Origin of the sequence: Bradyrhizobium barranii subsp. apii (genome assembly GCF_011516635.5) — a bacterium.
In the GTDB taxonomy this organism is placed as follows: domain Bacteria; phylum Pseudomonadota; class Alphaproteobacteria; order Rhizobiales; family Xanthobacteraceae; genus Bradyrhizobium; species Bradyrhizobium barranii.
In genome coordinates, this window is the sequence record NZ_CP096255.1 from 7,126,038 (window position 1) to 7,183,708 (window position 57,671).

46 protein-coding genes and 3 pseudogenes (2 of these 49 cut by a window edge) are annotated in these 57,671 nt (G+C 64.5%); 22 read left to right on the forward strand and 27 right to left on the reverse strand.

The window, feature by feature from the left end:
• Positions 1 to 249, reverse strand: partial view of an amylo-alpha-1,6-glucosidase gene (locus tag HAP41_RS34240; protein ID WP_166089376.1) — the 5' portion only. It extends 1,956 nt beyond the left edge of the window; 249 of the gene's 2,205 nt are visible here — the first part of the coding sequence; its start codon is at positions 247 to 249; the stop codon falls past the left edge of the window.
• Between the two features lie 59 nt (positions 250 to 308).
• Complete coding sequence (locus tag HAP41_RS34245) at positions 309 to 2,072, reverse strand: ABC transporter ATP-binding protein (RefSeq protein ID WP_028150105.1); 1,764 nt, start codon at positions 2,070 to 2,072, stop codon at positions 309 to 311.
• 272 nt (positions 2,073 to 2,344) lie between these two features.
• Here HAP41_RS34245 and HAP41_RS34250 point away from each other — a divergent pair, with 272 nt between their 5' ends.
• Positions 2,345 to 3,415, forward strand: a complete 1,071-nt coding sequence (locus tag HAP41_RS34250; protein WP_166089367.1) for a glycosyltransferase family 4 protein — start codon at positions 2,345 to 2,347, stop codon at positions 3,413 to 3,415.
• 226 nt (positions 3,416 to 3,641) lie between these two features.
• Here HAP41_RS34250 and HAP41_RS34255 read toward each other — a convergent pair whose 3' ends face one another.
• The 6 genes and pseudogenes from HAP41_RS34255 to HAP41_RS34280 form a co-directional block, all read right to left on the reverse strand.
• Positions 3,642 to 5,564 carry an alkyl/aryl-sulfatase gene (locus HAP41_RS34255; RefSeq protein ID WP_166089364.1) on the reverse strand — a complete coding sequence of 641 codons (1,923 nt, stop codon included), beginning with the start codon at positions 5,562 to 5,564 and terminating at the stop codon, positions 3,642 to 3,644.
• Positions 5,565 to 5,817: 253 nt separating this feature from the next.
• On the reverse strand, positions 5,818 to 6,921 hold the full coding sequence (locus HAP41_RS34260; protein WP_224580667.1) for a GGDEF domain-containing protein: 1,104 nt from the start codon (positions 6,919 to 6,921) through the stop codon (positions 5,818 to 5,820).
• A 228-nt stretch (positions 6,922 to 7,149) separates the two neighbouring features.
• Positions 7,150 to 8,433 carry a TRAP transporter large permease gene (locus HAP41_RS34265; protein ID WP_224580993.1) on the reverse strand — a complete coding sequence of 428 codons (1,284 nt, stop codon included), beginning with the start codon at positions 8,431 to 8,433 and terminating at the stop codon, positions 7,150 to 7,152.
• 285 nt (positions 8,434 to 8,718) lie between these two features.
• A pseudogene (locus HAP41_RS34270) lies at positions 8,719 to 9,042 on the reverse strand (TRAP transporter small permease); the annotation flags it as partial.
• Positions 9,043 to 9,278: 236 nt separating this feature from the next.
• A pseudogene (locus HAP41_RS34275) lies at positions 9,279 to 10,279 on the reverse strand (DctP family TRAP transporter solute-binding subunit).
• A 212-nt stretch (positions 10,280 to 10,491) separates the two neighbouring features.
• Positions 10,492 to 11,262, reverse strand: a complete 771-nt coding sequence (locus HAP41_RS34280; protein ID WP_166089322.1) for a methyltransferase domain-containing protein — start codon at positions 11,260 to 11,262, stop codon at positions 10,492 to 10,494.
• A gap of 145 nt (positions 11,263 to 11,407) precedes the next feature.
• Here HAP41_RS34280 and HAP41_RS34285 point away from each other — a divergent pair, with 145 nt between their 5' ends.
• Positions 11,408 to 12,151, forward strand: coding sequence for an SDR family NAD(P)-dependent oxidoreductase (locus HAP41_RS34285; RefSeq protein ID WP_028150112.1), 744 nt, complete (start codon positions 11,408 to 11,410; stop codon positions 12,149 to 12,151).
• A 97-nt stretch (positions 12,152 to 12,248) separates the two neighbouring features.
• Positions 12,249 to 12,632, forward strand: coding sequence for a YidH family protein (locus tag HAP41_RS34290; protein WP_028150113.1), 384 nt, complete (start codon positions 12,249 to 12,251; stop codon positions 12,630 to 12,632).
• Here the strand turns inward: HAP41_RS34290 and HAP41_RS34295 are convergent.
• The 3 genes from HAP41_RS34295 to HAP41_RS34305 form a co-directional block, all read right to left on the reverse strand.
• The gene (locus tag HAP41_RS34295; RefSeq protein WP_166049347.1) at positions 12,601 to 12,975 is read right to left on the reverse strand and encodes a hypothetical protein; all 375 of its coding nucleotides are present in this window, start codon (positions 12,973 to 12,975) and stop codon (positions 12,601 to 12,603) included. The genes HAP41_RS34290 and HAP41_RS34295 overlap by 32 nt on opposite strands.
• Positions 12,976 to 13,035: 60 nt before the next feature.
• On the reverse strand, positions 13,036 to 14,811 hold the full coding sequence (locus HAP41_RS34300; protein WP_224580665.1) for an AMP-binding protein: 1,776 nt from the start codon (positions 14,809 to 14,811) through the stop codon (positions 13,036 to 13,038).
• 468 nt (positions 14,812 to 15,279) lie between these two features.
• Positions 15,280 to 15,633: a UBP-type zinc finger domain-containing protein gene (locus HAP41_RS34305; protein ID WP_166089311.1), complete on the reverse strand. Its 354-nt coding sequence runs from the start codon at positions 15,631 to 15,633 to the stop codon at positions 15,280 to 15,282.
• 159 nt (positions 15,634 to 15,792) lie between these two features.
• On the opposite strand from HAP41_RS34305, the gene HAP41_RS34310 reads away from it, so the two are divergent.
• Positions 15,793 to 17,049: an amidohydrolase family protein gene (locus HAP41_RS34310; protein WP_248577136.1), complete on the forward strand. Its 1,257-nt coding sequence runs from the start codon at positions 15,793 to 15,795 to the stop codon at positions 17,047 to 17,049.
• Between the two features lie 61 nt (positions 17,050 to 17,110).
• On the opposite strand, the gene HAP41_RS34315 is transcribed toward HAP41_RS34310, so the two are convergent.
• From HAP41_RS34315 to HAP41_RS34325, 3 genes are all read right to left on the reverse strand, one after another.
• Positions 17,111 to 18,112 (reverse strand): NAD(P)/FAD-dependent oxidoreductase, encoded by a 1,002-nt coding sequence (locus tag HAP41_RS34315; RefSeq protein ID WP_224580992.1) that lies wholly within the window; start codon positions 18,110 to 18,112, stop codon positions 17,111 to 17,113.
• An 8-nt stretch (positions 18,113 to 18,120) separates the two neighbouring features.
• A complete protein-coding gene (locus HAP41_RS34320; protein ID WP_166089269.1) occupies positions 18,121 to 20,115 on the reverse strand; it encodes a LodA/GoxA family CTQ-dependent oxidase in 1,995 nt (664 codons plus the stop codon).
• Between the two features lie 69 nt (positions 20,116 to 20,184).
• Complete coding sequence (locus tag HAP41_RS34325) at positions 20,185 to 20,397, reverse strand: hypothetical protein (RefSeq protein ID WP_166089266.1); 213 nt, start codon at positions 20,395 to 20,397, stop codon at positions 20,185 to 20,187.
• Between the two features lie 223 nt (positions 20,398 to 20,620).
• Between HAP41_RS34325 and HAP41_RS34330 the strand changes: the two genes are divergently transcribed.
• From HAP41_RS34330 to HAP41_RS34340, 3 genes are all read left to right on the forward strand, one after another.
• Positions 20,621 to 21,823, forward strand: a complete 1,203-nt coding sequence (locus tag HAP41_RS34330) for a zinc metalloprotease (protein WP_206706249.1) — start codon at positions 20,621 to 20,623, stop codon at positions 21,821 to 21,823.
• A gap of 9 nt (positions 21,824 to 21,832) precedes the next feature.
• A complete protein-coding gene (locus HAP41_RS34335; RefSeq protein ID WP_028156983.1) occupies positions 21,833 to 22,471 on the forward strand; it encodes a hypothetical protein in 639 nt (212 codons plus the stop codon).
• A 177-nt stretch (positions 22,472 to 22,648) separates the two neighbouring features.
• Complete coding sequence (locus HAP41_RS34340; RefSeq protein ID WP_166089259.1) at positions 22,649 to 23,107, forward strand: hypothetical protein; 459 nt, start codon at positions 22,649 to 22,651, stop codon at positions 23,105 to 23,107.
• Positions 23,108 to 23,172: 65 nt separating this feature from the next.
• On the opposite strand, the gene cax is transcribed toward HAP41_RS34340, so the two are convergent.
• Complete coding sequence (gene cax, locus HAP41_RS34345; protein ID WP_166089240.1) at positions 23,173 to 24,270, reverse strand: calcium/proton exchanger; 1,098 nt, start codon at positions 24,268 to 24,270, stop codon at positions 23,173 to 23,175.
• 333 nt (positions 24,271 to 24,603) lie between these two features.
• Positions 24,604 to 25,665: an isocitrate/isopropylmalate dehydrogenase family protein gene (locus HAP41_RS34350; protein ID WP_166089225.1), complete on the reverse strand. Its 1,062-nt coding sequence runs from the start codon at positions 25,663 to 25,665 to the stop codon at positions 24,604 to 24,606.
• Between the two features lie 171 nt (positions 25,666 to 25,836).
• Between HAP41_RS34350 and HAP41_RS34355 the strand changes: the two genes are divergently transcribed.
• Entirely contained in the window at positions 25,837 to 27,225 is a 1,389-nt protein-coding gene (locus HAP41_RS34355; RefSeq protein WP_166105605.1) for an MFS transporter, read from the forward strand.
• A 4-nt stretch (positions 27,226 to 27,229) separates the two neighbouring features.
• On the opposite strand, the gene HAP41_RS34360 is transcribed toward HAP41_RS34355, so the two are convergent.
• From HAP41_RS34360 to HAP41_RS34390, 7 genes are all read right to left on the reverse strand, one after another.
• The gene (locus HAP41_RS34360) at positions 27,230 to 28,852 is read right to left on the reverse strand and encodes a B12-binding domain-containing radical SAM protein (RefSeq protein WP_038943609.1); all 1,623 of its coding nucleotides are present in this window, start codon (positions 28,850 to 28,852) and stop codon (positions 27,230 to 27,232) included.
• A 185-nt stretch (positions 28,853 to 29,037) separates the two neighbouring features.
• Positions 29,038 to 29,877 (reverse strand): aKG-HExxH-type peptide beta-hydroxylase, encoded by an 840-nt coding sequence (locus HAP41_RS34365; protein ID WP_166089221.1) that lies wholly within the window; start codon positions 29,875 to 29,877, stop codon positions 29,038 to 29,040.
• A 22-nt stretch (positions 29,878 to 29,899) separates the two neighbouring features.
• Positions 29,900 to 31,147, reverse strand: a complete 1,248-nt coding sequence (locus HAP41_RS34370; RefSeq protein ID WP_224580663.1) for a hypothetical protein — start codon at positions 31,145 to 31,147, stop codon at positions 29,900 to 29,902.
• Positions 31,148 to 31,329: 182 nt separating this feature from the next.
• Positions 31,330 to 32,490 carry a radical SAM protein gene (locus HAP41_RS34375; RefSeq protein WP_166089208.1) on the reverse strand — a complete coding sequence of 387 codons (1,161 nt, stop codon included), beginning with the start codon at positions 32,488 to 32,490 and terminating at the stop codon, positions 31,330 to 31,332.
• Positions 32,487 to 34,451, reverse strand: a complete 1,965-nt coding sequence (locus HAP41_RS34380) for a RiPP maturation radical SAM C-methyltransferase (protein WP_166089178.1) — start codon at positions 34,449 to 34,451, stop codon at positions 32,487 to 32,489. Before HAP41_RS34380 ends, HAP41_RS34375 begins: the two co-directional genes overlap by 4 nt.
• Positions 34,448 to 35,521, reverse strand: coding sequence for a radical SAM/SPASM domain-containing protein (locus HAP41_RS34385; RefSeq protein ID WP_321576656.1), 1,074 nt, complete (start codon positions 35,519 to 35,521; stop codon positions 34,448 to 34,450). The genes HAP41_RS34380 and HAP41_RS34385 overlap by 4 nt, the downstream gene beginning before the upstream one ends.
• Positions 35,522 to 35,576: 55 nt before the next feature.
• The gene (locus HAP41_RS34390; RefSeq protein ID WP_028150121.1) at positions 35,577 to 35,831 is read right to left on the reverse strand and encodes a hypothetical protein; all 255 of its coding nucleotides are present in this window, start codon (positions 35,829 to 35,831) and stop codon (positions 35,577 to 35,579) included.
• 266 nt (positions 35,832 to 36,097) lie between these two features.
• Here HAP41_RS34390 and HAP41_RS34395 point away from each other — a divergent pair, with 266 nt between their 5' ends.
• The 13 genes from HAP41_RS34395 to HAP41_RS34455 all read left to right on the forward strand — a co-directional run bounded on the left by HAP41_RS34395 (position 36,098) and on the right by HAP41_RS34455 (position 48,478).
• Entirely contained in the window at positions 36,098 to 36,547 is a 450-nt protein-coding gene (locus HAP41_RS34395; RefSeq protein ID WP_028156974.1) for a (2Fe-2S)-binding protein, read from the forward strand.
• An 11-nt stretch (positions 36,548 to 36,558) separates the two neighbouring features.
• Positions 36,559 to 38,745 carry a xanthine dehydrogenase family protein molybdopterin-binding subunit gene (locus HAP41_RS34400; RefSeq protein WP_166089103.1) on the forward strand — a complete coding sequence of 729 codons (2,187 nt, stop codon included), beginning with the start codon at positions 36,559 to 36,561 and terminating at the stop codon, positions 38,743 to 38,745.
• A 46-nt stretch (positions 38,746 to 38,791) separates the two neighbouring features.
• Positions 38,792 to 40,075: an NAD(P)/FAD-dependent oxidoreductase gene (locus HAP41_RS34405; RefSeq protein ID WP_175618035.1), complete on the forward strand. Its 1,284-nt coding sequence runs from the start codon at positions 38,792 to 38,794 to the stop codon at positions 40,073 to 40,075.
• On the forward strand, positions 40,068 to 40,520 hold the full coding sequence (gene soxX / locus HAP41_RS34410) for a sulfur oxidation c-type cytochrome SoxX (protein WP_166089085.1): 453 nt from the start codon (positions 40,068 to 40,070) through the stop codon (positions 40,518 to 40,520). Before HAP41_RS34405 ends, soxX begins: the two co-directional genes overlap by 8 nt.
• Positions 40,521 to 40,524: 4 nt before the next feature.
• Positions 40,525 to 40,992: a SoxY-related AACIE arm protein gene (locus HAP41_RS34415; protein ID WP_166089062.1), complete on the forward strand. Its 468-nt coding sequence runs from the start codon at positions 40,525 to 40,527 to the stop codon at positions 40,990 to 40,992.
• Complete coding sequence (gene soxZ / locus HAP41_RS34420; RefSeq protein ID WP_166089045.1) at positions 40,992 to 41,309, forward strand: thiosulfate oxidation carrier complex protein SoxZ; 318 nt, start codon at positions 40,992 to 40,994, stop codon at positions 41,307 to 41,309. The genes HAP41_RS34415 and soxZ overlap by 1 nt, the downstream gene beginning before the upstream one ends.
• Positions 41,306 to 41,689 (forward strand): hypothetical protein, encoded by a 384-nt coding sequence (locus HAP41_RS34425; protein WP_166089001.1) that lies wholly within the window; start codon positions 41,306 to 41,308, stop codon positions 41,687 to 41,689. Before soxZ ends, HAP41_RS34425 begins: the two co-directional genes overlap by 4 nt.
• Before the next feature lie 109 nt (positions 41,690 to 41,798).
• A complete protein-coding gene (locus tag HAP41_RS34430; RefSeq protein ID WP_166088987.1) occupies positions 41,799 to 43,148 on the forward strand; it encodes an ABC transporter substrate-binding protein in 1,350 nt (449 codons plus the stop codon).
• Positions 43,145 to 44,083: a carbohydrate ABC transporter permease gene (locus HAP41_RS34435; RefSeq protein WP_166088975.1), complete on the forward strand. Its 939-nt coding sequence runs from the start codon at positions 43,145 to 43,147 to the stop codon at positions 44,081 to 44,083. Before HAP41_RS34430 ends, HAP41_RS34435 begins: the two co-directional genes overlap by 4 nt.
• Positions 44,080 to 44,949: a carbohydrate ABC transporter permease gene (locus HAP41_RS34440; protein ID WP_175618034.1), complete on the forward strand. Its 870-nt coding sequence runs from the start codon at positions 44,080 to 44,082 to the stop codon at positions 44,947 to 44,949. The genes HAP41_RS34435 and HAP41_RS34440 overlap by 4 nt, the downstream gene beginning before the upstream one ends.
• A 325-nt stretch (positions 44,950 to 45,274) precedes the next feature.
• Positions 45,275 to 46,006: a hypothetical protein gene (locus HAP41_RS34445; protein WP_224580661.1), complete on the forward strand. Its 732-nt coding sequence runs from the start codon at positions 45,275 to 45,277 to the stop codon at positions 46,004 to 46,006.
• Positions 46,007 to 46,042: 36 nt separating this feature from the next.
• Positions 46,043 to 47,317, forward strand: a complete 1,275-nt coding sequence (locus HAP41_RS34450) for an IS256 family transposase (RefSeq protein ID WP_166064748.1) — start codon at positions 46,043 to 46,045, stop codon at positions 47,315 to 47,317.
• A 60-nt stretch (positions 47,318 to 47,377) separates the two neighbouring features.
• Positions 47,378 to 48,478, forward strand: coding sequence for an alpha/beta hydrolase family protein (locus HAP41_RS34455; RefSeq protein WP_166088961.1), 1,101 nt, complete (start codon positions 47,378 to 47,380; stop codon positions 48,476 to 48,478).
• A gap of 56 nt (positions 48,479 to 48,534) precedes the next feature.
• On the opposite strand, the gene HAP41_RS34460 is transcribed toward HAP41_RS34455, so the two are convergent.
• From HAP41_RS34460 to HAP41_RS34470, 3 genes are all read right to left on the reverse strand, one after another.
• On the reverse strand, positions 48,535 to 50,202 hold the full coding sequence (locus tag HAP41_RS34460) for a regulator (RefSeq protein ID WP_166088958.1): 1,668 nt from the start codon (positions 50,200 to 50,202) through the stop codon (positions 48,535 to 48,537).
• Positions 50,203 to 50,206: 4 nt separating this feature from the next.
• Complete coding sequence (locus tag HAP41_RS34465; RefSeq protein ID WP_166088950.1) at positions 50,207 to 50,911, reverse strand: cysteine hydrolase family protein; 705 nt, start codon at positions 50,909 to 50,911, stop codon at positions 50,207 to 50,209.
• 341 nt (positions 50,912 to 51,252) lie between these two features.
• Entirely contained in the window at positions 51,253 to 52,206 is a 954-nt protein-coding gene (locus HAP41_RS34470; RefSeq protein WP_166088934.1) for a hypothetical protein, read from the reverse strand.
• A 163-nt stretch (positions 52,207 to 52,369) separates the two neighbouring features.
• Between HAP41_RS34470 and HAP41_RS34475 the strand changes: the two are divergent.
• Positions 52,370 to 55,842: pseudogene (locus HAP41_RS34475) on the forward strand (indolepyruvate ferredoxin oxidoreductase family protein).
• Between the two features lie 141 nt (positions 55,843 to 55,983).
• On the opposite strand, the gene HAP41_RS34480 reads toward HAP41_RS34475, so the two are convergent.
• Positions 55,984 to 57,671, reverse strand: partial view of an FAD-dependent oxidoreductase gene (locus tag HAP41_RS34480; protein WP_166088906.1) — the 3' portion only. It continues 43 nt past the right edge of the window; 1,688 of the gene's 1,731 nt are visible here — the last part of the coding sequence; the start codon falls outside the window, past its right edge — the gene reads right to left on this strand; it ends in the stop codon at positions 55,984 to 55,986.

Below are 57,671 nucleotides of genomic sequence, written 5' to 3' on the forward strand. Positions count from 1 at the left end.
CTGGAGATCGTCGAGCACGAGCTCCAGCCGCGCCAGATAGCGCGTGTCGCAGTTGAACAGGCCGTCCGGCCCGCCAGCGGAAGCTCCGATGTCGCCATGGCTGTCCAGCACGATGAAGGTGTCGTCGTGCTTGAGCGACCGACGGGGCCGCGCGGCGGGCCCCGTCATCGGAATGTAGAACGCCTGCTCCGCGACGGCCTCCTCCGTCTGCGCTACCGAGATGATCTGGGTTACGGCTTCGGCTGCCATGAGCTGCTCCCCTGCGGCCAGTTTTTCGAACGCGACCAACGCAAACGCAACTGTTGGACTTACGCGGCGAACTTCGCCAGCCGGCTCATCTCCTGCGTCACCAGCTCACGGTAGGGGCCGTGGCCCTGCATCAAGCGGTCGGGCGCGCCGTCCTCGATGATCTTGCCATTCTTCAGCACCAGGACGCGATCGAAATTGCGCAGCGTCGCCAGCCGGTGCGCGATCGCGATCACGGTGCGGCCGCGCATCAGGCGCGACAGCGCCTCGCGGATCGCCTCCTCGGATTCGCTGTCGAGCGCGGCGGTGGCCTCGTCCAGCAGCAGGATCGGCGCGTCCTTCAGGAAGGCCCGCGCGATCGCGATGCGCTGGCGCTGGCCGCCGGACATTTTCACGCCGCGGTCGCCGACCATGGTGTCGAGACCTTCCGGCAGGCTATCGATGAAATCGCAGCGCGCCGCGATCGCCGCGCGCAGCACCTCGTCGTCGGTCGCGTTCGGACGGCCGTAGCGGATATTCTCGCGGATGGAGCGGTGGAACAGCGAGATATCCTGCGGCACGACCGAGATGGCCTCACGCAGGCTCAACTGGGTCACCTTGGAAATATCCTGGCCATCGACGGTCACGCTGCCTTCGTCGACATCGTAGAACCGCTGCAGCAACGTGAACAGGGTCGATTTCCCTCCGCCCGACTGGCCGACCAGGCCGACGCGCTGGCCGGGCTGAAGCCGCAGGCTGAACCGTTCAAAGATCTTCTCGCCTCCGGGATACCCGAAGGTGACGTTGTTGTACGCGATCGCGGCGCCGCTCTTCATCAGCGGCTCAGCCTCGGGATGATCGCGCAATTCATGCGGCACGAGCAAGGTCGCGATCGCCTCGGTCAGGCGCGCGACGTGCTGGGTGACATCGACCAGCGCCACCGCGAGGTCGCGCGTCGCATTGAGGATGGAGAGGCCGAGCGTACAGACCAGCACGACATCGCCGGTGGTCGCCTCGCCCTGCTGCCAGAGCGTGATCGCCCAGGCCATCAGCGCAACCGTCAGGACGACCGTCACGCCGGCATGCGTGAGCCGCAGCTTTTCCAGATAACGCAGGCTACGGCCGCGCGCGGTCAGTTCCCGGTTCACCGTCGCGTCGAACCGCTCGTGCTCATGGCCGATGCCGCAGAAGGCGCGGACCAGCGGCATGTTGCTGATGACGTCGATCATCTCGCCGTCGACGACGGCGGCCTTGTCGGCAAAGTCGTCATGCAGCGGTTTGCCGGCTGCGGCCAAATGGAACATCGCTATCACCATACCGCCCGCGACCACGATCAGGCCGAGTGCCATATAGGGACTGACGGTTCCAATCAGACCGATGGCCGCAATTGTGGCAATGCACGGCGGCAACACATTCCAGACGAACATGTTCTCGACCGTGAACACCGCGTTCGAGGTCGCGGTGATACGGCTCGTCAGCATGCCCGGCATGCGATCCGAGAAATAGCTCGGCGCGTGTCCCGTCAGATGACGAAATATGTCACGGCGTAAATCGCCCGTGACACGAACGAAGGTGAAGCTCGCGGTCCAGCTCGCGATCCGCCACAGGAAATTATCCGCCGCGATCAGCGACATGAGTAAAATGAATGCCAGCCATACGCTGCCACCGTGCGAAGTTCCCGCGGACAGGCTGTCGACCAGGGATTTGACGCCGTATTGCGTGCCCACGGAACAGGCAACGGCTGCAACGACAGCGGTCAGGATCACGAGATGCGATGCCGGCCGTCGTCGCAGATAGCGCAAGACAAAGGCAAATGGCCTGCGCGCGTAACCAGAAAGATGATCCATGTGACTGCGACCCCGTCGTATTGATTTCGATTTTTCTATTAGCCGATTGAACATCGACCGCTTCGCCTCGGTTCCCGGGCCGGGCCATCACGACATGCGGATGCGGACGATGTGAGAAGAGGAGATGGCAGCATCGCGGCCGACTGAAGTGTGTCGAAGAAGTAACGTTCGTTGAAGGAACTTCGCAATTGCGAGAACGTTCCCTCGTCTGGCATGCCGGTGCCGAGACACGGCGGGGGTTTTACTTCCATGATCACAGAGGAGATGGCGAGATGCGCATCGCGCAGGTAGCTCCGTTGACTGAGGCTGTTCCACCCAAGCTGTATGGCGGCACCGAGCGGGTGGTGCACTGGTTGACGGAGGAGTTGGTTGCCCTTGGACACGATGTCACGCTGTTCGCCAGCGGTGACTCGCAGACGTCGGCGAAGCTGGACGCACTTTGGCCGCGGGCGCTTCGCCTCGACGGTTCCGTGCGTGATCCCAACGCGCTGCATATGGTGCTCCTGGAGCGCGTGCGGCAGAAATGTGACGACGAGGAGTTCGACTTCCTTCACTTCCATCTCGACTACTATCCATGGTCCCTGTTCCACCGGCAGCCGACCCCGTTCGTGACCACGCTGCACGGCCGGCTCGACCTGCCGGAGCATCAGCCCGTGTTCAACACCTTCTCAAAAATGCCTGTCATCTCGATCTCGAACGCGCAGCGCAGGCCGGTGCCGCAGGCGAACTGGGTGACGACGATCCACCACGGCCTGCCGGAGACCTTGCTGACACCGAAGCCGGCGAAGCAGGAATATCTCGCCGTGCTCGGCCGCATCGCGCCAGAGAAGGGCGTTGACCGCGCCATCAAGATCGCGATGCATTGCGGCATCCCGCTGAAGATCGCGGCCAAGGTCGATCGCGCCGACCAGGACTATTACGACGAGCTGATCAGGCCGATGATCCAGAACAATCCGCTGGTCGACTTCATCGGCGAGATCGGCGACCACGAGAAATCGGACTTCCTCAGCGGCGCGCTCGGCCTCCTGCTGCCGATCGACTGGCCGGAGCCGTTCGGCCTCGTGATGATCGAAGCGATGGCCTGCGGCACGCCGGTCGTCGCCTTCAACCGCGGCTCGGTACCCGAGATCATCGACGAGGGCCTCACCGGCTTCGTGGTCGAGGACATCATCAGCGCCGCCGGCGTCGTCAAGCGCCTGCCGCAACTCGATCGCGCGGCCATCCGCAAGCAGTTCGAGAAACGCTTCACGTCGCGGCGGATGGCGCTGGATTATCTCGCGGCCTATCGCAGCCTGACGGAAGCGCAGGCGCCGCGGATCAAGCTGGTGAGCAGCGCGGAGTAGCGCTTCTACACCGCTGCTAGTCGTATAGTGCCCTCTCCCCTTGCGGGAGAGGGCTGCGAGAACGAGGCGTCACACTCGCTTGGGTGAGGGGTTGCTTCCGCATCGAAAAGCCTCTCTGCGGAAAGAGACCCCTCATCCGGCGCTTCGCGCCACCTTCTCCCACAAGGGGAGAAGGGAAGAAAGTCAGACCGGCGCGACGAACGGCAAGGACGAAGAAAGCGTCGCCCTAACTCACCACCGCCCGCTTCGGCTCGACGATCTCGAACATGCGCGGGAATTCGTCCATCAGGCCCATCAGCTCGGCAAGCCGCATCGGGTTGCCCGCGAGCTTGATCTTGCCGGCGGCGACCGCTTCCGGAAAGCTCGTCAGTTTCGCGATGACTTCATCGAGCGTTGCGCGCGCGAGCGTGAAACTGGCGTCCGCGCCTTCCGCCTGCACGCCCTCCGTATAAGTCAGCGCGCAATTCTCCAGGTTGAGCACGAAGATCTCGCCGGTATCGGAAAAGCTCCAGTTCAGCACGATGTGCTTTCCCTCGGCCTTGGGGCCGTTGAGCCGAATGCCGAGCACGTCCCAGAGCTGCTCGGTGCGTAGCGCCGCCAGCGTCTCGCGCGGCATCGGCGGACGCGACGGGGTCTTGGGCATGCCCTGACGCAGTTCCTGCGCGCCGAACAGATAGGCGTTGCGCCAGGTCGAGCTCTCGGCGGCATAACCGAGCTGCTCGAGCGTATCCGCGAGCAACAGACGCGCCGCTTCATTCTCCGGCTCCGCGAAGACGAGATGGCCGAGCGCCTGCGCGACAAAGCGAAACTCGCCTTTGTCGAAGTCCTTGCGTGCGCGCGCGAGGATGGCCTCGGCGCCGCCCATGTACTCGACATACTTCTTGCCGGATTCCACCGGCGGCAGCGGATCGAGATTGACCGGGTTGGCATCGTACCAGCCGAGATATTTCTGGTAGATCGCCTTCACGTTATGCCGGATATGGCCGTAATAACCGCGGCCGTGCCAGGCGCCCTCCAGGCTCTTCGGCAACTGGATCGTCTCGGCGATCTCGGCTGCGGTGAGGCCGTGGTTCATCAGGCGGATGGTCTGGTCATGCGCGAACTTGTAGAGATCGCGCTGCTGCCGGATCATCGTGCCGATCCGCTCGCGGCCCCACACCGGCCAGTGATGCTGCCCGCACATCGCCTCCGCCTTGCCGTCCCAGAGCCGCAGGGCCTCGTTGAGGTACTTCGACCACGCCAGCGCATCGCGCACGTCGGCGCCGCGGAACGGCAGCAGATTGTGGAAATTGTGCGTGCAGTTCTCGGCGAGGTTCAGCAGCTTGTAGCGCGGGATGAAGAAATGCATCTCCGCCGGCGCCTCGCTGTTCGGCGCCATCTGGAATTCGAATTCGACGCCGTCGATCGCGCGCCTGTCGCCGGTCGCCATGATCAGGTCGGTCGGACGCAGCAGTGCCACGGCGCCCGCCGCCATCGACTTGCCGAGCCCGTTGTCGACCTGCCCCCGCACGCCTTTGGCGAGGAACGGCCCGAACTGGTATTGTGCCCGCCGCAACATCGCCGGCCCCGCGATGATGTTCTCGGAGACGGCATGCTCCATGAACAGGTTCGGCGCGATGATCGGCACGGCGCCGGTTGCCAGCGCGTCCTCCTCCAGCACGCCGCGCGCGCCACCCCAATGGTCGGTATGGGTATGGGTGAAAATGACGGCGGCCACCGGCTTCTGGCCACGATGCCTGTAATAGAGATCGAGCGCGGCACGTGCGCCCTCGATCGACGTCAGCGTGTCCACGACGATGACACCGCTGTCGCCCTCGATCAGCGTCATGTTGGCGATGTCGAGCCCGCGCACCTGGTAGACCCCGGGCACCACCTCGAACAGGCCGTGATGCATGTTGAGCCGCGCCTGTCGCCACAAGCTCGGATTGACGGTCGGCGGCGCCGTCTCGCTGGAGAGGAAGCCATAGAGCTTCAGGCTCCGCACCGTCCGTCCCTGCGGGTTGGCGATCTCCGCATTCTCGATCGTACCAAGGAAGCCGCGCGCGGCATCGTCGAAATCCCGCGTGTCGGAAAACGGCAGCGCATTCAGCATCGCATCATGTTGCGCGGTGACGGAGGGTGTTGCGTCCTTCGGCTCGTTGCTGGTCATTCTTGTTTCCTCCCGGCCTGTGCGAACATCTAACCGCATCTCGCGGGTGATTGCTATCGGAGGAGACTGCCGAAATCGAGCGAGATGCCTCTTCCCTTCTCCCCTTGTGGGAGAAGGTGGCGCGAAGCGCCGGATGAGGGGTATATCTCCGCCCGCAAGACTGTTTGTGCGGAGAGAAACCCCTCACCCGCCTCGCCGCTGCGCGGCGAGCCACCCTCTCCCACAAGGGGAGAGGGTGCACCGTTCGCGTGGCTTACGCAGCGAGCTCTTCCGCCAAGGTCTGGCCCGATGCGGTCGCATCCGCCATCCGCAAGTCCCGCGCCAGCACATAACCGCCGCGTTCCTGCTTGGCCCGATAGAGCGCCTTGTCGGAGCGCGACAGCAGCGCTTCCGCGGTGCGCCCGTCGTCCGGCGCGACGGCGACGCCGACGCTGACGCCGAGCTCGATCATTTGTCCGTCGATATCATAGGGCGCGCTGATCGACTGCACGATGCGCTGCGCCATCGCCTCCGCATCAGCCGCCGCACGCTGCACCAGGACGAACTCGTCGCCGCCCATCCGGACCACGAGGTCATCCTGCGCGGCGAGCGCCTTGAGCCGCCCGGCGACCTGCTTCAGCAGTGCGTCACCGACGGGATGGCCGAACCGGTCGTTCGCCTCCTTGAAGCGGTCGAGGTCGAGCGTATGGACGGCAATCATCCCGGCCGCCAGCATCTGCGGCAGGTCCGTGGCCAGCACCGAACGATTGGACACGCCGGTCATCGGGTCCAGGCGCGACAGCTGCTCGAACTGCCGCTTCAGCGTGATCTGGTTGATCGAGGCATTGAAGCTCAGCCGCACCATCTCGAAGCTCGCGGCCACATACATCAGGATGAGGAGCCCGAGCCCGACATGGCGCAGATCGGGTTGCATGAAGGTCACGATCGCAGCAGGCGCTGCGATTGCGACGAGATCGAGCAGCGCCGCGACGGGACGCAGCGCCAGCCGCGCCACCACGCCGGCGCCAAAGCCGAAGCCGATGCCAATCGCCATCACGGAACAGAGTGCATCACCCAGCACGATGCTGCGCGCGGCAAACACGCCGAGCACGGATGCCGTTGCAACGGTGCCGGCAACATAGCGCCGCTCCCAGCGCGCGGCCTCGGCCCGACCGAGCTGCGGCGGACATGCGAGGCGGCGACGGAAAGCGAATATCTCGAACAGGCGGACAATGGCCACCACCACACCGGCAACCGTCAGGCCGGCCGTCACGATGTCGCCGGTCTCATAGGTCGTGATCGCACCGACCATCGCCTGGCAGGCGGCCGCAAGAATGGTGGGCATCGTCGTGCCGTGAAGGCCCGTGATGACTTCCATATAGACGGCGTCCGAAATCGACGCCCGTCTGGATTCCATTCTGTTGAAGAACATGCCAGCCCCATCCGCTGGCATGCTTCTACCGCAGACCCGTAAAAATGGGTTCCCAGCGCAGCGATGGCATTTGAGCGCGCGGGTTTACCGCGCGTTAGCCATCTTCCGCCGCAGAGGCTTTTTATGTGAGCATGATCTTCTCGGAAAACCGCTTCACACTTTTCCGGATCATGCTCAGTGCATCCCCAGCACCCGCGGCAGCCACAGCGTCAGATCCGGCCAGTAGGTCACGATGACGAGGAAGCCGAGCATGGTGATGAGCCACGGCAACACGGCGACCGCGAGCTCGGTTATTCGCATGCGCGCTATCATCGAGGCGACATAGAGATTTAACCCGACAGGCGGATGGCAGAGGCCGACCTCCATGTTGACGTCCATCACGATGCCGAAATGCACGAGGTCGATGCCGAGCTTCTTGGCCGCCGGCGCCAGGATCGGCGCCATGATCAGGATGATCGAGTTCGGCTCCATGAAGTTGCCGGCGAGCAGCAAGAGGATGTTGACGACCAAGAGGAAGCCGACCCAGCCGAGATTCTGCGCCGCGATCCAGTCGGCCAAGGTCGCCGGCAGGTTCTCGTTGGAGAGCACGAAGGAGAACAGCACCGCGTTGGTGACGATGTAGAGCAGCATCGCGCTGGTGTTGGCGGCGCGCAGCAGCACCCGCGGCACGTCCACGATCTTGATCGCCTTGTAGACGAACACCGCGATGACGAAGGAGTAGACCGCAGCCATCGCAGCCGCCTCGGTGGCGGTGAACAGGCCGCTGTAGATGCCGCCGATGATGATGACGACCAGCATCAATCCCCAGATGCTCTCGCGGAAGGTGCGGACGGTCTCGCCCCAGCTCGCCTTCGGCAGGCGTGGATAGTCGCGCTTGCGTGCGAGCCACCAGGTGACGATGCAGAGCATCGTCGTCAGCATGATGCCCGGCAGCAGGCCCGCGACGAACAGCGCGCCGATCGAGGTATTGGTGGAGACCGCATAGACGATCTTCGGTATCGACGGCAGCATCAGGATGCCGAGCGAGCCGGCAACGGTGATGATGCCGGCGCCGAAATGCATGGGATAGCCGTGGCGGACCATCTCCGGCAGCACGATCGCGCCGATCGCGGCAACGGTCGCGACGCTCGAGCCGCAGACCAGCGCGAACATCGCGCAGGCGACGATGCCGGCAAGGCCGAGACCGCCGTGCCAGTGGCCGATCAGCGAGGTCGCGAAATTGATCATGCGGCGCGCGACGCCGCCATGGGTGAGGAAATTGCCGGCGAGGATGAAGAACGGGATCGCCATGATCTCGAACCCCTCGATGCCGGTGAAGAGCTTCATCGAGACCGCTTCGATCGGCACCGTGGTCAGCGTGAACAGGAACGTCATCACGGTGAGGCCAAGCGCGATCGAGACCGGGATGCCGGTCAGCATCAGCGCGATCAGCAGAGCGGACACGGTCGCGGCACGCATCCAGTGCGGCAGCACCACCACGCCAAACTTCTCGGCGAGACACATCGCGAAGATCAGGATCGGCGCCATGATCAGGATGACGCCGAGCGGCGACACTTTTCGCGCGGCGGCCCTGGTCGCCGCGCCGGCGGGCTGCGGATGCAGCGCCGGCGAGACGTCGGCCTCCACGCCCTCGACATGGCTCTCGTCGTGATGCGGCAGATGGCCGGTCCAGTAGTAGGACCACGAGACCTGGAGGAAGCGGAAGCACATCAGGCCGGAGCCGAGCGGGATCGCCAGATAGACGAACCACATCGGCGCTTCCAGGTCATTGGACTGCTGGCCGGTCTTGAACATCTCGGAGACGAAGGAGGCGCCGAAGGCGGCGATCATGCCGGTGAAGAGCGCGCCGCAGAGCAGCGAGAACAGGATCACCTGCTTGCGCGAATGCTCGGGCAGGCGGTTGACGAGCAGGTCGACGCCGACATGGATGCCGGTGCGCACGCCATAGGCCGCGCCGAACTTCGCCATCCAGATGAACATGTAGATGCAGAGTTCCTGCGCCCAGGACAGGTCGAGCTCGGACAGGAAGGTGAACACCGCCATCGACAGCGTCGCGAGCCAGCTCATCCCGTGCGCAGCCGCCCATCGGGAGAGGACGATCGATTCGCCGGCGCCGTAACGGTGCACAACCGCGATGAAGATCAAGCCGGTTGCAGCCGCGATGAGCGTCGCGATCAGCCATTCTTCGAGATGGTTGAGCGCCTGATTGAGCACGCGAAGCAAATCAAAGTCCCCCTATCGATGCGAAACGGCCGGAAGTGCGCACACTCCCGACCGTTCGTATTGTCCTTGCGGAAAACGCGTCAGTTCATCTTGACGTCGAGTTCCTTGGCGACGAGATCGAGCACCTCCTGCCCGACCCGGCCCTTTGCCCATGTATAAGTCGGCCGCATCGCTTCCTGCCACGCCTTGCGATCGGCGTCAGTCAGATAATGCAGCTTGGTCTTGCCCGCCTTCTTGATCTCGGCCAGCGCGTCCTCGTTCTCCTGGTGCGCGATCTGGTTGGTGTACTCGGTTGCATCCACCATCGCCTTCTCGACCTGGGTGCGGATGTCGGGCGGCAGGCCGGACCAGAATTTCGAGTTGACGATGACCGCATATTGCAGATGCGCGTGATAGGACACGGTGATGTCCTTCTGCACCTCGTAGAACTTCTGGGTCAGGTAGTTCGACGCGGTGTTCTCGCAGCCGTCGACCACACCGGTTTGCAGCGCCTGGTAGACTTCGGAGAACGCCATGATCTGCGGGATCGAGCCCATCAGGCGGAAATACTGGTCCGCGATCTTCGATCCGGAGATGCGGAATTTCAGGCCCTTGAAATCCTCAGGCTTCATCAACGCGCGGTTCGACGACACCATGTGGAAGCCGTTGTCCCAATAAGCGAGCCCCGTGATGCCCTTGGCTTCGAGCTTCTGGAACAGCCACTTGCCGATCGTGCCCTTCATCGCGCTGGAATAGGTCTCGTCGTCCTTGAACAGCCAGGGCAGATCGAGCGCCTCGAATTCCTTGATGCCGAGCGGGGCGAATTTCGCGGTCGAGGGTGCCAGCATCTGCACCGAACCGAGCTGGAGCGCCTCGATCTCCTCCTTGTCCTTGTAGAGCGAGGAGTTCGGATAGACTTCGATCTTGACCTTGCCGTTGGTGTACTTCTCGGCGAGTTCCTTGAACTTCAGCGCGCCCTTGCCCTTCGGGGTGTCGTTGGCGACGACGTGGCTGAACTTGATGACGATCGGGCTCTGGGCCTGTGCCACCGCTGGGGCCACGAGATAGCTGCGGCGGCGACCGCAAGAAGCAGCTTGCGCATGAAGTAACCTCCCAACAACCTCTAAAACCGGGTTCTTTTTGTTTTGCAGCCCGGTTTGCAGCCCAGTAGTGGCAGCAATCCACCACCCGAACAACTAGACCTAAGCCCAATTTGCCGCAGGCAAGCTAGCTTGATGGCTGTTGTCCGCGCAACCCGGGACCCGCTTCCAGTCCCGGGTTGCGAACGGTTTATGTCGCATTGCACCAGTGCGATCAGTCCTTGCGCTGGGCGACCATGAACAGACGCCGGAACGGAAACAGCGTCTGCCCCGCCGCATTCTTCGGATAGGCCTTCGCCACCCGCTCGCCATAGGCGGCCTCGAACGCGGCCTTCTCGTCGCCCTGCAGGATGTCGAGATAGCGCGTCAGCCAGGCCCCCTTGGTCCATTCCTTCACGGGATTATCGCCTTCGAGCACCTGCAGATATTCGGTCTCCCAGATGTTGACGTTCCGGGAAAGCGGCGCGAGCAAATCATGATAGAAGGCCGGCCCTTCGACCGGCGGCGGGGTAACGAGATGCTCGACCTTTGACCGCCACGGACCGTTCAGCGCCGTCTCGCCGATCAGCACATGCGATGGCGCGAGGAAGTTGCGCGGCATCTGCACCGCAAGCATGCCGCCGGGCGTCACCTTCTCCATGACTGACGGAAACAGCGCCGCATGATTGGGCAGCCAGTGCAGTGCGGCATTGGAATAGATCAAATCGTATTGCCTGGCGGGGCGCCAATGGCCGAGGTCCTCGTGCGACCATTCCACATCCGGCGCCGCCTTGCGGCCCGCGGCCACCATCTCGGCCGAGCCCTCGACACCGGTCACGGTCGCGTCCGGCCAGCGTTCCTTGATCAGTTTTGTCACGTTGCCGGCCCCTGCCCCGAGATCGGCGATCGCGCGCGGGGCGAAATCCGGAATCCGCATCAAGAGGTCGACGGCGGGCCGAAGCCGATGGCCGGAGAATTTCAGGTATTGCTGCGGATCCCAGACCATTGCTCAACGCCTTTTCTTTTTCGTGTTTCCTTCGTCGAGGCTCTTGGTTACCACTGCTCGTCCCGCTCAGGCAATTCGCGAAGCCCGCGGGACGGGCAGGAAACGAACGACAAGAAGCAAAAAGCAAACAAGAGAGCGTGTGACCATGGACCTCGGGCTCAAATCGAAAACCGCAGTCGTGACAGGAGCGAGCATCGGCATCGGCCGCGCCATCGCCAAGGGCCTGGCTGCCGAAGGCGTCCGCGTGGTCGGCGTGGCGCGTCGCACTGATCTCCTTGCCGAGCTGGTGAAGGAAGTCGGCTCCGGCCTGATCACGCCGTTCGAGCAGGACGTGATGGCCAAGGACGCCGCGGAGAACATCGCGGCCTTTGCGCAAAAGGAGCTCGGCCATGTCGACATCCTCATCAACAATGCCGGCGGCAGCCGCCCCCTTCCCGTCGATGCGCCCGACAGCAAATGGGACGAGGCGATCGCGCTGAACTTCACCAGCTACCGCCGCATCGCGCATGCGCTGCTGCCGCAGATGATCGAGCGCAAATGGGGCCGCATCGTCAACATCACCGGCAAGTCCGAGCCGGAGGGCCTGAACGCCGCCTTCGCCGCAAAGGCCGCCGTGCACGCCTGGGCCAAGGGCCTGTCGCGCGAGATCGGCGAGCACGGCATCACCATCAACTGCATCCCGCCCGGCCGCATCATGAGCGAGCAGATCCGCCGCAACTATCCGCCGGATTATCGCGAGCGCTTTGCCGAGGAAGAAATCCCGGTCGGCTATTGGGGCGAGCCGGAGGACCTCGCGGCGCTCGCGGTGTTTCTGGCGTCGCCGGTGGCGCGCTACATCACGGGGACGGTGATCCCGGTGGATGGGGGGCTGCGGCGGTATCAGTTCTGAGGGCTTGCCCTGGCTTCGCATACAGTGCGCCCCGCCGCTCCGCTCCTGCGGGAATAGCGCGCGACGAACCCCATCGACAGCAACCAGAGAGGTCTCGATGATTGAGAGATACTCAGACCACGCGGCAAACGAGCGGACTTTTCTCGCCTGGGTCAGGACGGGCATCGCGATCATCGCGTTTGGCTTTGTCGTCGAGAAATTCAACCTCTTCGTCCGAACAATCGCCGAAGCCAACAGGACGGAGATCGGGTCTCGACTGCAATTCGATCGCTTCACGGGAGCGTTCAGTCACTATGACGGACTCGCGCTGATCGCGATCGGGATCGCAATCATCGTGATTTCGCTCTTTCGCTTCATCAGGACTGGCCGAATGATTGACGACGCACAATCTCATTCCGCCGGCGGCATCAAGACAGAACTGGTGCTCGCCGTTGTGCTGGGCCTGATCGTTACAGCGATGACCGTCTATTTTGCGCTCTGACTTTGGACCTAGCGGTGGCGCCGGCTTCCATCGACAACGTCTGGAGATCGCTTTGCATCACCATACGGGTCTGGGCATCGAGAGCGCCGAACGGCTCGTCCATCAGGATCACATCGGGGCCGACCTCGGTGTTGACTGACGTGATGTTGCGGCCGCGATGATGGACCGCATGTCTATACATATTCCAAGCCGCCGAAATGAGCAGGCCGAGGCCAATGGTGAGAATTTTGGCTTCGCGGGTTGAATGAAAGGCAGGGCCGGCTGCGGCATCGCCGCGGCGGCGCGTTGGGGTTGCGGCGTTCGCCGCACACTCGTCCACATCTACTGGCGTCGCCGCCGTCAATGACGCGGAGGCGGTCCCTTTAAGAAACACGCTCGGAAGGTCGGCGGCCGGGCTCTCTGGTCATGCATCAGTCGACGTGACTGCATTTCCTGCCGTCGACAACGCGCGTGGATGAGAGGCAAGCCGGATGATGTGCGGCGAGGCTGCTCCGCTATAGAGACTGTCGAGAATGGCGGAACGGTTCTTCAGGACCCCGCGCTGATTGATGTAGCCCTTGTCCGTTGTCTCGCCTGCCGCGAGCGACAGCGGCTGGATCTGGATGGCAACGGCCGATATCCGCGCGTTGGTCGCTGCCGCCAGGTTATGCTCGGTCAAGACCCGATGGACGTATGCGCGAACGCCGGAATCCAATGAAGGGGTGTCACCGGAATCCGCGCCTGTTGCGCCGTTAGCATGTCGCCTTGCACGGTCCGGATTGAGCCATACCAGCGCGACGAGAGAATCGCGGCCCTCGCCTCCGATGACCAGATCCTGCAGCACGCCGCCCATCCGGTTCAGGATGGCGGCACGCAGCTCGCCGACGAGCACCCACGTGCCTGTCATCATTTTGAAATTCTCCGAGAGACGCCCGGAAAACCTCAGGCCGCGGCAGAGGTCGGCGGCATCGATGAACGAGACCGCGTCGCCTACCCGATAGAAGCCCTCTTCGTCGAATGCTGCTGCGGACAATTCGGGTACTCCGAGATAACCGGGCATGACGTTCGGGCCACGGACCCGCGCCTCGTAACCGTCCATCGCCGGGACCAGCTTGAGTTCGATGCCGGGTGCCGGCAAGCCGATCTCTCCCGGCGCTTCGCACGGTCGATAAGACACGCAGATGGTCGGCCCGGCTTCCGTGGCACCGTATCCGGCCAAAATCGGAACTCGCTCGCCGCGGACTTCGATTGCATATTCCTGAAGCGTTGCCATTACGGACGCCGGGATCGCCGCGCCCCCGAAAATCATTCTGTCGATGCGATGGAAGAACTTCCGCCTCAGGTCTGGATCCTCGCCGAGCGCGGCGCATAACAACGCGTAACCGGTTGGGACATTGAATGAGGCCGTCGGAGAAACGTCGTGCAGATTGGCGATTGTTCGATGAAACGCTTCGGGCGTCGGTCGGCCATCGTCGATATAGAGAGAGCCGCCGTTCTTCAGAATTCCATTCAGTATGACGTTGCAGCCCATGGTATGATGCCAGGGCAGCCATTCGATCTGAACCAGGGGCTGCGAGACCGGCGTGACCTGAGCGGCCATCTGCAGCACGCTCGACATCATGCGATGGGTATTGATCACTCCCTTGGGAGAGCCGGTCGATCCCGACGTGAACAGGATTCTGCCGACGGTCTCCGCTCCGAGTGCTGCGAACGCCGCCTCAAACGCGTGACCCGGTGTCGCGGCGGATAGCTCCGACAGCGGCGTGGTATCCGCCGCCTCTTCCGCCGTTATCCATTCGGCCTGCGCAAAGCCGGGGATGGCACGGGCTTGCACGAAGGGATCCGCCTTCTGGGCAAACACAAACTTCGGCGTGAGGACCTTCGCGATGTCTTCGATGCGGCTGAGGCCACCTGGCAGAAGACTGTAGCTTGGCGAGATCGGCGCAACCTGCAGACCGATCGACATCGCGGCGAACTGGATCACCGCATTCTCGATCGAATTGCCGGACAGGATGGCCAGCGTATCGCCCGCTGCGCCACCCCGATCAATCAGCGCCTGCCCGACCGAGCGCACTCGAGACCAGAATTCGCCATAGCTGATCGACTGCCATGCATTGTCGCGGGTTCGTTGCGCGAGAAAGACGCGGTCCGGCGTTTCCTGAGCCCAGTGGGGAAGGTATGCGCAAATCGTCCCGCTCACTCCAGCGAGCATAATCCGCGATCGCAATATCAGGGTGCCGTCATCCCTTCTCGTGACCTCGATGTCGGTCGGTGGTGAAGGCATAGAACAATATGGCGTGGAAGCAGGATGGTCGAGAGCAGGCTGCACAGGCGTTCTCCTTTCGATATCCGCGAAGGCCCGGCTGAGGCGGCGGCGATCGACGCAAACGATCTGTAGTCCTCACGCGCAATGAGGCTCCTGCAGAACGTCGGGAGGGCAATATCTCGATGCTACGTTGCGTGAGAATTTCATCTTCGCGAGGATCGCGTTGCATTTGCAATGTCGCTGATCCGGCGCCACGGACACCAGTGAGGGTTCCAATGGGGGATTCACGGGTGCCGAGAGTTCGCGCAAGACGTCCGCCCGTGAGTTCACGCGCGATGCCCGGAAGCAGCCCCGCTGCTAAACGCGCTCGTCGGCTATGGACCAGTTGCCAGAGGCTGCGACCTATTCATGCAGCAGCGATTGCCAGTCCGGAGGCACCGCGCCGTCCGGCCCGGGCACCGGCTGGTCCAACGGATGCGCGTGCGGGCCTTGCAGCTTCGGGCCCGCGAAGGGCTGTCCCGTGCGATAGTCGAAAAACCACCGTTCGCCCGGCTCGAAGCTCGTGATAACAGGGTGACCCGTCGCCGCGTTATGCTTCGTTGCATGCTGATTGGGTGACGTATCACAGCAGCCGATGTGACCGCATTCGACACATCTGCGAAGATGAAACCACCATCCGCCAGCAGCCGAGCATTCCACGCAACCCGTTCCGCTTGGCTTGGCCGCGAGGTTGATGCCATCCCTGTCAGACTTCATCGATCTACTCACTGAAAGTGATTGCGGTCATCGCAAATCTTCGCCGCCATCGCATTTTGCCAGTGTTTCGCCCGACGGGTCAACCTCGCGACATCAGGGAGCATCTCGCGGGAGAATTGGAGAGGCGTTCACACAAAGTTGCGGCGGCGATGCACAGGCGTGACGCGAGGCATCGTTCGGCGACGAAAAATCGGCGTATTCCAATCCCCAACAATCATTGCCCCGCTGCGGCCGCACCACAGACAGCGGAGGACGAAACGTTCTGCCGATAGAAGCACCACAGGCCTTGGCTTTGCCAGTTCGTCACGGGAGACGTGCGACATGAACAAATGGGATCAAAAATCTCGAGGGCATCACGCCTGCCCCACCTGCTACGGCCCGCCCTCGTCGCGCCGCGGCTTCCTCGCGGGCGTTGGTGCACTTGGCCTGGCCGCGGCCGTCCCCGCCGTTGCGGTGCACGGACAGACCAGGCCAGTGCTGATCGACACGCACCTTCATTTCTATCCGCCTGAATATCAAAAGCTTTGGCTTGGCTACGAAGACGCACGCAAGCAGCCGCACTTTCCCGGCCAGGTGGCCTGGACCCGCGAGAAGCTCATCGAGGACATGGACCGCAATGGCATACGTACAGGCATCCTGTCGGTCGCCTCCACGCCAGGCGTGTGGTTCGACCTTGGGCCGGCGGAAGCCGGCCGGCTCGCGCGCGCCTGCAACGAGTACGCGGCGGACATGATGCGCGACCATCCGGGCCGTTTCGGCCTGTTCGCGACCTTGTCGATGCAGGACGTCGATGCCACGCTTAGGGAGATCGAATATGCGTTCGACACGCTGAAGGCGGACGGGATCGGGCTGCAAAGCAGCTACGGCGACAAATGGCTCGGCAATGTCGCCTACAGCCCGGTGTTCGAGGAGCTGAACCGTCGCAAGGCGATCGTTTATGTGCATCCGCTGGTCGCGAGTTGCTGTAGCGCGCTCAGCGTCGGCACGTTTCCAGCGGTGATCGAAGTCCCGCACGACACCACACGCACCGTGACGAGCCTTCTGCTCAGCGGCGCATTCGCCCGCCATCGCGACATCAAATGGCTGTTCTCGCACGCCGGCGGCACGATTCCGATGATGGCCGGGCGCATCAATTCGTTCTATGGGGCGCGGCCCGACCTGAAGGAGTTTGCGCCGGAAGGAATCGAAGGCGAGCTACGCCGGCTGCACTACGACACCGCGAATGCGACTTTCGCGCCCTCCATGGCCGCGCTGCTCAAGCTCGTACCCGCCTCCCAGATCACCTATGGCAGCGACTATCCTTACTTCAGCCTTGGCCAGTTCGCGCAGTTGCAGAAGCTTGGCCTCTCGACAGACGATCTCGACGCGATCGGCCATCAGAACGCGGCACGTCTCGTTCCCCGGCTGCAGGGTTAGAGGATCATCCCGAAAAGCGTGGAGCGGGCTTCGGAGCCCGATCGGCCTGCGAAATCATGCTTCATTGCGCGATCGTTTTTGCCGGATCGGCCCATGACTGCGGCGCCGGAGGCATGGAGCCATAGACGCTGATGCGGCCTGCTTCGCAGTGAAGGAATGTTGTGGCGACCGCGTCGGAATACAATCGCGCCGAGGTCGGGCTCAGCCGATCGGCCGACAACAGCGCACCCGTCGCGACCAAAGCGGACGACAATGCGTTGAACAGGCCCTGAGAGGCAATCGGATCGAACGCCATCGCCGCATCGCCCACTGCAATCCAACCTTCGCCCGCGGCCTCCGAGAGGAGGCAAGCAGACGCGTCCACGCTGAGCAGCGCATCTCCAGCCGGTGTGCCGGACCTGCGAATGCGCCAAGTCTGCACACGCCCTCGCGGCCCACGGATGCGGTAAGACCAGGTCGGTCCATCGCTGCTGTATTCGAGCCACGATGCGGAACCGGCCGGCGCGCCATCAGCCGCATCCTCGACCAGTTCGGCGACCATGCGATCCCGGACGGCCACGCGCGCGCCCCGGCGCCGCGCAATCGCGGCGGCGCGCCCCGTTGCATCGACAACGATCTCCGCAAGGACGAGCTTCGCCCCAGCGCTATCACTCGCACGACAGATAACGCCGCGGTCCGGCGTGACGCCGATTGCGCGCAGCCCGCAAAATGTAACCCCGACAGCGACAGCCTCGTCGCGAAGGCGCTCGTCGAAACGGGCGCGATCAACCACATACCCGACGCGGCAGGGATGACGCAAAAAGTCCTCGTAGTCCGACGCGCCCGAACGGTGTGTTCGCCGAATCCCGAGACAGGCTCGGGCGATCGCCGGATCGTCAAGCAGATGTTCAAGTCCTACCGCCGCGACAGTGACGAGCGAGGCCGGAGCAAGCAGCTCGAGCCGCGTCGTCGGCGTGACGCCGGAATCTGCGACAATAACCGTGCGGCCCCTAAGGGCCAGCAGGCGTGCGGCGGTCAGGCCGGCAGGCCCCGCGCCGACCACGAGACAGTCGGTGCGCAGCACGTCCAAGGTCAGATCTCGCCCGGGCGATAGGTCCGCTTCGGCGGGGGAGCCGTCTTGCGTGCGCCGCGCCGCTGCGCCAGGCCCGCTGTCGTCTGCGGCAAGAAAAGGCTCTCCATGTCTTCGACTGCGTGGTACTTCGGATCGGCCGTGACATCGATCGGCCCGTTGCTGTCGCGGCGTCCCTGCTCGACCCGCAGATCCTGAACCGGCAGAGATGCAGGCGCGTTCTTCACCGGCAACACCATGCCGAGCTCGGACCATTCCGCAATCATGTTCGACAGGCGGTCATAGTAATCGTTGCCGCGGATGTCGCGCAACCAGTCGACCCGGTTCATCAGGTGCTTGAAGGTCTGCTGTTGCGTCGCCTGGCCGAGAGGCGCGATGGCGGCCGCACGCAGATAGTTTCCGTCTGCCAGAACCTGATCCGGGGCACGCGGTCCCCAGAACGTCGGCATCGACAGGAACGTCGACGGGAAGTAGTCGGCCGCCGAATTGCACGAGGTATGATCGGTCTGCCAGGGCACGCCGAGGAAACGGGTGAGGCAGCCTGCGGCAACACCGTCGTGCGGACCATTCGCGCCGGTGCAGACCGCCGGCGTGCGAGTACCCCCGAAGTCCTGCCGCGCTGGTTGCTCGCCGGCCAGGACCTTCAGCCGATACGCCGATGCCCACATCAGCGGAATCCGCATCACCCATGTCATCTCCATCGCGGGATGGAATGGGCCGCCGAGACAATCGTGCAAGGATGCGCGCTCGAGATGCATGACCTGGACCTCGGGAGCCAGGGCATCGAAGTCCTGCGGCTGCGGCGGCTGGCGCGACGGCCCGTCGGCGTCGAATGTTCCAGCAGCCCAACGCTTGAGGTGCGCGTACTGGGTCTTCGTCACGGCAAGCAGCGAATTCGAAGGCTTCGGCGGACCTTCGAAGAATTGGTCGACCGCATCGCCGAACACCTGCGCTATCTGATCTTCGATCAGTGCGCCGCCCGCGCCTGGATCGCGAAACAACGCCAGCACGGCCGTGCGCCACGCCGCATTCGCAGCAGACGTGTCGTTGAGCTTGGCGAGGACTTGCGCATTCTGCGCGTCGAGCGGCGAGCCAAAGCCATGAACGACGAAGAGCCCGTGGTTGACGCATTGCAGTCCGGTCAGGCGCTGAAAGATCGGTTGCACGTCGTTGACGAACGAGGTCTTGACCGGTCGTGGAATCCAGCCCTTGTCGTAGAACACCTCCCGCACCACGTCGTCCATCGTGACGAGACCGAACAGCCCCGGCGCGTAATTCGGCGGTGTAACGCAGACATAGCCGGGCTCCGCATCGATCGGTGCATGCCCCGCAAATGTCACTTGCGCCCGCACCGGCCCGTCGCTGACGTCATCGTGCCAACCTGGATTGTTAGCGAAAGTCAGGGGCCGGGTCCCTTTGCGGAATGGCCGCGAAACTCCATTGCCGCCGAGGAAGATCAGCCGCCCCTCCTCGTCGGTACGAAGCTCGCCGAGATAGACCGGCGAAGCCCAGAACGCGCCATCGTCCAGCCTGATCGGGCCAGCCCCCTGCCCCACGATGCTTCGCGGGGGTGGCGTGATGTCGAGCTTCCACCTGGCGTCCGGCAAAACCAGCTCGCGATTTCGCTGCAACGCGTTCTGGCTCAGCGGGCCGAGGTCCATTGCCTGGTTGAACTCGTACCAGCCGGCCTTGAGGTTTGCGATGCAGACGCGCCACTCGATCTTCGCGGATGCAGCGGTCACCTCCTGCACGCTGCCGTCCTTCATGTGGGCGTAGATGCGGAAGCGCGCGGCTTGCAGCTTGATCTCTCCGTTCGCGGTGCGAAAGTCCTCGACAAAGCGAGCCGGCTGTTCCGGCGTCGTGCCGGGCAAGGTCGACGCACCGCCGATCATCTCGGGGCCGATGACGTAGTCGCCGGCGCCTTGCGCGTTGCCAACGCGGGCGACGCCGATGGGCGGATAGACTTTCAACGCTGCAATTGCGTTTGGATCGATCATCGTCTGACCTCGATATCAAAAGGGATTGTCCAAAAACGGAGGCGTCGCACGAGACTTACCGCGAGACCATCAGCGCGGATGCTCCGGCTCATCCATCGGCTGTCCGATCAGGCTGCGCCTCACGGCGGCGGGCTTCTCGCCGGCCTCGATCCGCCGCCTCTGGAATTTGTCGATGAACGAGGCGCGGATGTCCTCGATCGGCTCGAACTCCGAACGTGGCGGCGCGGTGCTCTGCGGAACAGCTGCCGCGCCGAGCCCACGCGACTGAAAGCGATGCAGCATCGAACGTCCTCCGCGCAAATAATTCGCCGCAGAACTTGCTGTGCGGGGGGCCTTTCGCGACCGGCTCCGACAACAGGCTATGTCAACCGCGCTGCGTCCAAATGACCGATCCGCAGGGTTGGCTTTGTTCAATTATAGCGAGTAGTATAGTATCAATGTAGACCTAAAGTCCACGCGACAAAGCGAAGCTCGCGTTACGGGTCATCAAAGCCGGAACAACACCATGTGCATGATGTGCGTGCATCGCGGCTCGGGCGTTCCCAGACTCAAACCTCGCAAGCGCCGCCCGCTCGGCCTTGCTCAACCGCAGACCGGCGTGCAGGTGCGCGGCGTCGAGATCGTCCAGTGCGTTCAGGACGTGACGAATTCGGTGCCGCTGGTCGCCGATAAGGCAACGCTCGTTCGCCTCTATCTTGAACCGACTTCGGTGTCGCAGCCCGGTCAGATCACCGCGGAAATTGCGTGGAGCCGGAGCGGCGGAGGCGACACGTTCCTCCCGGCCCTCAACTCGCTTCGGGTGGACCCGGGCTCGCCCTTCAGTCTCCGCGAACAGCGGGAAGACATCGACAAGAGCCTGAACTTCCGCCTGCCGGCCGCGGCCATCGGCGCGGGCACACTCAACTTGCGCATCAGCCGCATCTTTCAGCCCGGAGGCGGCGACCTTCCGGCGGCGGCGTTCAACATCGCGCCCGTAACATTCACGGCGGCGCCGCTGCTGCGCATCCGGGTGATCGGTCTTCGATACAAAGCGGGCACGACGACCGTCACCCCCGCTGCGGTCCACTTTTCGTATCTCAAGTCGTTTCTCAACCGCGCCTATCCTGTCGCCGCGCTCGAATGGTCCCACATGGTGGTGGACGCGGATTTTGCCGCGCCGTTCGACGACTCGACGGTCGATCTCGCCAATGCCCAGATCGCCGCGCTGCGAAGCCGCGAGGTGAGCAGCGGCGTCGACCCGCGCACGCACTATTACGGTCTCGTCGACGACAACGCGTCCAACAACTTCATGCGAGGAAAGGCGTTCGCCATTCCGGGCACGCCCCAGCCGGACACCGTCGCTTCCGGACCCGCGGGCGTGCCGAACGGATTTGCCGGCGATCGCGACGCGTCATACGCCGACTGGTACGGTGCTCACGAACTCGGACATACGTTCGGCCGGTTTCATCCGGGATTTCCCCCCGCCGCGCAGGACGCGAGCGATCCGACATTCCCTTATGAGAACGGCTGTATCAGCAAGCCGGACAACAAATATGTCGGTGTCGACACCGGGGATCACGAACTCGGCTTGCCGGCCGCTGCGTTGCCGGGGCTCACATATCACGACGTGATGACCTATGCAGACAACCAGTGGCTATCGGCGTACACTTACCAGGCGATAATGACCCGGCTTTTGGAAGAGGACGCCCTCGGTCCGCCGGTCGCCTAGGAGGATCCGATGAAGACCGAAATCAAGACCGGATCATTCGTTCACGTCGTCGCCACCATCAACAAGACCGCTGGCGACGGCAAGATCATGTATGTGAACCCGTCGGTCTCCACCATCGCGTCGGACGCCGCCACCGACAAGGACGTGGAACTCGTGGCCTACGACGACAAAGGCAAGGAAGTTTATCGGGAGCCTGTCGTCATTCGCCGGTCGTCTGCCGAGCCCGACCGGCCGAACGAGGTCGGTCTGATTCAGGCGGACCTTCCGCGCGTGAGCGGCATGAAGTCGGTAAGCCTCCAGCTCAAGGGGAAGGAGATCAGCAGGTACGAGGCCGGGGCGGCACCTCCCGGGCCGGCCGCAGGCGCCACCTTCGGACTTGAGCTCGCCGGGGCTGCGGCAGCCAGCCGGCGACCATTAAAGATCGACCAGCTCGGCGGATTGCAGCCCGTCGCCGGCGTAACCTACTCGGTCCAGGTCAAGCCGGACAACAGGTCGACGTGGGACACGATCGCTGTGAGTCGTCCCACCCCCGAGGTGGACGTCGATCGCAATCAGTTCGCCGGCGCCAAACGTGCCGCGGTACGCGTGTTGCGGACGACCGGATTCGACGAAGAAATCATCGCGGAAGATACGGTCGACTTGAAGTAGCCGCCCGCAAGGAGCCTGCGCGTGCTTACCGACGGCATCGCACATTGATCCCGTCGAGGTCCAGGCCGGATACGCCGTCGACGCTTGATCTAGATCAAACCCGCCGCGGCATTGCCATCCCGGAATGGTTACGGCCGCGCAGAAAGCGCCGCCCGTAAGCCAAGGAGATGATCGATCATGACATCCTCGAATTCCCTGCGTGCCTTCGTTCTCGCCGGAGCCGGCGCCCTGCTATCAGGCACAATCGCTCAGGCCGGGCCGATCCCGACGCATCTTTCGACGATGAAATCGATGGTCGATCAGACCACCACCGAAGTGCGCTGGGTCGGCGGCTGGCGCGGCGGCTACGGCTATCGCGGCGTAGGCTGGGGCTACCGCGGCGGCTGGGGTTATCGCGGCTACGGCTATCGCGGCCTCGGTTACGGTGTGGCCGCCGGCGCGGTCGTCGGCGGCGCAATCGCGCGGAGCGCTTATTACGGCGGCTATGGCGGGTACAACGGTGGCTACTATGGCGGTTATCCCGCCTATGGCTACGGCTACCCGGCCGCATCGTATTACGGTTATGGCGGCGGCAACTACAGCTATGGCTATGGCGGCGACAATTGCCCGCCCACCGGCAGCTACTGGGCCTACTAGCGGGAAACGTATTCGCCGCTTCGGAGGATGGCTCGCCACGGGCCGCCATTCTCCGATGAGCCAATTCACCCCTGTGCCGGCGGGACGACATACAGCGTCAGCGCAAACACCGCATAAATGAAAATCATCAGCGCGCCGACGAACCATGCCGAGCGTCCACTGGTGGTGATGAAGGTCGCCGTGACTGTTGCGATCATCACCATGGTGACGGCGCCAGGCCAGAACTGAAGGTTCATTGGCGTCGGTCCCACGACATAACTGAGCAGCACGAGCGCGGGTGCAACGAACAGCGCGATCTGGGAGGCGCTGCCGAGCGCAATGCTGACCACCATGTCGAGGCGGTCCTTGCGCGCAGCGGCAAGGGCAACTGCAAATTCGGCAACGGCGCCAACCAGCGAAACGATGATGAACCCGACGAAAGCCGGACTCATGCCGAAGGTTTCCGCCGCCTTCTGCACGGATTCCACGAAGATCTCGCTCACCAGCGCCACCAGCACGGTGACGGCCAGCAGCGTTCCAACGGCTAGCCCGATCGGCCAGTGAGCTTCCTCCTGCTCGCCGTGATCGGCGTTTGCGAACAATTCCTTGTGCGTCCCGAGCGAGAACCACAGGCCAAGCGCGCAAGCCGCGATCAGCAGGACTGAAATGCCGACGCTGAGCGTGTGAATGACGGACCCGTCCTGCGGCAGATGCTCGAGGTCGGCGACCGCCGATGGCGCCAGCAGGGCGACCGTTGCCATCAGCAACAGGCCGGACGACAGCCGCGCGCCGGCACGGTTGTACTCCTGCACATGGTAGCGCAGGCCGCCGAGCAGCAGGCAGGCGCCGAGCATGAATGTCGCGTTGGTGACGATCGCGCCGGCAATCGAGGCCTTCACCAGCATGTACTCGCCTGCCCGCAGCGCCGTGATGGCGATGATCAGCTCCGTTAGATTGCCGAGCGTTGCGTTGAGCAGTCCACCCACGGCATCGCCGGTCTTGGCCGCGACCGCTTCGGTGGCGTGGCTGAGCAGCGCCGCCAGCGGCACGATCGCAAGCACGGCGAGCACGAACAGCAGCGTATGGGAATGCGGGGCGACCGCCTCCGCCACCAGCACGATGGGCACGAAGACCAGCATCCAGAGCAGAGGTGTATCCCGGATTTCCCTGAGCAGGGTTGTCATATGGGCCGCCCTTTCCATGGATGCGTTGATGGAAAGGTCCGGCGGCGCCGCAGGGTGAGTCTTGATCTGGCTCAAGCTGGCCAGAGGAGACGGGCCACTGGACGTCAGGAAGCGGACGTCGCGCATGATGAGAATGCGCCCTTGTCCCCGCCCGCTGGCACGATAGCATCATGCCAGTGTTTTGCCCGACGGGTCAACGTGATCACTGTCACGAAGGTCGTCGCGACGCGCTCCGAAAATCCCTTATCGATCAAGGAGCCTTCTACTGTGCATGGGGTTGTTTTTCGAGTTTTTGTGTTGCCCCCCAAAAAAGCGAAGGACACGCAGCGCCTCTCACTCCGCCTGCAAGATCTCCGCAATCGCAGCACCTGCCGCGATGGTGCCGAGCTTGCCGCCGACGTCGCGCGTCGCTCTGCCCTCGCGAAGCGCCTTCGCCACCGCGGCTTCGATCGCACGCGCCGCCTCCTCGTAGCGGACGGCGCCGGTCTTCTCGCCGTGCCAGGCCAGTAGCAACGCGGTCGACAGGATCAGCGAGACTGGGTTGGCGACGTCCTGTCCCGCGATGTCAGGCGCCGAGCCGTGCGCGGCCTGCGCCATGGCGAAGCGATCACCGACATTCAGCGAGCCGCCGAGGCCGAGGCTTCCGGAGAGCTCGGCCGTGAGATCGGACAGGATGTCGCCGAACATGTTGGTGGCGACGATGACGTCGAAGCGATCGGGGTTGCGCACGACATGCGCCATCATGGCGTCGACCAGGATGTCGTCGACTTCGAGGCCGGGATAGCCCTTTGCCGCCGCGCGGCAGATGTCGAGGAACATGCCGTCGCCGAGTTTCAGCACATTGGCCTTGTGCACGATGGTCAGATGTCTTCGCCGCTTCATTGCCAGACGGCAGGCGGCGTGCGCGATGCGCTCGCAGCAGAGGCGCGTGATCCGCCGCAGCGAGATCACGACGTCTGGCGTGACCAGCATCTCGCCATTGCCCTGCTCCATGTTGCGGTCGGCGTAAAACCCTTCGGTGTTCTCGCGCACGACGACGAGGTCGAACTCGCCGAGCCGGCCGGGCCGCCCCGCATAGGTGCGCGCGGGCCGGACATTGGCGTAGAGGTCGAGGCTCTTGCGAAAGTGCCTGGACGGGTTGATCTCGCCATGGGCCTCGTCCTTGAAGTCGAAGGTCGCGGTCGGCCCCAGGATCAGGCCGTCGGCGGCGCGGACGATGTCGAGCAACTCGGCGCGCACCGTCGTGCCGAATTGTTTCAGGCTCGCATGCCCGACCGCGTGCTCCTCGAGCCGCAAGTCAAGCTGGAAGCGCTCGGAGGCCGCGCGCAGCACGCCCGATGTCGCGGTCGTGATCTCCGGTCCGATGCCGTCACCGGGCAGAACGACGATTTGCATGGTGATCCCCCAAGATTGCAGCAGCTGGCGCGATCATACGCCAGCCGCCGGCCGCATCGCCTGACCTTCGCGCATACACAGCATGCAAGCATATGCCTGTGGAAGCGGCCTTCGGCGTAGTACATGCCGAAAGTCCCCTTTCACCACGCCGCCGGAGCAACGCGCCAGGCAATGACAATCACGTTACCTGCCGCCGCGCGCGAGCCCGACCATCCCATTGCCGACGGCCTTCCGGCCACGCAGCGGCGCTGGGCGATCGCCGCCATCTTCACCGCGCTGGCGATGGCCTCCCTCGACACCGCGATCGCGAATATCGCGCTGCCAGCCATTGCCGCCGATTTGCACGTCACGCCGGAGCAATCGGTCTGGGTGGTCAACGTCTACCAAATCGCGCTGGTGGCAACCCTGCTGCCGCTCGGTGCGCTCGGCGAGATCGTCGGGCACCAGCGGATCTATCTCGGCGGCCTGATCCTGTTCACCATCGCCTCGCTGTTCTGCGCGGTAGCATGGTCGCTGGACAGCCTGCTGGTCGCGCGCACGCTGCAGGGCCTGGGGGCCAGCGGCATCATGAGCGTCAACACGGCGCTGGTGCGCTTCGTCTATCCCGGCCGGATGCTCGGCCGCGGTTTTGGCCACAATGCGCTCGTGGTCGCAACCGCCTTCACTTTCGGTCCATCGATCGCCTCTGCCATCCTCGCATTCGGCCCGTGGCCGTGGCTGTTCGCGGTCAACATCCCGTTCGGTCTTGTCGCGATCGGCATCGGCTATGCGATGCTGCCGAAGACGCCGCGCGCCGATCACGGCTTTGATTTTCTCGGCGCGGTCCTGGCGTCCGCCTGCCTCGGCCTGTTCATCACGGGCATCGGTAGCGCCGCGCACAATCTGTCGCCTGTTATCGTGGGCATCGAGCTGATCACGGCCCTCGCACTCGGCTTCATCCTGACGCGCCGGCATGCCGACCATCCCGCGCCGATGCTGCCGATCGACCTGTTCAGCCGGCCGATGTTCGCGCTGTCGGCGGCGACCGCGGTGTGCTCGTTCGCCGTGCAGGGCCTCGCCTTCGTCTCGCTGCCGTTCTATTTCGAGGACGTGCTCGGGCGTTCGCAGGTCGAGACCGGCTTCTTCATGACGCCCTGGCCGCTGGTGGTCGGCATCATGGCGCCGATCGCGGGGCGCCTGTCCGACCGGCATGCGGTCGGCCTGCTCGGCGGCATCGGGCTCGTGCTGCTCGGCCTCGGCATGGCATTGCTCGCGATGCTTCCGTCCAATCCTGCCATCCCCGACATCATCTGGCGGATGGTGATCTGCGGCATGGGGTTCGGCTTCTTCCAGGCGCCGAACATGAAGGCCGTGATGTCGAGCGCGCCGCCGCACCGCAGCGGCAGCGCCTCCGGCATCGTCGCCACCGCGCGGCTGACAGGGCAAACGACGGGAGCCGCACTCGCGGCGCTCTGCTTCGCGCTGGCCGGTCACGATGGTGCGACCGTCGCGCTGGCGCTCGGCGCCGGCTTCGCCGCGCTCGGCAGCGTGATGAGCTTCCTGCGGCTGGCGGTGAAGTAAGCCTTCAGGCCAGGTGCCGGGCTGCGGTGGTGTCGAGCGTCGCAGCGGTCGGGATGACCGTCTCGTCATCGAGCGCAGCGAGGCGCCCGTCGATGGCTTCGATGACCTTGCGCGAGAACGGCCCGAGATGCGCATAGGCGGCAATCATCTGCACCGCGATCCGTGCCGATGACGTGTCGCGCTTGGCGCAGTTCATGAAGGTCTGCCACAGCGGCCCGCGCGCTTCGGGAAGGGCGGTGACAACGCGGTGCACCGTCTCCATCGCCCCGACCCGCGAGCGGATGTCGCCCTCGGCGAGCTCGGGGCGCTGCCTGGATCGGTCGAGCAGCGTCATCAGGCGGTCGACGCGTCCTGCGTAGGCGGCGGGGCTGTAGATGTGCTCCAGCACCCGCTTGTAGTCCGTCAGGATGTCGCGCAACGGGCGGACCGGATCGAAGTTGATGCCGTCCGTGCACTGATCGGCGCCGATGGTCGGCGCCAGATCGTGGCCCGGATGCAGCCGGCCTTCACGCTCGAGTCGGCGCGTGAGCTGCGTGTTCGGCAACGCATAGAGCAGGCCGACCATGGCGACGGGAATCGCGGCCTCCTCGATGAAATCGATCATCGCTTCCGCCATCGAGACCTTCTCGGTGTCGAAGCCGACGATGAAGCCCGCGGTGACGAGCATGCCGGCGGCATAGATCTTGTGGATGCTCTCGGCGATGTTGCGCCGCGTGTTCTGCTTCTTCCGCATCGCGACCAGCGTTGCAGGGTCCGGACTTTCGATGCCAACGAAGATGCCGAAGAAATTGGCCGCGCCCATCAGCTCCAATAGCTCGGGATCGTCGGCCAGGTTGACCGAGGCCTCGGTGGACAATTCGAAGGGATAGCCGTGCGCGCGCTGCCATTCGGCGAGCTGGGGCAGGAACTGCCGCAGCGACTTCTTGTTGCCGATGAAATTGTCGTCGACGAAGTCGAGATGGCCGCGGTAGCCCATCCGGTAGAGCGTCTCGAGCTCGACGAACATCTGCTCGACCGTCTTGGTGCGCGGCACACGGCCGTAGAGCTCGATGATGTCGCAGAACTCGCAGGTGAACGGACAGCCGCGCGAATACTGCACACCGAGGTAGAGATAGTCCTCGAACTTCAGGAGATCGAAGCGTGGCACCGGCGTCTTTGTTACGTCGGCCTGGAATTTCGGCGCAGTGAAGACGCCGGAGCGGGCCCCGCTTTCCCAGGCCGCGATGAACTCGTCGATGACGCTTTCGGCCTCGCCGAGCACCCGGAAGTCGGCCCGTTCGTAGACATGGGGGCTCGACGTCGGATCGGGTCCGCCGACGACCACCGGCTTGCCGGCGGCGCGGCAGAGTTCGATCAGGCGCAGCGTATCGGCCTGCTGCGGCAGCATGCCGCCGGTGAACACGACATCGGCCCAGGCGAGATCCTCGTCACCAAGGGGCTGGGTGTTGCAGTCGATCAGCCGGACCGTCCAGTCCTTCGGCAGCATCGCGGCCACCGTGATCAGGCCGAGGGGGGCCGCGGGTCGCTTCACACCCATCAGCTCGCAGGATTCGCCAAAGCTCCAGAACGACTCCGCCAAGAACAGCGGATAGAGCATCAATACGTTGCAGCGCTGCGGTACGTTCATGGAATCCCTTTTTGCTTCGTCCCAGTGTACCAGAGCGCGTTCGTCTTGCACCCCGGTAAAAAGGACAAACTGTCGCCGCAATGCAGCGCCGATCGGCCGTGGAACCGGCATTCACAGCCGAAAGTCGCCTCAAACCGCGTAGCTGGCGTTTAGGGCTGGAACCCGGTCCTGGGCAGAGCGGGCAATCAGACGCGCTCGCTGGCAAGCATCGTCCGGCTGCTCGCCAGGACGTCGCTGCACCAGGCGAAGAACGCGCCGAGAAACGCCCGGCCGGCCGCATCGGTGCGGGCATGCTGCCGCAGGGTCTCGAACCCCTGCTCCATCCGCGACGCATTGCGCGCGAGCAGTGCGCGGATGTCGCTGCGAACCTGCGGGTCGTCTTCCTGCTCCAGCATGTGCACGTCGAGCTGGGTGACGTGGATGAACGAATATTGCGCGTGCAGCACTGCGGTCATTGGACGCGGCCGGTCGACCACGATCGGGCTGGGATAGAGCTCGTCCTGCGGATTGCTGATGATCCGGATCGCATTCTCGTTGGCGACGCCGAATGCCCGGAGCTTGTGATGGGCCATTTCATGGACGATCGCCTGCGCGGTCGCGAGCGGGCAATTGACCGTGAGGCCGATGACGCCGAACCGCGCGTCGACCGAGTGGCTGGCCGAGCCGAGCCGGCCGGGCCCCTCGGTCGGCTGCTCGGTGTCGTGATAGCACTGGATGGTGTGCACGATATCAGGCCATTGTTTCGCAGCGAGCGGCCAGCGGCGGACGTAATGCAGCGCCTGCTCCAGCGCAGGGACGGCTTGCGCGTCGGGGACAAACCGCGGCGCCGGCAGCAGCGGATCCTCCGTGCGCAGGACAACCCTGCCCTCCGCGATGGCCGGCGCACCGTTCACCGGGGGACGCTGCGGCGGCAGCGGCCGCCAGGGCGTCGGCTCGATGTCGATCAGGCCGAGGGCGACCGCGGTATCGTAGCCGTCGGCCTGCGGTCGTGCCGTGCGTTCCCAGTCAATCGACGTCGCGTCCATGGCGATCTCTCCTTCGAACCGGTCAGTGCGGACGACCACTCGTCGCCGAGAGGGCCGCGGAGACTCGCCCTGCGCGTCCAGGCAGCAAGGCAAGCCCCATCGATGCCGCAAGCGTGTCCATATCCCCAAGCCGGTGCAGCGAGCGGTCGGTGCCGATCACGATCACCGATTTCGCGATCGCGCGGACAGCGGCAAGCGCTTCGCGGCCGCCAAGCCGTTCCGGATCGACGAAAGCGAGGTCGATGCCATCTGGTGCAAGACGCGACAGCGCCGCGATCGCCGCGATGCTGGTCCCGCCGAGCACGGGCAATGACGCACCCAGGCGCCGGCGCGCGGCTTCAGCTAGCGCGGCATTTTCCTCGGTGCCGTATAATCTCAGCTTTGGCCTCGTCTGCGCGATCAATTCCAGCAGCAAGCCATCGCCGCATCCGATATGCACGGCCGATCCCGCGCGGCGCAGCGCGGCGGTCTGTTCCCAGACCACCGTGCTGAAGCGCGAGCGCATGGCGAAGGGGTTTTCGAAACCGGTCGCTTCGAATCCGCCGCCGAGCTCGGTGAGGATATCGGCGCTGTCCGCGGGCTCGACCGCTGCGGCCTTTCGCTTGTCCAGGTGCGTCGCCGCCGCGCGTTGACGAGGCCGCCGATGCGACGGTGTGCCCTCATCGGACAGCCATGTGCAGCGGAAGGTGGCCGTCGCAATCTCGGCAACGCCATTGACAAGCGACGCACCCACCGTCCAATCCGCCATCTCTTCGAGCCAACTCATTTCCGCGGCCAATCCCAGCTGGCGGCCGAGATCGATGAACTCACGCGAAAGATCGCGCGTAGCGGAACAGTCCGCAGAACAAGGCGCGTGTCTCACCGGCCCCAGTCCCAGAACCGCGAGCGCGACATGGGCAGGTACGGCCGCCTTGTCCGCGCGCGCGAGGATGCCGGCCAACGGATCGCTTCCGCCGCGCCCAAGAAAGTCCGCCCAGGACCTTGCGCAGCATGCGGGATAGCCGAACCGTATCGCGGCCTGCTCCAGCCCGTCCGGCGCGGGCTCAGCGATCGATGTGTCGAGCGGCGCAGCGCCGATCAGGAACGCATAGTCGAGCAGCCGCTTCGGTTCCGCGATCGATGCTTCAAGCGGCCAGTCGGCGGCATAGCCGAGCGACGCCTTGACCGGCTTGGCCTCGAGGCCAATCGCGCGCGCCCGCTCGGTCAGGGCGTCGATGCCATCATAGCCAGTCCACACCAGCGTGGCCGGGATGCGCTTCCGGCGCACCATCTCGAATTCGATCGCTAGCGCCGCATGCCTGAGGCGATCCAGACGCGGCTGCCAGAGCGAGCGCGCCTGCGGGCCGGTGAAGCTGATGCGCTGCGTCGCTGCCTTGGCGACGGCTGGCTCCCGCGGCGCGGCCGCGAGCGGAGGACGGGGCCAGGTCAGCCAGCAGGTCGGCCAGGCGGACGTCATGGTGCGTCCGCCTGCTGGAGCAATGAATGCAGGGTCGGATTGTCACCGATCGACCAGGCGGCGATCATCTTCGCTTCGAGATCGGACCGGCACTCCGAGCGGCTGATCGCGACCTCATCGTTCGCCTGAAGTTCGGTCTCGATGTCCTCGAACAGGCCGAACCACACCGGGCAATCAATCGAGCGCATCCGCCAGTCGCCGTCGATCGCGGTGCCCGGACAATTGCCCTTGCACGCCAGGAAGAACCGGCACCCCTCGCATCCGCCATCGGCCTGCGGCGTCCGGTAAAGCGAGAGCTGGCGCTCGAAGGCCTCGCGGCCGGCACGCAGATGGGTCACACCATCCTTGTTGGTGCGGCCGCAATTGCCGAGCCGGCCATCGCTCTCGACACCCACCACGGCGCGCGTTGCATAGGGATCGCAGGCGCGGAAGACGCATGAGGTCTGCGCGTCATCGCCCCTGAGCATCGCGGCCATCTCGGCGAAGATGTCGAACTGAACCGACGGCAGCTCCTGTTCGAGCCGGCGCTGTCGCCTCAAAGCCGCAAGGTTCTCCTGCGCGGTGAGCGCGAGACCCTCGCCCCTTTCCGTTTCGTCCTGCTCCAGCAGGTGCAGGCGCAGCTTGCGCACGCCAAGGCTGCCGAGAAACCCGATCCACTCGCACAGCACGCCGAGCCGAGCCGGCGCGGCGTTCATCCGGTTGAGCGTCACGATCACGTTCGGCGGCATGCCCTCCCGGCACAACGTCTCGATCGCCGCCTCGATGCGCGCGGTCGCACGCCGCGTCGCCGGCAGGCTGCCGGCCCAGCGGGCATCGTTGAGCGGTCCCGGCCCGTCAATCGAAATGCCGATGCGCACGTGGTATTTCCTGAAGAGCTCGATGTCGCGCTCCTCGATCAGCGTGCCGTTGGTCTGCATGCCGACGCCGCCATGACGGTCGAAGCCAAGCTGCATCAGGCGTTCGAGATCGGGCCGGCGCGTCAGCATGATCTCGCCGCCGAACAGGCTGAAGGGCTCCGCCAATCTGTCCAGCGTCGCCATGATCGCATCGAGATCGTAACGCGTCGGCACGTTGCCGGCGGTGCGGATGCCCTCCTGATAGCAGTAGCGGCACTTGATGTTGCACTTGTCGCCGAGGGGGCGGACTTCGACGGTCATGGCTGCACCCGTTCGAGGCCTGCCGGCTCGTCGCGGGCATTCGTCAAGGCCGCGTGCAACCCGACTTCTTCCGGCAGCGCGATACGCTCGCGTGGCAGAATGAATCCGAGCGGAAACTCGGCACGGGCGTCGGCATCAAAAATCTCCCGGCCGGCCTCGGTGACGAGCGATAACACCCTGCCGTCGATCTCGATCGCAAACCGTCGCGCCAGAATCGCATCCAGCGCGGCCTCGACTGATGCCGCATCCAAACGATCGGCAAGCTGTTCAATGACGCTCAGTCGCGTGCAGGGATTGCGCAGCAGATTGAGCACGGCGATCTCGGCCAGTGTCGGACAATAGAACGGCTGGAGCGCGCAGGCCCGGGTGTCGCTGACGAGATGCGCCGTGCCGACCGCCGTCATCGTCAATTGCGGCGCAAAGGGCTGATCGAACCAGCGCGCGCGCCAAGCCGCGCTCGCCGCCTTGAGCGACACCAGATCCTGCTCGCGCGCGGCATCGGGTGCGTCGCCCTCGAAGAAATAAGCGAGATCGAAAAGATCCTCGTCAGGGACATCGTAGATCGCGCCATAGGCCGGCATCGGCGTGATGTTGCGGAATCCGATCTCGGCGGCGCGCTCGAAATTGGGACTGAACCGGTCGAGCCGGATACGGCCGCAGCCGACCGGCGGCTGAAGATGTTCGAGCAGCGGAACCATTTTTGCGACGGCGTCGTAGGCGTCGCGGGGCTCGCCGGGAAATCCGTACAGGATCGACCAGACCAGCCCGACGCCGAGCTCGCGGCAATTGCGCAGCAGGCGCAGGTTGAGCAAGGCGCTCACACCCTTGCGCATGAGATGCAGCACCGGATCCGACAGGCTTTCGATGCCGGGCTGCAACCAGACCGTCCCCGCGAGCGCCAGCTTCTCGAGCTGTGCCTCGTCCATATTGGCCTTGATCTCGTAGAAGAAGCGAAAGCCGTGTGCCGGGCGTTCGGCGAGCCTGCCCAGCACGTCGTCGATATGGGACATGCCCAGGATGTTGTCGGTCGCGGCAAAGCGCCCGATGCCGAACTCCGCATGCAGGGTCTCGATCTCGCTGAGCACGCGCGGCGCCGACTTGGCCCTGAACGCCATGCCCTCCCCGTTCAGGCCGCAGAACGTGCAATGGTGCTTCTGCCCCCACCAGCAGCCGCGCGAGGACTCGAACGGAATCGAGGGACGCACGCGCGCCGCTTCGGACATCCAGGGGAACTGCGCGAAATAGTCGGCGTAGTCGGGGATCGGCAGCGCATCCATCGCGGTCGGTCCGGCTGCTGCGCCAGCAGCCGGCTGGTCGCGGGACAGGCATCCCGGGAGGCCGCGAGGCACTTCGCCGCGCAGGATCGCCTCGACGGCCGGCCCGAACACGGTATCGGCCTCGCCGTTGAAGACATAGTCGATCTGCGCAAAGTTCTTCAGCAGCACCGCGCCCATCGGCCCATGGCAATTGGCGCCGCCGAAGCAGACGACGACGGACGGATCACGCGCCTTGACCGCGGCCGCGATCGCGAGCGAAGCGGCCGTCTGCTCGAACATCGAGGTAAAGCCGATGATCTTGGGGGTGCGTTCGAGCAGCCGGTCGGCCGCTTCCGCCACGAAGGACGGGATCAGGTTGCGGCGGATCTCGTAGAGCTGGTCCAGCCCGTTGCGCTCGATGGCGGCGCTGAGCTCGCTGAGGTGGCGCTGCGCCTGCGGCCGGCCGGGCCGCGTGCCCAGGCAATCGCCGAACAGCCAATCGCCGGCGAGGAGATGGCTCGGCAGCTTCTCCGCAAGCTGCTCGTTCAGATCGAGCCCGATGCGGTCGGCGAAGAGCAGGTTCAGATAGAGCGTCTCGGCCCGAATGCCCTTCTGCCGCAGCAAGGCCTGCAACAGGCCGAGCGCCGCCGATGGCCGCACCACCGACATCACCGGCGCCGAGCAGAAGAGGACATCGACGCTCATTGTGCGGCCACGAGGTTGGCAGATGCAGCTTGCCCGTCCAGCAGGATCTCGCAGGTCTCGATCTGGCCGCGGCGCGCCTCGGCGGCTTCGCGCACGCGCGCCAGCAGCTCTGGCGAGCGGAAGATGCGGTCGCAGGCGGTGCAGATGCCGTCGAAATCCTCAACGCGCATCGGCACGGGATCGGCGGCCGTGACTGCGGCGAGGATGGCGACGGGTCCCTCGAGCCTGATCCATCTGTAGAGCGGATCGTCCGCGGCCGCCTGCATCGCGGCTTCGATCCCTTCCTTCGCGATGTGGCCGACCTTCAGCGAGTCGTAATGGGGAAGCACGCCGCAGCAGGGCCGGATGCCGCCCTCGTGGTCGACCGTGACCGTGTGGAGAACGGACTCGCAGGGACCGCGATAGGCCGAGGCGTGGCGAACGCGCCCCGCCTGCGTGTCCTCGTCCGTGCCCTCACCGCGACCGGTCGAGTTCGCGACGGTCTCATAGATGTTGATGCCGGGCTCGTCCTGAAGGCCGAGATCGGCGCGCAGGCTGGCGGCAGTGATCTTCGAACCCGCCTCGACCACCACGGCGATCCGAAGCAGCAGGCCGCATTCGCGCGCAGCAGCGACCGCGTTGGCAATGAAGTTCAGCGGCACGAACTCGGCGTGGGGATCGTCGTAAGACAGCGTCATTTCGGTGAGGCCGGCATCGCGCAATCGCCGGACAGCCGTTGTCGCACGCGCGGGCGACTTGGCCCAGAACGCGCTCGTGGTGATGCCCGCGCGCAAGCCCAGCGACGCGGCCAGGGCCACGGCGTCGGCAACGATGTCCGCATGCAGCATCGGATCACCCCCGACGAAATGGATGATCTCCATCGACGGGATCTGTGCGGCCTGCTGAATGCAACGATGAACGTCCGCGGCGGACAGGTGCCCGCCGTGAAACATGTCAGATGAAAAGCAGCAATGCGAATATTTGAGCGGGCATTTCAGAGTGACGTTCAGAACGAGATTGGTAGGCGTCACCCTGGCCGCGCGGAAATCGGATAAAAATTGTGCGCCGAACGCCATGGCCGACGACCTCATATCCCGGCTGCCCGGCGAACCGGTCAGCCGGCCATCGTGATCTGCAGATGCGGGATCAGAGGATGTCGATATGGATCGTACCGGCCTGTACGCCGCCGCTACGCGTGGCCAGCTTGTTCCGCAGCATCGACGCCGTCTGGTCGTCGAGCTGTACGCCAACGCTGCTCAGATAGGAGACCGGGTCCTTGCTGACGTCGCTGGCAAGGCTGAGCAAATCGGCGTGGGTGGTGAGTCCGGACGGTGACTTGGCTTTGAGATCGTTACCTGACGCGAGAACTTTTTCGAGATCGATCGTGACGATGCGGCCCATGAAGATTCTCCCTTAGGATGGACTAATGATCCATCAAACCAAAGGTTGTACAATACCCTCAGATAGTCAAACGAATTCGATGCGACCAAAGGCTGCGGATTTGCACCGCCGTTCACAACGCAACACCGCGCTTCCGACATTCTTCCCCGCGCATGCCAGCCTCGCTGTTGGCCACCCCTCGGACTATTGATTTGAACAGTTCCAATTTGCCAGACACATTGTTCCCTGAGTCCGATCGGTGGATTGGGCCAATCAGGGGACTTGCGATGGCAAACCTAACAATCAACGGAAAAACCTTCACGCTCGACGTCGAGCCGGATACGCCGCTGCTCTGGGCGATCCGTGAGAATGCCGGCCTGACCGGCACCAAATATGGCTGCGGCATTGCGCAATGCGGCGCCTGCACCGTTCACATGGACGGCGTCGCCATCCGTTCCTGCGGGATTTCGGTCAGCGAGGCCGAAGGCAAGAAGATCACCACGATCGAAGGGCTCGCGTCCGGCGACACGCTGCACAAGGTGCAGGCAGCCTGGATCGCCAAGGACGTTCCGCAATGTGGCTATTGCCAGAGCGGCATGATCATGGCGGTGGCCGCGCTTCTCGCCGAGAAGCCGAAGCCGACCGACGCCGATATCGACGAGGCCATCACCAATATCTGCCGCTGCGGCACCTTCCAGCAGGTGCGCGAAGCGATCCACACGATCGCCAGCGCCTGAGGAGCCGCCCCATGAACAAGCATGTTTCTCCCAAGATGAACCGTCGCGCCTTCGTCATCGGCACCGCCGCTGTCGGCACCGGCCTCGCCATCGGGCTCGATCTCCCCTTCGGCGGCCCCGCCGTGGTCCGCGCGGCCGACGGCGCGCCGGAAGTCAACGCCTGGGTCGTGGTCAGGCCCGATGACACCGTCGTGATCCGCATCGCCCGCTCCGAGATGGGCCAGGGCTCGCTCACCGGCTTGGCCCAGCTGGTCGCCGAGGAACTCGAATGCGACTGGTCGAAGGTCACGACCGAATACCCGACTCCCGGCCAGAGCGTCGCCCGCAAGCGCGTCTGGGGTGATTTCTCGACCGGCGGCAGCCGCGGCATCCGCAGCTCGCAAGACTATGTCCGCAAGGGCGGTGCCACCGCGCGCGTGATGCTGATCGAGGCCGCCGCGAATGAGTGGAAGGTGCCGGCCTCCGAATGCACCGTCGCCAAGGGGGTCATCACCCACAAGGCGTCGGGCAAGACGACGACTTACGGCAAGGTCGCAGAAGCCGCCGCCAAGCTGACGCCGCCGGCCGACGTCAAGCTCAAGGATCCCAAGGACTGGACCATCGCAGGCAAGGGCCTGCTGCGGCTCGACACCGCCGACAAGACCACCGGCACGATGACCTACGGTATCGACGTCAAGCTGCCGGGCATGCTGAACGCCGCAATCAAGGACTGCCCGGTGTTTGGCGGCAAGCTGAAGAGCTATGACGAAGCCAAGATCACCGGCATGAAAGGCGTCAAGAAGGTCGTCAAGGTCGGCGACACCGCGGTTGCGGTCGTTGCCGACACCTGGTGGCACGCCAAGACCGCGCTGGAAGCGCTGCCTATCGTCTGGGACGAGGGCGAGAATGCCAAGGTCTCCAGCGAGTCGATCGCGAAGTGGCTGGCTGAGGGCCTCGACGATTCGCAGCCGGCCTATGTCGGCAACAAGAACGGCGACGTCAAAGCCGCGATTGCCGGCGCAGCGAAGAAGGTCGAAGCCGTCTACAACTACCCCTACCAGAACCACGCCACGATGGAGCCGATGAACGCCACCGCGCTCTACACGGCCGACAAATGCGAGGTCTGGTGCGGCACGCAGAACGGCGAGGCCGTCTTCGCGGCGGTGCTGGAAGCCTCCGGCCTGCCGGCAGAGAAGTGCGACATGTACAAGGTGATGCCCGGCGGCGGCTTCGGCCGGCGCGGCCAGACCGACTACGTCCGTCAGGCGGTCATGATCGCCAAGCAGATGCCGGGCACGCCGATCAAGCTGTTGTGGTCGCGCGAAGAGGACATGGCGCACGGCAGGTATCACCCGATCACCCAGTGCAAGATGACCGGCGCGTTCGACGCCAACAACAATCTGGTCGCGCTGCACTACCGGCTGTCCGGACAGTCGATCCTGTTCTCGCTCCGCCCCGAAGCGCTGCAGAACGGTATGGATCCGGCCGCATTCCAGGGCGTCGCTCAGTCCGGCGAAGCCGCGTTCGGCTATTCGGTGCCGAACCTCCTGATCGAGCATGCGATGCGCAACCCGCACGTTCCACCCGGCTTCTGGCGCGGCGTGAACGTCAATCACAACGCGATCTACATGGAATGCTTCATGGACGAGCTGGCCCAGGCCGCAGGTCAGGACCCGCTCGAATTCCGCCGCAAGCTGATGGGCAATCATCCCAAGCATCTGGCGGTGCTCAATGCCGTGGCCGAGAAGATCGGCTGGGACAAGCCGGCACCGCAGGGCGTCTATCGCGGCATCGCGCAGGTCATGGGCTATGGCAGCTATGTCGCCGGCGCCGCCGAGATCTCGGTGACCGACGGCAACAAGATCAAGGTGCATCGCATCGTCGCCTCCACCGATCCCGGCTACGTCGTCAATCCGGCGCAGGTGGAGCGGCAGATCGCCGGCTCCTTCGTCTACGGCCTCTCCGCGCTGTTCTACGGCGGCTGCACCGTCAAGGACGGCAAGATCGAGCAAACCAACTTCGACACCTACAACTCGATGCGCATCAACGAGATGCCGAAGGTGGAATCGGTGATGGTGCCGAGCGGCGGGTTCTGGGGCGGCGTCGGCGAGCCCACCATCGGCGTCGCGGCGCCGGCGGTGCTCAACGCCTATTTCGCGGCGACGGGCAAGCGCATCCGCTCGGTGCCGCTGCGCGACCAGAACATCACCTTCGCCTGAGAAACGCCGCGGCGGCTGCAACGGCCGCCGCGGCATTTTTGCCTGGATGATCCTGATGACCACGCGCCCGGTGACACGGCGGAATGCCGTGCTCGGCATCACCGCGGCCGCCGCAACGCTGGCGCGGCCATCGGTCCCGCGCGCGCAATCGGCAGCACGTATCGTCGTGGTCGGCGGCGGGTTCGGCGGCGCGGCCTGCGCCCGCGCGCTGAAACGCGCGCAGGAAAACCTGCAAATCATCCTGATCGAGCCGAACGCGGTCTTCACCTCCTGCCCCTTCAGCAACGAGGTGATTGCGGGCCTGCGTGAGATCGACGCGCAGCAGTTTGACTATGACAAGCTCGCCGCCGAGGGCATCACCGTGATCGGCGAGGCCGTGACCACAATCGAGCCGCAGCGGCGCAGCGTCGTGACGACCGACGGCGTCGCGCTGCCCTATGACCGTCTCGTGCTCTCGCCCGGCATCGACTTCCATTTCGAGGCCCTGCCCGGCTATGACGAAGCGGCATCCGAAAAAATGCCGCACGCCTGGAAGGCCGGGACGCAGACGCTGCTGCTGCGCAGGCAACTGGAGGCGATGGCGGACGGCGGCACGGTCGCCATCGCGATCCCGGCCAATCCCTCGCGCTGCCCGCCTGCGCCTTACGAGCGCGCAAGCCTGATCGCGCATTACCTGAAGACGAAGAAGCCGCGCTCGAAGGTGCTGGTCCTCGATGCCAAGGACAATTTTTCGCAGCAGCGGCTGTTCGAGAAGGCGTGGAAGGAGCTCTATGGCGACATGATCGAGCGCATCGCGCTGTCGCAGGGCGGTCGCGTCACCTCGGTCGATCCTTCGACAAGGACCATCATCACCGAGTTCGGCAACTACACGCCTGATGTCGCCAACGTCATCCCGCCGCAACGCGCCGGCCGCATCGCCGAGATCGCGGGCGCGGCGGATGCGACCGGCTGGTGCCCGATCGATCCCGTGACCTTCGAGTCGAAGCTCGTCCCGAACATCCACGTCATCGGCGATGCCTGCCTCGGCGGCGGCATTCCCAAATCGGCGTCGGCCGCGACCGCACAGGGCAAGGCCTGCGCCGCCGCCATCGTCAACCTGTTCGCGGGCCGCGCGCCGGAGACGCCGCGGCTGACCGGCGTCTGCTATACAACCGCCGCGCCCGGCTACGGCTTCTCGCTCGCCGGCAACTACCAGCCCAGGGGTGACATCTTTGCCGAGGTCGAAGGCGGCGCGACCAGCCCGGTCGATGCACCACGCGAGCTCCGCGCCCGCGAGGCGGCTGAAGCCGAGCGCTGGTTTCAAACCATCACGGCGGACACCTTTGGCTAGAGCATTCCTTCATATCTTAGCGCTGATCGCCGCCGGCGTTGCCTTGGCTTGCGGCGCAAGAGCCGACGAGCTCGTGCCCTACAAAATCATCGGTGACACCATCCCGGAGCCGCTCACGGGCTCACCAGCCGATGCCGCGCGTGGACGCGCGCTGGTGGTGGCGCGCACCACGACCTGCATCCTTTGCCATTCCGGTCCGTTCCCGGAGGCGCGGTTCCAGGGCGACCTCGCGCCCGATCTCACCGGCACCGGAAACTGGTGGTCGGCGGGCCAGTTGCGGCTGCGGCTGGTCGATGCATCGCGCTACAACCCGCAGACCATCATGCCGTCCTATTATCGCAACGACGGGCTGGTCCGGGTCGGGCGCAATTTTGCCGGCAAGCCGATATTATCCGCCGCGGAGATCGAAGACATCGTGGCCTTTCTTGTAACGCTTCGGAACTAGCTTCATGCCAACCACGCGACGACAATTCCTGAGTATTGCAGGCGGCGCGACGGTCGCCGGAACGATTCCGATCGTCACGCTGCGACCGCTGGAAGCGACGCCCGCGATGCTCAGCACCGCCATCCGCAACGTCGTCGGCGAAGCCCAGATTCGCACCGGCAAGATCAAGCTCGACATTCCGCCGCTGGTCGAGAACGGCAACACCGTGCCGATGACGGTAAGCGTCGCAAGCCCGATGACGGCAAACGACTACGTCAAGAGCATCCACGTCTTCAACGAGAAGAACCCGCAGCCGAACATCGGTAATTTCTATCTCAACCCCTCCTCCGGCCGCGCCCAGGTCTCGACCCGCATGCGGCTGGCCGACACCCAGAAGGTGGTGGCAATCGCACGCATGTCCGATGACACGTTCTGGCAGGTCGCCGCCGACATCGTCGTGACGCTGGCCGCCTGTACCGAGGAGATGAACTGATGGCCGCGCTCATCAACGTTCCGACAAAAGCCAAACGCGGCGATGTCATCGAGATCCGCACGCTGACCTCGCACATCATGGAGACCGGCTTCCGCCACACCGCGGACGGCGCGCTGGTGCCGCGCGACATCATCACGAGTTTTACGTGCCGCTACAATGGCACCGAAGTTTTCCGCGCCGACCTGTTTCCGGCGATCGCGGCCAACCCATATCTCTCCTTTTTCACGGTCGCGAAGGAGAGCGGCAAGTTCGAATTCGAATGGATCGGCGACAACGGCTATTCGTCGACCGCATCGGCCTCGATCACGGTCGAATGATCTTTTGGCGCGCGATAGCGGCGGCAACATTGTTGGCCGCGGCCCCTGCCCTGCTCGCCGGCGAAATTCCGCCGGACGCGCGCCGCTCCGGCTATTCGTTCATGGGGCCGGACACGCGCGCGGTGGCGCAGGGCCGCGACCTCTTCATGCGGCGCGAGGGCCAGCTCAACCTCGCCTGCACCAATTGCCACGACGACAATTTCGACAAGCGTCTTGCGGGCGCGCCGATCACGCAAGCGCAGCCGACCGGCTATCCGCTCTACCGCCTGGAGTGGCAGACGCTGGGGTCGATCGAGCGAAGGTTGCGCAGTTGCATGACCGGCGTACGCGCCCAGGCCTATGATTACGGCGCGCCCGAGCTGGTCGCGCTTGAACTCTAGATGTCGCGGGCGCGCGGCCTGCCGATGGAGACGCCTGCCGTGCGTCCCTGAGTTCCCAGATTAGGACTAGGCAGGCGTGGCACGGCCGTTAGTATCCCTCCCAAAGAAAATGAATCAGAGGGAGGGATTTGACGTGGCCAACCATAACATCTCGCGCCGCACGCTGTTGACGGGGACCGCCGCGGCTGGCGCGCTCAGCCTGACCGGACTACCGGCACGCGCCGAGGTCAACTGGAAGAAATACGCCGGGACCAAGCTGGAGGTGATCCTCGCCAAGGGTCCGCGCGGCGACAACCTGCAAAAAAACATCAAGGAGTTCACCGAGCTCACCGGCATCCAGGTGGAATCCGAACAGATCCCGGAGCAGCAGCAGCGCCAGAAAGTGGTGATCGAGCTGACCTCGGGCCGGCCGAGCTTCGACGTCGTCCATCTCAGCTATCACGTCCAGAAGCGGCAGTTCGAAAAGGGGGGCTGGCTCGCCGACCTGACGCCCTTCATGAAGGATCCGACGCTGACGGCACCCGATCTCGTCGAGAGCGATTTCTCGGCCGCCGGCTTGCAATACGCCAAGAACGACAAGGGCCAGATGCTGTCGCTGCCCTGGTCGGTCGATTACTTCATCCTCTACTACAACAAGGAGCTGTTCCAGAAGAAGGGCGTCGCGGTCCCCAAGACCCTCGACGAGATGGTCGCGGCCGCCGAAAAACTGACCGACACCAAGGAAGGCACCTACGGTTTCGTCGGACGGGGCCTGCGCAACGCCAACATGACGTTGTGGACCAACTTCTTCCTCAACTATGGCGGCGAATTCCTCGACGCCAAGGGCAACATCCTGACCGACGGTCCAGAGGCGGTCGCGGCGACAAAGCTCTATCAGACGCTGCTGACGAAGGTCGCCCCGCCAGGCGTCGCCGGCTTCAACTGGATGGAGTCGATGGCCTCGTTCACGCAAGAACGTTCGGCGATGTGGATCGACGGCGTCGGCTGGGCGCCGCCGCTGGAGGACCCCGCCGCCTCGCGCGTGGTCGGCAAGGTCGGCTACACCGTCGTGCCGGCCGGACCGAAGGGGCAATATTCGGCCACCTATGGCGACGGCATCGGCATTGCTGCGGCCAGCAAGAACAAGGAAGCCGCCTATCTGCTCTGCCAGTGGGCGGTCTCGAAGCAGCAGGGCGCGCGCCTGTTGCAGGCCGGCGGCGGCGTGCCGTTCCGCAACTCGATCCTCGGCGATCCCGAGGTCCAGAACGGCGTGAAGATGCCCAAGGAGTGGCTGCAGTCGGTGATCGATTCCGCCAAGATCAGCAAACTCGGCCTTCCCGTCGTGATCCCGGTCGCCGAATTCCGCGATCTCGTCGGCGCGGCTCTTACCTCGACACTATCGGGCGCCGATCCCGCAACCGAGCTGAAGAAGGCTCACGATCAGTACCGGCCGATCCTGGAGCGTAGCGAAAAGGCGTGAGTGCGTTGACACAATCGACTCCGGCCGCGGCACAGTCTGATGCCGCGCCGGAGAAGGCGTTGCGGCCGCCGTCCTACTGGCCGTTCGTGGTGCCGGCGCTGGTCGTCGTGCTCGCGATCATCATCTTCCCGTGGGTCTTCACGATCTGGATGAGCCTGAACGAGTGGAAGGTCGGCTCACCGACCACCTTCGTCGGGTTTTCCAACTATCTGCGGCTGACGAGCGATCCCCGCTTCATCGAGGCGGTGGGGCACACCATGGTCTACACTTTGCTATCGGTGCTGATGCCGCTGATCCTCGGCACGTTCGCGGCCGTCGTGTTTCACCAGAAATTCGCCGGCCGCGGCTTTCTGCGCGGCATTTTCATCATGCCGATGATGGCGACCCCCGTCGCGATCGCGCTGGTCTGGACCATGATGTTTCACCCGCAGCTCGGCGTGCTGAACTACCTCTTGTCGCTGGTCGGGATCCCCGCACAGCTCTGGGTCTTTCACCCCGCAACCGTCATTCCCTCGCTCGTGCTGGTCGAGACCTGGCAATGGACGCCGCTGGTCATGCTGATCGTGCTCGGCGGCCTCGCCGCGATCCCGACCGAGCCTTATGAAAGCGCGCAGATCGACGGCGCCAGCTTCTGGCAGGTATTCCGCTTCATCACGCTGCCGCTGATCATGCCGTTTCTGTTCATCGCCGGCATGATCCGCATGATCGATGCCGTGAAGAGTTTCGACATCATCTTCGCGATCACGCAGGGAGGACCGGGCTCCGCGTCGGAGACGATCAACATCTATCTCTACAGCGTCGCCTTCACCTATTACGACCTCGGCTACGGCTCGGCGATTGCGGTGGTCTTCTTCCTCCTCATCGTCGCCCTTGCGGCCGTGATGCTCTATGCCCGCCAGCGCATGCTGTGGACCGAAATTGCGAGCGGCGCATGAACCCAGGTCAAGTCAACCCAAGTCAAATCAATCCAGGTCAAATCAACCTACGTCAGGTCATTGGCAGGATCGGTCTGTGGCTCTCGGTGTTCGTCATCGTGTCGCCGGCGATCCTGTTCTTCCTCTGGATGGCGTCGCTGTCGCTCAAGTTCGAGGTCGACAATGCCGCCTACCCGCCGGTGTTCATCCCCGATCGCATCGCCTGGAAGAACTATGCCGACGTGCTCGCTTCCAACCGCTTCCTGACCTATTTCGTCAACAGCCTAATCGTCACCGGCAGCGCGACCGCGCTGGCCCTGCTCGTCGGCGTTCCCGCCGGCTACGGCATCGCGCGCATGGCTGCGCACAAATCCGCGATCGTGATCCTGATCGCGCGCATCACGCCCGGCCTTTCCTATTTGATCCCGCTGTTCCTGCTGTTCCAGTGGCTGGGATTGCTCGGTACGCTGGTGCCGCAGATCATCATCCATCTCGTCGTGACGGTGCCGATCGTGATCTGGATCATGATCGGCTATTTCGAGACCACGCCGCTGGAGCTGGAGGAAGCCGCGCTGATCGACGGCGCCACGCGGTGGCAGGTCTTTCGGCACGTCGCCCTGCCGATCGCCAAGCCCGGAATCGCGGTCGCCTTCATCCTCGCCGTGATCTTCTCCTGGAACAATTTTGTGTTCGGCATCGTGCTGGCCGGACGCGAGACGCGCACGCTGCCCGTCGCCGTCTACAACATGATCTCGTTCGACCAATTGAGCTGGGGCCCGCTCGCCGCCGCCGCGCTGATCGTCACCCTCCCGGTGCTGCTGCTCACAGTGTTCGCCCAGCGGCAGATCGTGGCGGGGCTCACGGCGGGGGCGGTCAAGGGCGGGTAGCTGCGCCAATCTCAATCCTCTGGGGAGCGCACTCTTGCGCGCTTCCCGCGCCACGAGCACGCGCTCTACTTGGAGTTGACGCAAGGTTTTCGCGTGTATATGCTACATACCGTAGCACTACGATGCGTGATGGAAGTCGCGCCTGCGTACGAGACGCCACATGTCAGCTCGCCCTCTGATTCCGCGCCGAAAACTGTTTGGCAATCCGACCTACGTCGGCACCAAGTTGTCACCAGATGGGCAATGGCTGTCCTGGCTCGCCCCTGTCGATGACGTTCTGAACGTCTGGGTTTCTCCGGTCGACAGCATTGCGGCGGGCCAGCCCGTGACACGCACCACGGGCCGACCAATCAACTGGCAGAGTTGGAGCCCGGACGGCCGCTACATCATGTTTCTCAACGACGAGAACGGCGATGAGAATCTGCGCCTGTTCGTCGTCGATCCCCGCAGTTCAGAGCTCCGGGATCTCACGCCCTTTGCCAATGTCCGAGCGATGCCGACGCACTGGTCGCACATGGTTCCTGACAAAATTGCAGTCAGCCTCAACGATCGCGACCCGCGCTGGCACGATGTCTACGTGCTCGACCTCGCAACCGGCGAACGGAGCCTGGTTTGGGAAAATCGCCAGGAGTTCCATTACGTCGGGCTCGACTGGCAGTTGAAGCCGCGCTACGCGCACAGCAACGCGCCTGACGGAGGCACACGGCTCTGGCGTATTGACGACGGCGAGGTCACGCATTGGCGCGATACCTCATACGAGGCCTACATCAGCACCCGGCCCTGGAATTTCGACGCGGAGGGCAACTACCTCCATATGACTTCGAGCGTCACGCACGACAAGTCGGCCCTGCTAAGCATCAACTGGTCGACGGGTGACGAACGTATCTTGTTCGCAAGCGACCGCGCCGATGTGACGGGAGCCATATTCAACACCCGGACGCTCGAACCCGAAGCGGTCTGCATCGATCCCGGTCGGCAGGAATGGACGGCTTTGGGGGATGTCCCGGGTTCTGTTGAATTTCTGAAGAGGTCGGCGTTGCCCACCTTGAGCCGGTAGGCTCGGGGTGCTGATTCCACAAAGGAGAGCAACGCCATGACGAGAGATATCACACCGGCTGGTTGGCCGGCGACCGGGGCTGTGGAGAAATCATTTGCGGAAGTGCGAGCGAGCTTCGATCGGTTCTGCCTTGCGGCAGGAATCGAGGCGCTCGGCACGATGATGGAGGCGGATGTGACAGCGGCCTGCGGGCCGCGCCACGGTCGTGATGCGGCGCGGCGGGCGCACCGTTGGGGCCGAACGCGGGGGCGGATCGGTTTCCACGGCGGCAAGATCGAGGTCGATCGCCCGCGGGTCCGGGGCATGGACGGCCGCGAGGTCACGATCCCGAGCTGGGAAACGGCGGCGCAGGAGGACTGGCTCGGTCGCTGGGCGATGAACCTGATGCTGATCAATGTGTCGACGCGCCGGTTCGGCCGCGCCGTCCGGCTGCCCGAGGGTGACGTGCCGGCACCGCCCGGATCGGGGATTTCGAAGTCGGCGGCCTCGCGGAGGTTCGTGGCTCTGTCGGCGGCGCGGCTGGCCGACTTCATGGCTGCCGATCTGTCCGCGCTCGACCTTCTGGTGGTCCAAATCGACGGGCTGCATCTCGACGACGATCTCGTGCTGGTGGCCGCGATCGGGGTTGACGGCGAAGGCAACAAGCATCCGCTGGCGCTGGTGGAAGGGGCGACCGAGAATGCAGCAACGGTTCAGGCCCTGCTGGACAACCTAGTCTCGCGCGGGCTCGACCCGACGGTGCCAAGACTGTTCATCGCCGACGGCGCGAAGGCGTTGTCGAAGGCGATCCGCCGCACCTTCGGTTCGGCCGCTGCGATCCAGCGCTGCCAGATCCACAAGGCGCGCAACATCATGGAACGCCTGCCGAAAGAGCATCATGCGGCCACCCGCCGGGTGCTGCGCCAGGCCTGGGAGCTCGATGACGCCGACAAGGCTGAAAAATTGATCCGCAATCTCGCGCGTCGACTCGACCAGCAATGGCCCGGCGTTGCGGCCAGTATCCTCGAAGGCCTCGACGAAATCCTGACTGTCGTCCGGTTGAAGTTGCCGAAGGAGCTTCGCCGATCGCTCGCCTGTACCAATATCGCCGAGAACATGATGGGCACCATTCGCCGCGTCACGCGCAACGTTAAACGCTGGCGGGATGCCGGTATGGCCTTGCGATGGGTCGCGGCCGGTATGATCGAGGCCAACAAGGGCTTCCGACGATTGAAGGCGCATAAGCAATTGTCGGTTCTGCGTGCGGCCCTTCAAGCTCACCACGATCGCATGACAATCAAGTCCGTTGCCCACGTCACGAGGGCTGCGTAATATTCATTCCGGCAACGTCGACCCGACGTAGTTCAACAGCGATCGGGACATCCCCCGGCTTTGACGCCTGCGATTGCGGCCGAGCTTGATCTGATCAAGGCGCGACTACGCGACCACGCGTTTTATGTTGAGAGCCAAAGCGACGATGGCCGCCGATGGATCGTGGCGAGCCACGCGCCGGATCAACCCATCACATATCATCTCCTTGACCGCGACAAGCAGACCATCACCGAGCTGTTTTCGGCGCGCCCCGAGCTGAAGCCCTACCGCCTCGCTTCGATGCAGGAAGTGCAAGGCAAATCGCGCGACGGCCTGCCCCTCGTCTCGTACCTCACGCTGCCCGCCGACATCGATGGCGATCGCCCGCCTCTGCCGCTGCCGATGGTCCTCATCGTCCACGGCGGTCCGTGGGGACGGGATATCTACGGCTATCGCAGGGATCACCAATGGCTGGCCGATCGCGGCTACGCCGTGCTTTCGGTCAACTATCGGGGATCGACGGGCTTCGGCAAGGCATTTGTCGCGGCGAGCGAGAAAGAGCATGCGCGAAAGATGCACGACGATCTCATCGACATGGTCGATTGGGCGATCGCCGAAGGCATCGCGCAAAAGGACAAAGTCGCGATTTTCGGCCTGTCCTACGGCGGCCTGGCCTCGTTCGTCGGCGCAACCTTCACGCCGGACGTCTTCTGCTGTTCCGTGCCGGTCGTCGGCATCTCCAACCTGCAAACCCTGCTGGAGTCGATGCCACCCTATTGGGCCGGCTTTGCGGAATTCATGTATCGCAGCTACGGCGATCCCCGCACCGAGGAAGGCCGCAAGCTGCTCGCCGAACGTTCACCGATCAACAAGGTCGACAACATCAAGAAGCCCATGCTGATCTTTCATGGCGCCAACGACGTTCGCTGCAAGATCGCGGAAAGCGACACCATCGCGGCGGCCATGCAGGCGAAAGGCATTCCCGTGACCTACATCGTCTATCCCGATGAGGGGCACGGATTCCAGAGGCCGCCGAACCAGCTCTCCTATCTCGCAATTGCCGAGGCGTTCTTTGCACGGCATCTGGGTGGCGCCTGCGAGCCCGTTGGCGAGGATTTCCGGGGATCCAGTCACGAGGTTCGTGCCGGGGCCGATATCCTGTCCGATCTGGGCGTCGCCTGAAAAAACGCAGCCGGGCGACATGGTGTCACCCGGCGGCGACCAATACTGGCCGATGCCTACTCCGCCGGCGCGGCGTGCATCTCCGGATGGGCGGCGTAGCGCTCGGTGGCGCCGAGCCTGCTGGCCGCGAACAGTCCCGCCGCCATCACCGCGTAGGCGAACGCCACCGCGGGCGTGACGCCGAAGCCGCCGCCGATGCCGACGGCTTCGCCATGCATGAAGCCGAAGTAAGTGAGCACGGCACCAACCAGCGCGAAGGCCGAGGCCTTCTCGAAGTCGCGCTCGATGATGAAGACACCGATCGCACCGAGGATGAGGCCGCCGAGGATGGAGCCGCCGCCCATCACCTCCAGGCCGTGATAGAATACGCCCTGCTGCGGAAGTGCTGCGATCGCCGCGGCCTTGACCGCGTCGGCTTTGTCGGCAGCCATACCGCCGACCGTCGCCGCCGCATTCATGGTCGAGCCCAGCATGGTGTCGATCTGGAGCTTGGCCCAGGCGGCAAGATGCGGGGTCAGCGCCAACACGATCGCGGGCGCGTGCTTGACCGGCGTGGTCTGGAACGCCTGCGCGCCGATCAGCATGCCGATATAGAGCAGGATCGGCGAGATCGCGACGACAGGCACCAGCGCCAGCAGCACCGAGATGATGCCGAACCAGGCCAGCACCACCACCATGATGCCGGTCGCAGCCGAATAGCCGATGCGGCCGCCCATCGCCTTCCAGCCGGGATGACCGATATAGACGGCGTTGATGAAGGGGTTGCCCATCAGGCAGCCGATCAGGCTGACAACGCCGTCGGCGGTGAGCACCCGCGTGGTCGGATATTCGTCGCCGGCCGCTTCCGCGCTCTCGACATTGTCCATGGCCTCGACGAGATCGTAGATGCCGAAGGGAATGGCGGTAACCAGGATGATGCCGAGGAACTCGAAGCCCGAGAAGACGTAGCCCACCGCCGGGATCGGCACCGAGAAGCCGAAGTTCGCGAAAGCGTCGCCAACGCCCTTGACGCTCAGCCCACCGAGACCGAGCCCGAACAGGTTCGAGCCCCAGGCGATGACCATGCCGACCGCGATCGCGACAAGACCGGCAGGAATGCCGCGCCAGTATTTCACGCCGCCAAACCAGCTCACCAGGATGATGGCGAAGCAGACGAGACCAATCTGCGGCGTCATGTACATCTCTAACGCCGGACGCATCGAGATGAAGGTGACGGAGACGCCTGCGAGCGTGCCGAGCAGCGCCGCGCGCGGCGTGATCTTGCGGATGAACGGTGCGATGAAGCCGCCGATCATCAGGATAAAGCTCTGGAAGAACACCCAGACGAGGCCAGCCGACCAGCCCTTGAGCGGGTCACCGGTCTTGATCGTGATCGGCAGCATGATCACGAAGGTGACGATGAACATGTGCGGTACGCTGACGCCCGAGGGCAGTGCGCAGACATCGTTGCGGCCCGTCTTCTGCGCCAGCCGATAGGCGAGATACGCGTAGTAGAAGGTGGAGAGACACATCATCAGCCCGAGGGCGGGCAGGATGCGGCCGAACACGAGACTATCAGGCATCTTCAGGACGAAGCGCAGCAGGCCCGTGAGCACCAGCATGTTGACGAGGATGTTGGTGCCGAAGCCGAAGAACGCGTTCCAGTCGCCCGATGTCCATAGTGCCGGCTTGAACTCGGACTTGCTCAGATCAGATTTGCCGGCCGTCCCCGTCAATGTGCTCATGATGCTACCCCTGTGTGGTCGAAGTCTTCATTGCCTCCAAGACTGCGGCTGAGTCCGCGACCCAGCCGAAGATGCCGCCCTGGGCCTTGATCATCTTCAGGCCCATCTCGTGAAATTCCGGGAAGTAGGATGCGCAGCCGTCGGAGATCACGACGCAGCGATAGCCACGGTCATTGGCCTCTCGCACCGTGGTGTTGACGCACACTTCCGTTGTGACGCCGCAGACCAGCAAGTTCTCGATGCCGTATTTCTCCAGCACATCCGTGAGCTCGGTGGCGTAGAACGCACCCTTGCCGGGTTTGTCGATCACGACTTCGCTGTCGAGCGGATAAAGTTCGGGAATGATGTCGTGGCCGGCCTCGCCGCGAATGAGAATGCGCCCCATCGGGCCGGGATCGCCGATGCGCAAGGACGGCGCGCCGCGCTCGACTTTTGCGGGTGGCGCGTCGGACAGATCGGGCAAATGCCCCTCGCGGGTGTGGATCACCAGCATGCCGGTGTCACGCGCCGCCTTCAGCACCGCGCCGATCGGCTTCACCGCGCGCGCCAGTTGGCTGACATCGTTGCCAAGCGTTTCGCCGAAGCCGCCCGGCTCCATGAAATCCCGCTGCATGTCGATGATGAGAAGCGCGGTGGCAGGCCAGTCGAGCCTGATCGGCTCGGGCTCGGCGCTGATGACGCCCGGTGTCGGCTTGGTCGAGTTCAACATGACTCAAGGCCCCCGCGAGAACTCTCTTTGCCAGGAGTTCTGCAAACGCCGTGCCATTGTGTACAATAGCGGTGGGGCACAGGCCGCGAGAGAATTTGCTGCGCACTCAGAAGGTTACGTCAGCGGCTGACGGCTGCTTATTCCCTGTGCGACGGCTTTACGACGTGCATCTGCTTAAAGGATGAGCGGGTGGCGACGGACTCACTCGCCGTCATTCCGGGGCGACGCGAAGCGTCGAGCCCGGAATCCATCGGGCGGCAGTACGTGAGGTGAAATGGGTTCCGGGCTCGCGCTACGCGCGCCCCGGAATGACGAGGCGTGTATGTGGCAACGCCTTGCCTCTACCGCCCCGCGCCGTACAGCTGCCGATACTCCATCTCATACGGCGCATACGAATCCTTCAGCGTCGCCATGTTGAGCAGCATGGTGGCCACCACCGCGCCCGTCTTGCCGAACACGCGCGTCTTCATCCAGGCGCTCTCGGTGCGGCGGCTGCCGGAGAGCGCGACAACCTCACGCTCGATTTCGTATTCCTCATCGACGAAGAGCGGCCCCTTGATCAGCCTGATCTCCTGGTCCGCGAACAGGCCGACCGCCGGCCCCTTCGCCGGCAGCGGATCGTCCTTGGAACGGTACTGGAAGAGTACGCTCAAAATCTCCATCGGGATGATGGCCTTCCCCCACGGATTGTCGGCGCCTGAATAATATGGCGAGTTCTCGGTGATGACGGCGAGCTTCTGCCGGAGAGAGAACGGATAGAGGTCGCCCATGTTCTGGTCGAACGCCATCCGCACCGTCTGCCGTTTGCTGGTCTGCGCCACCTTCACATCGCGCAGGATCACGGGATCGGCGAGCGGCTTGAGCTCGGTGAGGCGCGCCTCGAGCGCGGTCGCCGCGTGCGGTTCGCCGACCGAGGCCGTGCCGCGCAGCACCTCGGTGCCGTCGCGCTTGACCATCTGGATCTGGCATTGGCTCGTGCCGGGCAGCGGCTTCGACAGCATCGCCTGCACCTCCTCGCCTTCGAAGCAGGCATTGCGGTAATGCGCGGATAGGCAACCGCTCTCGAACCAGGCCTGCCCCCACAGCCGCGCGCCGAGCGGGGCGAACTGGCTGAAATGCGTCGGGCCTTCGATGGTGCCGCCCTTGAAGCCGAGCTTCTGCGCGGTGGCATCGTCGTGGATCGAGGCATGGGCGTCGTAGACTTGCGCGTGCAGCATCTGGCGCGGCTGGCGCCACGGCCCGGTCAGCGCCTCGGGCGTCTCTGTCATCTCGGTGTCGAATGCGTTTGCAGCCATGGTGTCCTCCACAGGCAGCCATGACTAGCAGGAGCGCCACGGATGCGGCTAGCCGTATTGACTTCGCCGGCCCATGCTCTTGACTGTCACAATTCGCGTCGCGCCGCCGCTATCCCTCCCGCAGCGCAAACCCCACGCCGAACGAGAGACGAGGACTCCTGAAATGACGCTGATGCAGGTCGAGCTGGACGACAAATACCGGCTCGAATCGAAGCGGATCTTCCTCTCCGGCACGCAGGCACTGGTTCGGTTGCCCATGTTGCAGCGCGAACGCGACCGGCTTCAGGGCCTCAACACCGGCGGCTTCATCTCGGGCTATCGCGGTTCCCCGCTCGGCATGTACGACCACGCGCTGTGGCGCGCGAAGTCGCACCTCCAGCAGCACGACATCGCCTTTGTCCCCGGCCTCAACGAGGATCTGGCGGCGACCGCGGTCTGGGGCAGCCAGCAGGTGGGTCTGTTTCCCGGCGCCAAGGTCGATGGCGTGTTCGGCATCTGGTACGGCAAGGGCCCCGGCGTCGACCGCTCGGTCGACGCGCTCAAGCATGCCAACGCGGCCGGCACCTCGCTCAATGGCGGTGTGCTCGCGCTCGCCGGCGACGATCATGGCTGCCAGTCCTCGACGCTGGCGCATCAGAGCGAGCAGGTGTTCGCGGCGGCGCTGATCCCCGTGATCAATCCGGCGACGCTCCAGGATTATCTCGACCTCGGCCTCTATGGTTTTGCGCTGTCGCGCTTCTCCGGCTGCTGGGTCGGCTTCAAGGCGATCAGCGAGACCGTCGAGAGTTCGGCCTCGATCTATAGCGATCCCGCGCGCATCCAGATCAAGCTTCCCGATGATTTCGAGATGCCGCCCGGTGGCCTCAACATCCGCTGGCCCGATCCGCCGCTGGACGCCGAACGACGTCTGTTCGGCCCGAAGATGGCCGCGGTGCAGGCCTTTGCGCGCGCCAACCAGCTCGACCGCATCGTGCTCGATTCAAAGCCCGCGCGGCTCGGCATTGTCGCGACCGGCAAGGCCTATCTCGATCTGCGCCAGGCGCTGGCTGATTTGGGCATCACCGACAAGGACGCGCAGGACCTGGGCCTGCGCATCTACAAGGTCGCACTGACCTGGCCGCTGGAGGAAAGCGGCGCCAAGCGTTTCGCGGAAGGCCTTCAGGATGTGCTCGTGGTCGAGGAGAAGCGCGGCTTCATCGAAGACCAGCTGATGCGCATCCTCTACAATATCGATGCCTCCAGGCGCCCGACCGTCACCGGCAAGCGTGACGAGCGCGGCGCGCCGCTGCTGCCGAGCGAAGGCGAGCTGACGCCGACAATTGTCGCGGGCGCACTGGTGGCGCGCTTGCGCAAGCTCGGGCATCACAGCCCGGTGCTGGAGCAGCGCCTCGCCCGCCTCGAAGCCTTCGACAACCCCGTCACATCAAGCACGCAGATCAAGCTCGCGCGCACACCGTTCTTCTGCTCGGGCTGCCCGCACAACTCCTCGACGCGCGTGCCCGAGGGAAGCCGTGCCATGGCCGGCATCGGCTGCCACGGCATGGCCCTGAGCATGCCGACCCGCCGCACCGATCTGATCTCGCATATGGGCGCCGAGGGCGTGAACTGGATCGGCCAGTCGCCCTTCACCACCGAGAAGCACATTTTTCAGAACCTCGGCGACGGCACCTACACCCATTCCGGCCTGCTTGCTCTGCGCGCGGCATCGGCCGCGGGCATCAACATCACCTACAAGATCCTCTACAACGACGCGGTCGCGATGACCGGCGGCCAGCCCGCCGAAGGCGCCTTCAACGTCGCGCAGATTGCGCACCAGGTCTGGGCCGAGGGGGTCAAGCGACTCGCGATCGTATCGGACGATCCGACGAAGTATCCGGAAGGCAACTACTTCCCGCAGGGGGCGACCATCCATCACCGCCGCGAGCTCGACGCCGTGCAGCGCGAGCTGCGTGACATCAAGGGCCTCACGGTCGTGATCTACGACCAGACCTGCGCCGCCGAAAAGCGCCGCCGCAAGCGCGGGCTCTATCCCGATCCCGCCAAGCGTGCCTTCATCAACGAGCTCGTCTGCGAAGGCTGCGGCGATTGCTCGCAGGCCTCCACTGCGTCTCGGTGCAGCCGCTGGAGACCGAGTTCGGCCGCAAGCGCCAGATCGACCAGTCCAACTGCAACAAGGACTTTTCCTGCGTCGAAGGTTTCTGCCCGAGCTTTGTCACCGTGCATGGCGGCAGCCTGAAGCGGATGAAGACGTCGGCGGTCGATTCCGGACAGTTGTTCGCCGACCTGCCGCTGCCTCCTGCCCGCGAGCTCGAGGCGCCGTACAACATCCTCGTCACCGGCATCGGCGGCACCGGCGTCATCACCATCGGCGCCCTGCTCGGCATGGCGGCCCATGTCGACGGCCGCGGCTGCTCCGCGCTCGACTTCACCGGCCTGTCGCAGAAGAACGGCGCGGTGATGAGCCATGTCCGCATCGCACAAAGGCCGGAGGATATCTCTGCCGTCCGCATCACCACCGGCGGCGCCGACGTCATCCTCGGCTGCGACATGATCGTCTCGGCAGGTCCCTCCGCGCTCAGCCGAGCCGAACGCGGTGTGACCAAAGCCTACATCAATGCCGACCTGCAACCGACCGCGAGCTTCGTGCAAAATCCCGATCTCGATTTCGAGCTGGGCACGATGCAGACCGTGCTGCGTGACGCCGTCGGCGACACGAACCTCGACATCATCGACGCGACAGGCATTGCCTCGGCCCTGATGGGTGACAGCATCGCGACCAATCCCTTCATGCTCGGCTTCGCCTTCCAGAAGGGCGCGATCCCGCTGTCGCTGGAGGCCCTGCTCCGCGCTATCGAAATCAACGGCGCGGCGATCGAGATGAACAAGCTCGCCTTCACATGGGGACGGCTGGCCGCCCACGACATGTCGCGCGTGCGCAGCGTACTGCAGTTCAAGAGCCGCGCTTCCGCGCCGACGAAGTCGCTCGACGACGTGATCGCGACCCGCGCGGAGTTTCTGACCGAGTATCAGGACAGGGCCTACGCCGACCGTTACCTCGCAGCCGTCGCCAAGGTGCGCAAGGCGGAAGCAGCCGCCTCGCCCGCGTCTACAGAGCTGACCTTGGCGGTCGCCAAAAACCTGTTCAAGCTGATGTCCTACAAGGACGAGTACGAGGTGGCGCGACTCTATACCGACGGCAGCTTTGCCAGGAAGGTGTCGGAGAAGTTCGACGGCGACTTCACGCTGAAATACCACCTCGCCCCGCCGATCTTCGCGCAGCGCGACAAGACGACCGGGCACCTTCAGAAGAAGGAGTTCGGCGGCTGGATGATCCACGCCTTCCGCCTGCTCGCCAAGCTGAAGTTCCTGCGCGGCGGCGCATTCGACCTGTTCGGCCGCACCGAGGAGCGCCGAACCGAGCGGAAGCTGGTCGCGGATTATCTCGGCATGATCGATCAGCGAATGTCCGGGCTGAAGGCGGAGCAGATCCCGCTGCTGGCGCGGCTCGCCCGCGTGCCCGAGACGATCCGCGGCTTCGGCCACGTCAAGGAAGCCAACATCAAGCTCGCGGCAGCCAAGACAGCGCGGCTGGAGGCCGAGCTGGAGAACAGCCGCTTTGCCGCGGCTGCGGAGTAGCGGGGGAGCTGTCGCCTCATTCTCGGTGTCATCGCCCGCGAAGGCGGGCGATCCAGTACTCCGAGGCGGTTGTGGTTGAATCGATAGGCCGCGGCGTACTGGATGCCCCGCCTTCGCGGGGCATGACAGTGGTGGAGGTGGCTAGACCGAGGCTGAAACGCCGGCAGCCGTCTCACGCGCCGCACCACCCTCCGCCAGATGCCGCCCCGCGATATACCCGAACGTCAGCGCCGGCCCGAGCATGATCCCCGGCCCCGGATAGTTCCCGTTCATGATCGAGCCCATGTCGTTGCCGCAGGCGTAGAGACCCGCAACCGGCGTGCCGTCCTCACGCAGCACGCGCGCCTGGGCATCCACCTTCATGCCGATGGCGGTGCCGAGATCGGCCGGATGGATGCGCATCGCGAAGAACGGCGCGCGGAGGATCGGCGCGACGCAAGGATTGGGCTTGTGGGTGGCATCGCCGAGGTGGCGCTGATAGATGGTGCTGCCGCGGCCGAATTCGGGATCGCGGCCCTGCTTCGCATCAACGTTGTAACTTGCGATCGTCGCCGTGAGCACGGACGGATTGACGCCGATCTTCGCCGCGAGCTGCGCGATGTCGGGAGCCTTGAGCAATTCGCCGCTCGCCACATGGCGCCGGAGGTTGAGCGTAAACGGCTTGATGCGGCCGAGGCCGTAGCTCCACAGGAACTGACGGTCGCAGACGAGATAAAACGGCCGGTCCGGCTCGCCATTGCCGTCGCGCAACATCGCCAGCACGAACTCATGGTGGGACTGCGCCTCGTTGACGAAGCGACGGCCGGCCGCGTTGATGGCGATCACGCCGGGCTTGGCGCGGTCGGTCACCGTATGCGGGAAAACGCCTCGGCTGCCATCGGCGCCACGGAACAGCGAGGCCGGCACCCAATAAGCCGGGCTCGTCGCCTCCGTGTTGAGCGCGGCACCGGCCGTGGTCGCAAGCCGGAGCCCGTCGCCAGTGCCAGCGGTGCTGGCCGCCGAGACGAAACCAGCCGCGGCCGGGAAGAAGCGTTTGCGCAACACAGCGTCGTGCGAAAAGCCGCCGGTCGCGACCACCACGCCGCGACGCGCTGAGATCAGGCGGTCGCGGGAGCTGTGGCGGATGATAACGCCGCCAACGCGATCGCCCTGCATCGACAGGTCTTCGACATCGGCGCAGAAGAGAATCTCGACCTGCCGCGCCAGCAGCGAGGCATAGAGCCGCGCCGCGAGCACGTTGCCGAGATGCAGCGTCGTGCCGCGCGGGTTGCGCAACCGCTGCAACGCATATTCGGAAACCAGCCGCGCCGCGCGCAGGGTCGAACGCAACGATTTTCCGGCCCGGCGTAGATGCGGGATGTCGAGGCGGTTGACCATCATCCCGCCGAACAGCGTGAGCTCCGGCAGCGGCGCGCGCAGCCGCGCGAAAGGCGCGCCGAGCCGGGTGCCGTCGAACGCGACCGGCTCCAGCACGCGCCCGCCGGGCGTTGCGCCCAGCCGCTCCGGATAACAGTCCGGACAGGCTTTCACCGGCTGGAGGCGCACTTCCGTGTTGGCTTCGAGATAGGCGACTGCCTCCGGCCCGCGCGCGAGGAAGGCGGCGCGCAAGCCGGCATTGGCAGGCTCCGGCACCGTGCTCGACAGATACCGGACCGCGTCCGTGATGCTGTCGGACAGCCCGACGTCCTTCATCTTGGGATTGGCGGGGATCCAGACCATGCCGTCGCACCAGGCGGTGGTGCCGCCGACGAACGCCGTCTTCTCGATCACCAGCACGCGCAAGCCTTCAGCGGCGGCCACCGCCGCGGCCGTCATGCCACCCGCACCGG

What these genes read in the sequence shown, in the direction of transcription:
- HAP41_RS34415 (WP_166089062.1), top strand. Translation starts at nt 40,525, where the DNA reads ATGCCAACCACGCGACGACAATTCCTGAGTATTGCAGGCGGCGCGACG.
- HAP41_RS34330 (WP_206706249.1), top strand. Translation starts at nt 20,621, where the DNA reads ATGTGCATGATGTGCGTGCATCGCGGCTCGGGCGTTCCCAGACTCAAA.
- HAP41_RS34285 (WP_028150112.1), top strand. Translation starts at nt 11,408, where the DNA reads ATGGACCTCGGGCTCAAATCGAAAACCGCAGTCGTGACAGGAGCGAGC.
- HAP41_RS34305 (WP_166089311.1), bottom strand. Translation starts at nt 15,633, where the DNA reads ATGAAGTCTGACAGGGATGGCATCAACCTCGCGGCCAAGCCAAGCGGA.
- cax (WP_166089240.1), bottom strand. Translation starts at nt 24,270, where the DNA reads ATGACAACCCTGCTCAGGGAAATCCGGGATACACCTCTGCTCTGGATG.
- HAP41_RS34465 (WP_166088950.1), bottom strand. Translation starts at nt 50,911, where the DNA reads ATGTTGAACTCGACCAAGCCGACACCGGGCGTCATCAGCGCCGAGCCC.
- HAP41_RS34250 (WP_166089367.1), top strand. Translation starts at nt 2,345, where the DNA reads ATGCGCATCGCGCAGGTAGCTCCGTTGACTGAGGCTGTTCCACCCAAG.
- HAP41_RS34425 (WP_166089001.1), top strand. Translation starts at nt 41,306, where the DNA reads ATGATCTTTTGGCGCGCGATAGCGGCGGCAACATTGTTGGCCGCGGCC.
- HAP41_RS34430 (WP_166088987.1), top strand. Translation starts at nt 41,799, where the DNA reads ATGAATCAGAGGGAGGGATTTGACGTGGCCAACCATAACATCTCGCGC.
- HAP41_RS34405 (WP_175618035.1), top strand. Translation starts at nt 38,792, where the DNA reads ATGATCCTGATGACCACGCGCCCGGTGACACGGCGGAATGCCGTGCTC.
- HAP41_RS34470 (WP_166088934.1), bottom strand. Translation starts at nt 52,206, where the DNA reads ATGGCTGCAAACGCATTCGACACCGAGATGACAGAGACGCCCGAGGCG.
- HAP41_RS34260 (WP_224580667.1), bottom strand. Translation starts at nt 6,921, where the DNA reads ATGGAAGTCATCACGGGCCTTCACGGCACGACGATGCCCACCATTCTT.
- HAP41_RS34335 (WP_028156983.1), top strand. Translation starts at nt 21,833, where the DNA reads ATGAAGACCGAAATCAAGACCGGATCATTCGTTCACGTCGTCGCCACC.
- HAP41_RS34370 (WP_224580663.1), bottom strand. Translation starts at nt 31,147, where the DNA reads ATGGTGCGCCGGAAGCGCATCCCGGCCACGCTGGTGTGGACTGGCTAT.
- HAP41_RS34360 (WP_038943609.1), bottom strand. Translation starts at nt 28,852, where the DNA reads ATGAACGTACCGCAGCGCTGCAACGTATTGATGCTCTATCCGCTGTTC.
- HAP41_RS34255 (WP_166089364.1), bottom strand. Translation starts at nt 5,564, where the DNA reads ATGACCAGCAACGAGCCGAAGGACGCAACACCCTCCGTCACCGCGCAA.
- HAP41_RS34390 (WP_028150121.1), bottom strand. Translation starts at nt 35,831, where the DNA reads ATGGGCCGCATCGTCACGATCGATCTCGAAAAAGTTCTCGCGTCAGGT.
- HAP41_RS34385 (WP_321576656.1), bottom strand. Translation starts at nt 35,521, where the DNA reads ATGAGGTCGTCGGCCATGGCGTTCGGCGCACAATTTTTATCCGATTTC.
- HAP41_RS34325 (WP_166089266.1), bottom strand. Translation starts at nt 20,397, where the DNA reads ATGCTGCATCGCTTTCAGTCGCGTGGGCTCGGCGCGGCAGCTGTTCCG.
- HAP41_RS34320 (WP_166089269.1), bottom strand. Translation starts at nt 20,115, where the DNA reads ATGATCGATCCAAACGCAATTGCAGCGTTGAAAGTCTATCCGCCCATC.
- HAP41_RS34440 (WP_175618034.1), top strand. Translation starts at nt 44,080, where the DNA reads ATGAACCCAGGTCAAGTCAACCCAAGTCAAATCAATCCAGGTCAAATC.
- HAP41_RS34375 (WP_166089208.1), bottom strand. Translation starts at nt 32,490, where the DNA reads ATGACCGTCGAAGTCCGCCCCCTCGGCGACAAGTGCAACATCAAGTGC.
- HAP41_RS34365 (WP_166089221.1), bottom strand. Translation starts at nt 29,877, where the DNA reads ATGGACGCGACGTCGATTGACTGGGAACGCACGGCACGACCGCAGGCC.
- HAP41_RS34400 (WP_166089103.1), top strand. Translation starts at nt 36,559, where the DNA reads ATGAACAAGCATGTTTCTCCCAAGATGAACCGTCGCGCCTTCGTCATC.
- HAP41_RS34460 (WP_166088958.1), bottom strand. Translation starts at nt 50,202, where the DNA reads ATGAGCACATTGACGGGGACGGCCGGCAAATCTGATCTGAGCAAGTCC.
- HAP41_RS34280 (WP_166089322.1), bottom strand. Translation starts at nt 11,262, where the DNA reads ATGGTCTGGGATCCGCAGCAATACCTGAAATTCTCCGGCCATCGGCTT.
- soxZ (WP_166089045.1), top strand. Translation starts at nt 40,992, where the DNA reads ATGGCCGCGCTCATCAACGTTCCGACAAAAGCCAAACGCGGCGATGTC.
- HAP41_RS34355 (WP_166105605.1), top strand. Translation starts at nt 25,837, where the DNA reads ATGACAATCACGTTACCTGCCGCCGCGCGCGAGCCCGACCATCCCATT.
- HAP41_RS34245 (WP_028150105.1), bottom strand. Translation starts at nt 2,072, where the DNA reads ATGGATCATCTTTCTGGTTACGCGCGCAGGCCATTTGCCTTTGTCTTG.
- HAP41_RS34450 (WP_166064748.1), top strand. Translation starts at nt 46,043, where the DNA reads ATGACGAGAGATATCACACCGGCTGGTTGGCCGGCGACCGGGGCTGTG.
- HAP41_RS34350 (WP_166089225.1), bottom strand. Translation starts at nt 25,665, where the DNA reads ATGCAAATCGTCGTTCTGCCCGGTGACGGCATCGGACCGGAGATCACG.
- HAP41_RS34340 (WP_166089259.1), top strand. Translation starts at nt 22,649, where the DNA reads ATGACATCCTCGAATTCCCTGCGTGCCTTCGTTCTCGCCGGAGCCGGC.
- HAP41_RS34290 (WP_028150113.1), top strand. Translation starts at nt 12,249, where the DNA reads ATGATTGAGAGATACTCAGACCACGCGGCAAACGAGCGGACTTTTCTC.
- HAP41_RS34265 (WP_224580993.1), bottom strand. Translation starts at nt 8,433, where the DNA reads ATGCGTGCCGCGACCGTGTCCGCTCTGCTGATCGCGCTGATGCTGACC.
- HAP41_RS34395 (WP_028156974.1), top strand. Translation starts at nt 36,098, where the DNA reads ATGGCAAACCTAACAATCAACGGAAAAACCTTCACGCTCGACGTCGAG.
- HAP41_RS34380 (WP_166089178.1), bottom strand. Translation starts at nt 34,451, where the DNA reads ATGAGCGTCGATGTCCTCTTCTGCTCGGCGCCGGTGATGTCGGTGGTG.